The 57,671-nt window shown below is 35.1% G+C and carries 49 protein-coding genes and 1 pseudogene (2 of these 50 cut by a window edge); 18 read left to right on the forward strand and 32 right to left on the reverse strand.

Annotation, left to right across the window (positions count from 1 at the left end; all coding sequences use genetic code 11):
* Positions 1–26: the 3' portion of an ATP-binding protein gene (locus ACUN28_RS26360; RefSeq protein WP_016089336.1), read on the forward strand. The gene continues 868 nt to the left of window position 1, outside the view; the window shows 26 of its 894 coding nt (coding positions 869–894); the start codon falls outside the window, past its left edge; the stop codon is at positions 24–26.
* Between the two features lie 3 nt (positions 27–29).
* Positions 30–1,913, forward strand: a complete 1,884-nt coding sequence (locus ACUN28_RS26365; RefSeq protein WP_016137021.1) for a vWA domain-containing protein — start codon at positions 30–32, stop codon at positions 1,911–1,913.
* A 38-nt stretch (positions 1,914–1,951) separates the two neighbouring features.
* Here ACUN28_RS26365 and ACUN28_RS26370 read toward each other — a convergent pair whose 3' ends face one another.
* The 4 genes from ACUN28_RS26370 to ACUN28_RS26385 form a co-directional block, all read right to left on the reverse strand.
* A complete protein-coding gene (locus ACUN28_RS26370; RefSeq protein WP_016089338.1) occupies positions 1,952–2,374 on the reverse strand; it encodes an NUDIX hydrolase in 423 nt (140 codons plus the stop codon).
* The gene (gene pyrE / locus ACUN28_RS26375; protein WP_016133590.1) at positions 2,361–2,903 is read right to left on the reverse strand and encodes an orotate phosphoribosyltransferase; all 543 of its coding nucleotides are present in this window, start codon (positions 2,901–2,903) and stop codon (positions 2,361–2,363) included. The genes ACUN28_RS26370 and pyrE overlap by 14 nt, the downstream gene beginning before the upstream one ends.
* Positions 2,904–3,015: 112 nt before the next feature.
* Complete coding sequence (locus ACUN28_RS26380; protein WP_000723125.1) at positions 3,016–3,981, reverse strand: L-threonine 3-dehydrogenase; 966 nt, start codon at positions 3,979–3,981, stop codon at positions 3,016–3,018.
* A gap of 44 nt (positions 3,982–4,025) precedes the next feature.
* On the reverse strand, positions 4,026–5,216 hold the full coding sequence (locus ACUN28_RS26385) for a glycine C-acetyltransferase (protein ID WP_000095914.1): 1,191 nt from the start codon (positions 5,214–5,216) through the stop codon (positions 4,026–4,028).
* A gap of 177 nt (positions 5,217–5,393) precedes the next feature.
* Here ACUN28_RS26385 and ACUN28_RS26390 point away from each other — a divergent pair.
* Positions 5,394–5,633, forward strand: a pseudogene (locus tag ACUN28_RS26390) (SAM-dependent methyltransferase); the annotation flags it as partial.
* Between the two features lie 32 nt (positions 5,634–5,665).
* Here ACUN28_RS26390 and ACUN28_RS26395 read toward each other — a convergent pair.
* From ACUN28_RS26395 to ACUN28_RS26405, 3 genes are read right to left on the reverse strand one after another with little or no spacing between them, the layout of a single operon-like run.
* Positions 5,666–6,487, reverse strand: a complete 822-nt coding sequence (locus tag ACUN28_RS26395) for an ABC transporter ATP-binding protein (RefSeq protein ID WP_016137019.1) — start codon at positions 6,485–6,487, stop codon at positions 5,666–5,668.
* A 12-nt stretch (positions 6,488–6,499) separates the two neighbouring features.
* On the reverse strand, positions 6,500–7,558 hold the full coding sequence (locus tag ACUN28_RS26400) for a FecCD family ABC transporter permease (protein ID WP_016089342.1): 1,059 nt from the start codon (positions 7,556–7,558) through the stop codon (positions 6,500–6,502).
* Entirely contained in the window at positions 7,555–8,559 is a 1,005-nt protein-coding gene (locus ACUN28_RS26405) for a FecCD family ABC transporter permease (protein WP_016089343.1), read from the reverse strand. The genes ACUN28_RS26400 and ACUN28_RS26405 overlap by 4 nt, the downstream gene beginning before the upstream one ends.
* 162 nt (positions 8,560–8,721) lie before the next feature.
* Between ACUN28_RS26405 and ACUN28_RS26410 the strand changes: the two genes are divergently transcribed.
* On the forward strand, positions 8,722–9,687 hold the full coding sequence (locus tag ACUN28_RS26410; protein ID WP_016137018.1) for an ABC transporter substrate-binding protein: 966 nt from the start codon (positions 8,722–8,724) through the stop codon (positions 9,685–9,687).
* Between the two features lie 381 nt (positions 9,688–10,068).
* Positions 10,069–11,418 carry a peptide MFS transporter gene (locus ACUN28_RS26415; protein ID WP_000338305.1) on the forward strand — a complete coding sequence of 450 codons (1,350 nt, stop codon included), beginning with the start codon at positions 10,069–10,071 and terminating at the stop codon, positions 11,416–11,418.
* 38 nt (positions 11,419–11,456) lie between these two features.
* Here ACUN28_RS26415 and ACUN28_RS26420 read toward each other — a convergent pair whose 3' ends face one another.
* Both ACUN28_RS26420 and ACUN28_RS26425 read right to left on the reverse strand, forming a co-directional pair.
* Complete coding sequence (locus ACUN28_RS26420; RefSeq protein WP_016089345.1) at positions 11,457–11,636, reverse strand: acid-soluble spore protein H; 180 nt, start codon at positions 11,634–11,636, stop codon at positions 11,457–11,459.
* A 191-nt stretch (positions 11,637–11,827) separates the two neighbouring features.
* A complete protein-coding gene (locus tag ACUN28_RS26425) occupies positions 11,828–12,115 on the reverse strand; it encodes an ArsR/SmtB family transcription factor (RefSeq protein WP_016089346.1) in 288 nt (95 codons plus the stop codon).
* Between the two features lie 796 nt (positions 12,116–12,911).
* Here ACUN28_RS26425 and ACUN28_RS26430 point away from each other — a divergent pair.
* Positions 12,912–14,531, forward strand: coding sequence for an L-lactate permease (locus ACUN28_RS26430; RefSeq protein ID WP_016089347.1), 1,620 nt, complete (start codon positions 12,912–12,914; stop codon positions 14,529–14,531).
* A gap of 40 nt (positions 14,532–14,571) precedes the next feature.
* Here the strand turns inward: ACUN28_RS26430 and aspA are convergent, their stop codons facing one another.
* The 3 genes from aspA to gloA2 form a co-directional block, all read right to left on the reverse strand.
* Entirely contained in the window at positions 14,572–16,005 is a 1,434-nt protein-coding gene (gene aspA, locus ACUN28_RS26435) for an aspartate ammonia-lyase (RefSeq protein WP_016137016.1), read from the reverse strand.
* Positions 16,006–16,177: 172 nt separating this feature from the next.
* Positions 16,178–17,476, reverse strand: a complete 1,299-nt coding sequence (locus tag ACUN28_RS26440) for a hemolysin family protein (RefSeq protein ID WP_016089349.1) — start codon at positions 17,474–17,476, stop codon at positions 16,178–16,180.
* Positions 17,477–17,583: 107 nt separating this feature from the next.
* Complete coding sequence (gene gloA2, locus ACUN28_RS26445) at positions 17,584–17,970, reverse strand: SMU1112c/YaeR family gloxylase I-like metalloprotein (RefSeq protein ID WP_016089350.1); 387 nt, start codon at positions 17,968–17,970, stop codon at positions 17,584–17,586.
* Positions 17,971–18,061: 91 nt separating this feature from the next.
* Between gloA2 and ACUN28_RS26450 the strand changes: the two genes are divergently transcribed.
* The 3 genes from ACUN28_RS26450 to ACUN28_RS26460 all read left to right on the forward strand — a co-directional run bounded on the left by ACUN28_RS26450 (position 18,062) and on the right by ACUN28_RS26460 (position 22,086).
* The gene (locus ACUN28_RS26450; RefSeq protein WP_016089351.1) at positions 18,062–19,240 is read left to right on the forward strand and encodes a NupC/NupG family nucleoside CNT transporter; all 1,179 of its coding nucleotides are present in this window, start codon (positions 18,062–18,064) and stop codon (positions 19,238–19,240) included.
* 332 nt (positions 19,241–19,572) lie between these two features.
* Positions 19,573–20,589 carry an LCP family protein gene (locus tag ACUN28_RS26455; protein ID WP_016089352.1) on the forward strand — a complete coding sequence of 339 codons (1,017 nt, stop codon included), beginning with the start codon at positions 19,573–19,575 and terminating at the stop codon, positions 20,587–20,589.
* A gap of 234 nt (positions 20,590–20,823) precedes the next feature.
* Positions 20,824–22,086 (forward strand): VanW family protein, encoded by a 1,263-nt coding sequence (locus tag ACUN28_RS26460; protein ID WP_016133586.1) that lies wholly within the window; start codon positions 20,824–20,826, stop codon positions 22,084–22,086.
* 36 nt (positions 22,087–22,122) lie between these two features.
* Here the strand turns inward: ACUN28_RS26460 and ACUN28_RS26465 are convergent, their stop codons facing one another.
* Both ACUN28_RS26465 and ACUN28_RS26470 read right to left on the reverse strand, forming a co-directional pair.
* Positions 22,123–22,395, reverse strand: coding sequence for a hypothetical protein (locus ACUN28_RS26465; RefSeq protein ID WP_016089354.1), 273 nt, complete (start codon positions 22,393–22,395; stop codon positions 22,123–22,125).
* 15 nt (positions 22,396–22,410) lie between these two features.
* Positions 22,411–22,929: an RNase A-like domain-containing lipoprotein gene (locus tag ACUN28_RS26470; RefSeq protein ID WP_016137015.1), complete on the reverse strand. Its 519-nt coding sequence runs from the start codon at positions 22,927–22,929 to the stop codon at positions 22,411–22,413.
* A 398-nt stretch (positions 22,930–23,327) separates the two neighbouring features.
* Here ACUN28_RS26470 and ACUN28_RS26475 point away from each other — a divergent pair, with 398 nt between their 5' ends.
* Complete coding sequence (locus ACUN28_RS26475) at positions 23,328–23,876, forward strand: TVP38/TMEM64 family protein (RefSeq protein WP_016089356.1); 549 nt, start codon at positions 23,328–23,330, stop codon at positions 23,874–23,876.
* Positions 23,877–23,939: 63 nt separating this feature from the next.
* Here the strand turns inward: ACUN28_RS26475 and ACUN28_RS26480 are convergent, their stop codons facing one another.
* From ACUN28_RS26480 to ACUN28_RS26490, 3 genes are all read right to left on the reverse strand, one after another.
* Positions 23,940–25,640, reverse strand: coding sequence for a M4 family metallopeptidase (locus ACUN28_RS26480; RefSeq protein ID WP_016089357.1), 1,701 nt, complete (start codon positions 25,638–25,640; stop codon positions 23,940–23,942).
* 166 nt (positions 25,641–25,806) lie between these two features.
* Positions 25,807–25,935 carry an NprX family peptide pheromone gene (locus ACUN28_RS26485; RefSeq protein WP_016089358.1) on the reverse strand — a complete coding sequence of 43 codons (129 nt, stop codon included), beginning with the start codon at positions 25,933–25,935 and terminating at the stop codon, positions 25,807–25,809.
* A gap of 1 nt (position 25,936) precedes the next feature.
* Entirely contained in the window at positions 25,937–27,208 is a 1,272-nt protein-coding gene (locus ACUN28_RS26490; protein ID WP_016089359.1) for a tetratricopeptide repeat protein, read from the reverse strand.
* Positions 27,209–27,407: 199 nt separating this feature from the next.
* On the opposite strand from ACUN28_RS26490, the gene ACUN28_RS26495 reads away from it, so the two are divergent.
* Positions 27,408–28,871 carry a nicotinate phosphoribosyltransferase gene (locus ACUN28_RS26495; protein ID WP_016089360.1) on the forward strand — a complete coding sequence of 488 codons (1,464 nt, stop codon included), beginning with the start codon at positions 27,408–27,410 and terminating at the stop codon, positions 28,869–28,871.
* A gap of 351 nt (positions 28,872–29,222) precedes the next feature.
* Here the strand turns inward: ACUN28_RS26495 and ACUN28_RS26500 are convergent, their stop codons facing one another.
* From ACUN28_RS26500 to fdhF, 7 genes are all read right to left on the reverse strand, one after another.
* Positions 29,223–31,589, reverse strand: coding sequence for a heavy metal translocating P-type ATPase (locus tag ACUN28_RS26500; RefSeq protein ID WP_016089361.1), 2,367 nt, complete (start codon positions 31,587–31,589; stop codon positions 29,223–29,225).
* A gap of 23 nt (positions 31,590–31,612) precedes the next feature.
* Positions 31,613–31,990 carry an ArsR/SmtB family transcription factor gene (locus ACUN28_RS26505; protein ID WP_000290207.1) on the reverse strand — a complete coding sequence of 126 codons (378 nt, stop codon included), beginning with the start codon at positions 31,988–31,990 and terminating at the stop codon, positions 31,613–31,615.
* A gap of 256 nt (positions 31,991–32,246) precedes the next feature.
* Positions 32,247–33,662: an amino acid permease gene (locus ACUN28_RS26510; RefSeq protein ID WP_001284886.1), complete on the reverse strand. Its 1,416-nt coding sequence runs from the start codon at positions 33,660–33,662 to the stop codon at positions 32,247–32,249.
* A gap of 103 nt (positions 33,663–33,765) precedes the next feature.
* Positions 33,766–34,899 (reverse strand): alanine dehydrogenase, encoded by a 1,134-nt coding sequence (gene ald, locus ACUN28_RS26515; protein ID WP_001219749.1) that lies wholly within the window; start codon positions 34,897–34,899, stop codon positions 33,766–33,768.
* 369 nt (positions 34,900–35,268) lie between these two features.
* Positions 35,269–37,140 (reverse strand): glycerophosphodiester phosphodiesterase, encoded by a 1,872-nt coding sequence (locus ACUN28_RS26520; RefSeq protein WP_016089362.1) that lies wholly within the window; start codon positions 37,138–37,140, stop codon positions 35,269–35,271.
* A 156-nt stretch (positions 37,141–37,296) separates the two neighbouring features.
* Positions 37,297–37,779: a DUF1641 domain-containing protein gene (locus ACUN28_RS26525; protein ID WP_001040529.1), complete on the reverse strand. Its 483-nt coding sequence runs from the start codon at positions 37,777–37,779 to the stop codon at positions 37,297–37,299.
* Between the two features lie 12 nt (positions 37,780–37,791).
* Complete coding sequence (fdhF, locus tag ACUN28_RS26530; RefSeq protein WP_016089363.1) at positions 37,792–40,728, reverse strand: formate dehydrogenase subunit alpha; 2,937 nt, start codon at positions 40,726–40,728, stop codon at positions 37,792–37,794.
* Between the two features lie 301 nt (positions 40,729–41,029).
* On the opposite strand from fdhF, the gene fdhD reads away from it, so the two are divergent.
* Both fdhD and ACUN28_RS26540 read left to right on the forward strand, forming a co-directional pair.
* On the forward strand, positions 41,030–41,836 hold the full coding sequence (gene fdhD, locus ACUN28_RS26535; RefSeq protein ID WP_016089364.1) for a formate dehydrogenase accessory sulfurtransferase FdhD: 807 nt from the start codon (positions 41,030–41,032) through the stop codon (positions 41,834–41,836).
* 226 nt (positions 41,837–42,062) lie between these two features.
* Positions 42,063–42,569, forward strand: coding sequence for a GNAT family N-acetyltransferase (locus ACUN28_RS26540; protein ID WP_016089365.1), 507 nt, complete (start codon positions 42,063–42,065; stop codon positions 42,567–42,569).
* 397 nt (positions 42,570–42,966) lie between these two features.
* On the opposite strand, the gene ACUN28_RS26545 is transcribed toward ACUN28_RS26540, so the two are convergent.
* On the reverse strand, positions 42,967–43,089 hold the full coding sequence (locus ACUN28_RS26545) for a hypothetical protein (protein WP_001068388.1): 123 nt from the start codon (positions 43,087–43,089) through the stop codon (positions 42,967–42,969).
* A gap of 330 nt (positions 43,090–43,419) precedes the next feature.
* Here ACUN28_RS26545 and ACUN28_RS26550 point away from each other — a divergent pair, with 330 nt between their 5' ends.
* The 3 genes from ACUN28_RS26550 (at position 43,420) to ACUN28_RS26560 (ending at position 46,278) form a co-directional block, all read left to right on the forward strand.
* Positions 43,420–44,091, forward strand: a complete 672-nt coding sequence (locus ACUN28_RS26550) for a response regulator transcription factor (protein WP_033660248.1) — start codon at positions 43,420–43,422, stop codon at positions 44,089–44,091.
* Positions 44,092–44,156: 65 nt separating this feature from the next.
* Positions 44,157–45,620 carry a sensor histidine kinase gene (locus ACUN28_RS26555; RefSeq protein WP_016089367.1) on the forward strand — a complete coding sequence of 488 codons (1,464 nt, stop codon included), beginning with the start codon at positions 44,157–44,159 and terminating at the stop codon, positions 45,618–45,620.
* 145 nt (positions 45,621–45,765) lie between these two features.
* Entirely contained in the window at positions 45,766–46,278 is a 513-nt protein-coding gene (locus ACUN28_RS26560) for a GNAT family N-acetyltransferase (protein WP_000351216.1), read from the forward strand.
* Positions 46,279–46,311: 33 nt separating this feature from the next.
* On the opposite strand, the gene pdxR is transcribed toward ACUN28_RS26560, so the two are convergent.
* Positions 46,312–47,712: a MocR-like pyridoxine biosynthesis transcription factor PdxR gene (gene pdxR / locus ACUN28_RS26565; protein WP_016089368.1), complete on the reverse strand. Its 1,401-nt coding sequence runs from the start codon at positions 47,710–47,712 to the stop codon at positions 46,312–46,314.
* Positions 47,713–47,832: 120 nt separating this feature from the next.
* Here pdxR and ACUN28_RS26570 point away from each other — a divergent pair, with 120 nt between their 5' ends.
* Positions 47,833–48,759 carry a DMT family transporter gene (locus tag ACUN28_RS26570; protein ID WP_016089369.1) on the forward strand — a complete coding sequence of 309 codons (927 nt, stop codon included), beginning with the start codon at positions 47,833–47,835 and terminating at the stop codon, positions 48,757–48,759.
* 115 nt (positions 48,760–48,874) lie between these two features.
* Positions 48,875–49,399 (forward strand): DUF4871 domain-containing protein, encoded by a 525-nt coding sequence (locus tag ACUN28_RS26575; protein ID WP_016089370.1) that lies wholly within the window; start codon positions 48,875–48,877, stop codon positions 49,397–49,399.
* Between the two features lie 290 nt (positions 49,400–49,689).
* Here the strand turns inward: ACUN28_RS26575 and ACUN28_RS26580 are convergent, their stop codons facing one another.
* The 6 genes from ACUN28_RS26580 to ACUN28_RS26605 form a co-directional block, all read right to left on the reverse strand.
* A complete protein-coding gene (locus ACUN28_RS26580) occupies positions 49,690–50,889 on the reverse strand; it encodes an NAD(P)-dependent malic enzyme (RefSeq protein WP_016089371.1) in 1,200 nt (399 codons plus the stop codon).
* Between the two features lie 59 nt (positions 50,890–50,948).
* Entirely contained in the window at positions 50,949–52,295 is a 1,347-nt protein-coding gene (locus tag ACUN28_RS26585) for a 2-hydroxycarboxylate transporter family protein (RefSeq protein ID WP_000512725.1), read from the reverse strand.
* 122 nt (positions 52,296–52,417) lie between these two features.
* The gene (locus ACUN28_RS26590) at positions 52,418–53,125 is read right to left on the reverse strand and encodes a response regulator (protein ID WP_016089372.1); all 708 of its coding nucleotides are present in this window, start codon (positions 53,123–53,125) and stop codon (positions 52,418–52,420) included.
* A complete protein-coding gene (locus tag ACUN28_RS26595) occupies positions 53,122–54,726 on the reverse strand; it encodes a sensor histidine kinase (protein WP_016089373.1) in 1,605 nt (534 codons plus the stop codon). The genes ACUN28_RS26590 and ACUN28_RS26595 overlap by 4 nt, the downstream gene beginning before the upstream one ends.
* A gap of 78 nt (positions 54,727–54,804) precedes the next feature.
* Positions 54,805–56,787, reverse strand: a complete 1,983-nt coding sequence (locus tag ACUN28_RS26600; RefSeq protein ID WP_016089374.1) for a methyl-accepting chemotaxis protein — start codon at positions 56,785–56,787, stop codon at positions 54,805–54,807.
* Between the two features lie 239 nt (positions 56,788–57,026).
* A protein-coding gene (locus tag ACUN28_RS26605; RefSeq protein WP_016089375.1) for a C39 family peptidase crosses the window boundary here: on the reverse strand, positions 57,027–57,671 show its 3' portion. The gene runs 105 nt beyond the window's last position; 645 of the gene's 750 nt are visible here — the last part of the coding sequence; its start codon lies off the right edge, out of view — the gene reads right to left on this strand; its stop codon occupies positions 57,027–57,029.

The following is a 57,671-nucleotide window of genomic DNA, read 5'->3' on the forward strand; positions in this document are numbered from 1 at the left end:
CAGAAAGTTATTTCTTTGAGGGATAATTCATGAGACAAATTTTTAGTGACAAAAAAATTGATGCGTCGCTGTTTCTACAAATGGAAAACTTAATGTATGCTCTTCTAAAAGAAGACGATGCCTATCTTGAGTATGGCTATAAAGCATACTACGACGAAATTGAAAAAAAGGTTGTCATTAGTCACTTTTGGGATGATCGAAAAGAAGAGGATACAATAATCGGATTAAAAAGCGAAGTGTTTTTAAAAGCACTTGGTAATAAACATTACTCGGACATGACTTTAATTCGTTCTTATGCGATTGAATTACAAGAATCATCCTTAAAAAAGTTTTTAACACAATTATTTGTTCTATTAGAAGATTTACGTGTTGAGGAAATCGTAAAAAACTTACGCCCTGGCACAAAGTATGTTTTTAAAAGAAGAAAAGAAATGTATCGCAATTACTTCGGCTCACAAAATGAAATCAATCGCGTTCGTAACTATCACGGTGACCGTCTATTTTGTCTCTGCTATCTTTCATTAACGAGCGATAAATATGAAATGTTTAATAATGAATATTTCGAGCAAATTGAAGCAATTTTGCATGAAACATTCCAAGCTCGTAATACGGAAGATATTATGTATATCGTTGAAAAAATTCGCTATCGTTTAGAAGGACTTCTTGAAAGTGATATGCTTAATAATTATTTCGGACATGCTCCGCTTTATTTATCTGTCATTGCAGACGAAAAGAATTGTCGCGTCGAAGATTTAGCAAATGATGATACGCAACTCATAGATGACGATGAAAATAAAAACAAAATGGATGAAAGTTTCTCCACATGGCATCGTGAAAATAAAAATAACGAAAACGAGAACTTTTTACGCTTTGAATTAGAAAGCGGAACAAAAACAAACATGATGGGCGATACTGCTCGTGAATCAGAAGATGGCGACCAAGCACTTGGTTCTGTACAAGGTACTTCTCAAAAGAGTACACAATCCAACTTTGATGGCGCTGATACAGAGGAAGCAAGAGCTTCACACGCTTCTAGTCAAAACGACGGTGCATACGGTAAGTATAATGTAGGTGCTTCTCATACATTTAAAGAAGCTCGCAAAGCAAATACCGATGAGAAAAAGGATTACCAAGCTATCAAATCAGTCGTTAATAAAGATGTAAAAGAATTAAAGAAAATTATCGAAAAAACGATTGAAAATAAAACGAATGCAAATAGTGATAAATATTACGGAAGACTTCGTAAGAAATTCCTTCGTATTTATACAGAAAAGCAGCCACGCATGTTTTATAAAAAAGGGCAAGAATCACAAGAACTCGACGTTGCATTCCAATTGTTAGTGGACTGCTCTGGTTCTATGTATAACAAAATGGAAGAAACGAAAAAGAGTGTGGTCCTATTCCATGAAGCATTGAAATCTTTAAAAATCCCGCACGCTATTAGCGGATTTTGGGAAGATGCATCTAGTGCTAAACCTGAAGATAAGCCGAACGTTATCCATGAAGTTGTGACATATAAAAACTCAACGTTACCAAACGTTGGTCCCGAAATTATGCAGCTTCGCGAAGAAGAAGATAATCGCGACGGATATATTATTCGTATCGTTTCTGAAAAGCTTGCAAAAAGACCAGAAAAGCATAAATTCTTACTTGTCTTTACAGACGGTGAGCCTTCTGCGCTGGACTATCAACAAGACGGTATTTTAGATACGCATGAAGCTGTCAAACTTGCTCGTAAAAGTGGTATGGAAGTAATCGGAATCTTCATCGAAGAAGGCGAAGCGAAAGAAGCAACTTATCAATTAATGAAAAACATTTATAACCATCACTTCTTAGTTGCAAATCACGCTGAAGATTTACGTCTGAAGATTAAACCACTATTGAAAAAGTTATTACTAAAGACGATTGAATAGAAAAACAGGAGCCTTATCGCTCCTGTTTTTTCTTTCATTCACTTTGTTTCTGGTTGAAACTTGTATGGAATGGCAACTTCTAGTAATGACTCAAATCCTCCATCGTAGAATGGGAATCGTTCATTTGCGATTGTTCGATCCACCCACTCTATTGCGGAAATTTCATCCTCATCTTCTGCAATAAGTTCACCTGTTACTACATTTGCTCGGAATGTAAAAAGTAGCGCATGATTCCCTGATTCTTCAAAGAATTTTTCATTGATCGCAACAAGTCCACCTGCCACAGCAGTTAAACCTGTCTCTTCTTTTACTTCTCTTACTAGAGCTTCCTCTAACGTTTCACCCTTTTCAACAGCCCCTCCTGGCAATGACCAAACGTTTTGTTCTATATTATGTACCATTAATATTTTATCTGTTTCTTCATCATGTATTAGTGCATATACGACGTCAACTCTTTGCATGTTGCTTTTCTCCTTCAATTAACTCATCCATTGTAAATAAGGAATGTAGCTGTAAGCCATCTTCTAATAGGTTTTCTCTTCCCTCTTTCGTTCGTTCAATCACACCTAAAACATGATGTACTTTCGCACCTAGTTCTCTTAAATCTTTCGTACTTAATAATATTTGACCACCTGTCGTGATAACATCTTCAATAATACAAACATTCTTCCCAGTAATATCAACACCCTCTGCCAACTTACATGTGCCATACTTCTTCGCTTCTTTCCTTACAAATACAGCTGGTAGACCTGTTTGTAAAGATAATGCTGTTGCTACTGGAATTCCGCCCATCTCTAAACCTGCGAGTACTTCTGTCTCAGGAGGAATGAGCTCTTTCAATTGTTTAGCAATTGCTAATAACAGTACTGGATTAGATTCAAATAAGTACTTATCAAAGTATTGATTTGATACTTGTCCTGATCGAAGCTTAAATGTTCCCGTTAAACGCGACGTATTGTAAATTCCCTTTGCTAACTCCCATTTCTCCATTCTCTGTCTCCCCTTCACACACAAATTAACTCATTCTGTCATATTTGTATTTTTTTGCATATTCCTAAAATACGAATAAAAAAGGTCGATTCCTAAGAATCGACCCTTCCTATTAATTCATCACTAACTCAGCTGTGAGCTTTTTTTTTAACTTAGCCAACATGTCCGTTGTCATTTTGTCTAAATCGTATTCTGCTTTAAAACCCCACTCTTTCATTGCTGCTGTTGCATCAATAGAGTTTGGCCAGCTATCAGCGATTGTTTGACGAGCAGGATCTACAGCGTAATCCATTGTAAACGTCGGAATGTGTTTACGAATTGATGCTGCGATTTGCTCTGGCTCAAAGCTCATTGCTGTAATATTGAACGCGTTTCTATGCACAAGTTTACTTGGATCAGCTTCCATTAATGAAATGATCGCTTGTAAAGCATCTGGCATATACATCATATCCATGTATGTTCCTTCTGCAATGTATGAGGTGTATGCGCCTTTTTTAATCGCCTCATAATAAATTTCAACTGCATAGTCAGTTGTTCCGCCTCCTGGAGGAGCTACGTAAGAAATTAAACCTGGGAAACGTACACCGCGCGTATCAACGCCAAACTTTTGATGATAATAATCACATAGTAATTCTCCTGCTACTTTGTTTACCCCATACATCGTAGTAGGACGCTGAATTGTATCTTGTGGCGTATTATCTTTCGGCGTTGATGGACCGAATGCACCGATAGAACTTGGCGTGAAAAACTTACAGTTTAATTCACGAGCTGCTTCTAATGCATTTACAAGTCCGCCCATATTTAAATTCCAAGCAAATAACGGATTTTTTTCTGCTGTTGCTGAAAGTAAAGCTGCTAAATGAATAATTGTATCTACTTCATTACGCTTTGCGATATCATGTAGTTTTTGTCCATCTGTTACATCTAACGTTTCAAATGGACCAGACGTTACTACTTCACTATCTGTTTCACGAATATCTGTTGCAATAACATTTGATGCGCCGTATACATCACGAAGTTTCATTACTAGTTCAGAACCAATCTGCCCTAAAGAACCGGTTACTAGAATTTTTTTCATTTTCCCCACTCCTCATTTGCAAGCTATTCAAAAGATGTCGTTACTTAAATGATGCCCATTTCTTTCCCTACTTTTTCATACTTACGAATTGCTTCATCTAACATTTCTTTCGTATGAGCTGCTGTAGGCATATTACGAACGCGTCCTGTTCCTTTAGCTACAGTTGGGAACACGATAGATTTTGCATATACGCCTTCTTCATTTAGACGTTTACTAAATTCTTGTGTTAGTACTTCGTCCCCAATAATACAAGGGGTAATTGGCGTTTCACTTTCTCCGATGTTAAAGCCAAGTTCTTTTAACCCTTGTTTTAAATAGCGACCATTTTCCCATAGACGATCGTGCAACTCTGTGCTTTCCATTAAGATTTCAATTGATCTCATGCAAGCTGCTGCATCCGCTGGTGTTAATGCTGTAGAGAATAAGAATGGACGTGAACGAACTTTTAACCAGTCAATTAAGTTTTGTTTCCCTGCTACATATCCACCAATTACCCCAATTGCTTTTGACAATGTACCAATTTGGAAATCAACTTTATCAGACAGACCGAAGTGCTTTACAGTTCCTGCACCTTTTCCAAGTACACCTGAACCGTGTGCATCATCTACGTATGTCATTAAATCTAATTCTTCTGCAATCTCAACAATTTCTGGTAGTTTTGCAACATCTCCATCCATTGAAAAGACACCGTCTGTAATTACCATTAATTTATTGTAAAGACCTGATTCTTTCGCCGCGATTGCTTTTTGGCGTAAATCTTCCATATCAGAATGTTTATAAACGATAATTTTCGCTCTTGATAGACGACTACCATCGATAATAGAAGCATGGTTTAATTCGTCTGAAAGAATCGCATCATTTTTATCCATAACGGCTGAAATCGCTGCCATATTACAGTTAAATCCTGATTGGTAAGCAATTGCTGCTTCTGTATGTTTAAACTTTGCAATTGTTTCTTCTAATTTAATATGCAAATCTAAAGTACCGTTAATTGTACGAACAGCTCCTGCTCCAACGCCGTACTTATGAATAGCACCAATTGCTGCTTCTTGCAAACGGCTATCTGTTGCTAATCCAAGATAGTTGTTTGAAGATAAGTTAATATATTCTTTTCCGCCAATTGTAATGATCGGTCCATTTGAACTCTCAAGCGGATCAATTACGTTATAAAGCCCCTTTGATTTTAAATCCTCTAAATTTTCTTCTAAAAATTTTGCAAGTGTTTTACTAGACATCGTGAAGCCTCCCATCGTTCATGTAAGCGGATTATTGTCTTAATAGTTCTAATAATCCCTCTACTAGCTTAACACGTTTTCAGAATTTATTATAGAAAAATAGTTTAAAGTAACCGCTTACAATTCTAGATTATATATGATTCATTACAAGAAATCTATCATTTACTTTTCATATTTACGAGCTGGCTCGTCGATGATTATTTTAAAATGGGAAAACGCGTTGAGCCTTGGATTGATCAAGAAGTTATTAAATATCATCGTACAACTGAAGAATATTTCACACTATTACAACAAGCTGGATTCACGATTACAAACTTAAAAGAAGCTACACCAGATCAAACTTATTTTCAGAGTGCAGAAGAATATGAACGTCGGTTACGTATTCCCCTCTTTCTCTTATTCTCTTGTCGAAAATAAAAAAGACGATGAATCCTCATCGTCTTTTTTCATTATCTCATTGCCTGAGCAACTTCTTTACGTATACGTCTTCCTTTTCCATGCGGGATACAAAGTGGTGTCCCAAATAACGGATCCGTACTGATTTGACATTCCATTCGGAATACATCGCGTACTAGCTTCTCATCTACTACTTCTTCCGGCTTACCTTGTGCATATATTTGTTTATCTTGAATGGCTACAATATTATCTGCATAGCGGCATGCTAAATTTAAATCGTGTAATACCATAACAATTGTTCTTTGTTCTGTTTCATTTAATTCGAATAATAAATCTAGCACTTCAATTTGGTGAGTCATATCTAAATATGTAGTAGGCTCATCCAGTAAAATAATATCTGTATCTTGTGCAAGCGTCATTGCAATCCAAGCACGTTGACGTTGTCCACCTGAAAGAGCATGCACATCACGCTCAGCAAATTCTGTCATACCTGTTGCTGCAAGCGCTTTTTGTACCATTTCCTCATCTTTTTCTGACCATTGCTTCAGCCATGTTTGATATGGATAACGTCCTTGCTTTACAAGTTGCAATACTGTAAGCCCTTCAGGTGCTTGCGGTCCTTGCGGTAAAATTGCCATTTGACGGGCGATTTGCTTCGTTTGCATACTTTGAATGGCTTGATTATCTAACAAAATGTCACCAGTTGTTGGCTTTAATAATCTAGCTAGTGAACGTAATAAAGTTGACTTTCCGCAACCGTTAGAACCGATAAAGATTGTAATTTCGCCTTTTGGAATTTCTAAATTCAACTCATCAATAATAATTGTTTCACCATAAGACAGCGTCAAACGTTTCGTCTCCAATGCTTTTTGCATATTCATCTCCCTTTATGAATTCCGACTTTTATAAAGTAAATAAATAAAATAAGGTGCACCAATTGCTGATGTAAATACCCCTGCTGGAATTTCAAGTGGGGTAAAAACTGTACGCCCAATTAAATCTGCAGCAAGTACTAAAATTGCACCGACAATAGCTGCAACTGGGAGTAATGCACCGTAAAAAGAACCCACTAATCTTCGTGAAATATGAGGTGCCATTAAACCAACAAATCCAATTCCTCCGGCAAAGGCAACCGCGCCACCAATTAATGCTGTACTCAGTAATAACATGAATACACGTGACTTCGTTAAAGGAACACCAAGCCCTACCGCAATATCATCCCCTAGCTCCTGAGCATTTAAATGTCTAGCAGCTATAAATGATATTACCGTTAAAATGAGAACCCACGGCGCAAGCACCATAACGTTTTGCCATGAAGAACCGTAAACAGTACCTGTAATCCATACATTCGCTTGACTTGCTTGATAAATTGGCGCTAACAACATAAACAAAGTCGTTGCTGCTTTCGTTAATGCCCAAAATCCAACACCAATTAAAACGAGACTAATCGGTGATAACCCGTCATTTCTCCATGCAAATAAATATACAAAAAGCGCTACAATCGTTGCCCCAGCGAAGGCTGCGAGCGGCATATAATGAATGCTTACGGTTAGCGCATTATTTTTATCACTGAATATAGCTAAAAATAATACAACTGCAACACTTGCACCACCTGTAATCCCGATGATATCAGGAGAAGCCAGTGGATTTCGAACGAGACCTTGTAAAATACATCCTGCTACTGCAAGTGCGATTCCTACAAGGATGGCAATTAAAATACGCGGCATACGAAACTTATTTACAACCATATTAGACATCGCATCACCATTTCCAGTGATTGCTTGCCATACATCATAAGGAGCAATTTTCATGTCTCCCATACCTGCACTCGCAAAAAATAATCCTATTAAAACAACTAATAAACTTACTAAGACGATACAAGCTCGTTTATACATTAAAAATGAGAATCCGTCTTTTCCTATTCGAAACGGGATATACTTCTTCATTTGCTAAGCCCTCTCTTACGTGCAATATAAATAAAGAATGGAGCCCCGATAAATGCTGTCATAACCCCTACTGGTACTTCTTGTGGCATAATGACATATCTTGCTGCTATATCAGCCAAGATTAATAATATTGCCCCTAATAATCCGCTATACGGCACTCTCCATCTGTGGTCGACTCCAACAAGAAATCTAGCAAAGTGCGGAGTAACAATTCCTATAAACCCAATGGGACCAGCAACCGCAACTGAACCACCAGACAACAGTACAATAATAAGTAACACGAATGATTTCATTAAAATTGTTCGTTGTCCAAGTCCTTTCGCAACATCTTCCCCCATCATTAACGTATTTACTTTCCCCGCCATCATAAGAGATGCAATCCAGCCTATTAATAAATACGGGAATACAGATTGTAAAATTTCTAACTTTCTCCCTTGCACAGATCCGGCAAGCCAAAATAATACTTCTTCAAGCGCCTTTTCATTTAAAACAAGTAACCCTTGTGTTAATGATGAAAACAAAGCACTAATTGCTACACCTGCTAATGTTAACTTAAGAGGCGTTGTCCCTTCTTTTCCTAAAGAACTAGAAGCGAATACAAGGATTGCAGCAACTGCTGCCCCTAAGAAAGCAATCCAGGTAAAAGCTGACAATGATGTAACAGAAAAAACCACAATTGCTACAACTATGAAGAAAGCAGCACCTGAATTTAATCCAATAAAATCTGGAGAAGCAAGTGGATTCTTCGTTAAAGTTTGCATAAGACAACCTGCAATGGCTAAACTAGCACCAACACTTGCTGCAATTAATGCCCTTGGTAGACGCACATTTTGAATAATAATATGTTCATTGGAACCATTAAAATGAAAAAAAGCATCCAAAGCTAATTTCCAACTCGTATTTGTATATCCAAAAATAATACTTCCCCAAATACAAGTAATGACTGCAATGATCCCAACAATTAATCCAATCCATTTTGCTCGATTTGTTTTTAATAACATGCAGCGTTTCCCCTTCAATGTATAATGATACGTTGTAAGTGTATTTCAACTTAATTCTCATTGTCAACGGAAATGAGAATTATTTTCATTGACAATTGGACTATGAAGTATTAATATCATGCTTGCTATTGAAAAAACTTCTCAGTATGTAGGGGGTACATAATGAAATTTATGCAAAAGAAATCGTTTACAGTATTTGTATTTTTACTAGCCTTTTCACTACTTTTAAGTGCTTGTGGAAAATCAAATACGAAAGAAGAATCAAAAGAAGATACGAAAAAAGAAATGATTCCTGTGGAACATGCAATGGGTAAAACAGAAGTTCCTGCTAATCCAAAACGTGTAGTTATTTTAACAAACGAAGGAACTGAAGCTTTACTTGAACTAGGTGTGAAACCAGTTGGGGCTGTAAAATCTTGGACTGGTGATCCATGGTATCCACATATTAAAGATAAAATGAAAGATGTAAAAGTTGTTGGTGATGAAGGACAAGTGAACGTGGAAACAATCGCTTCTTTAAAACCAGACTTAATTATCGGTAACAAAATGCGTCACGAAAAAGTGTACGAGCAACTAAAAGCAATTGCGCCTACTGTGTTCTCTGAAACGCTACGTGGTGAATGGAAAGATAACTTCAAATTTTATGCAAAAGCATTGAATAAAGAAAAAGAAGGTCAAAAGGTTTTAGCTGATTACGAATCACGTATGAAAGATTTAAAAGGCAAACTTGGAGATAAAGTAAACCAAGAAATTTCTATGGTGCGCTTTATGCCTGGTGATGTTCGTATTTATCACGGTGATACATTCTCTGGTGTTATTTTAAAAGAACTTGGATTTAAACGTCCTGGTGATCAAAATAAAGATGACTTTGCAGAGCGTAACGTATCTAAAGAACGTATTTCTGCCATGGATGGTGACGTATTATTCTACTTCACATTCGATAAAGGAAACGAGAAAAAAGGCTCTGAATTAGAAAAAGAATATATCAATGATCCGCTATTTAAAAACTTAAATGCAGTGAAAAATGGTAAAGCATACAAAGTTGACGACGTTATTTGGAATACAGCTGGTGGTGTAATGGCTGCTAACCTACTATTAGATGATATCGAAAAACGCTTTGTTAAATAATATTTCCCTAACCAGCTCCCCTTCTATGGAGCTGGTTATTTTTCAATTCACTTAAATGTCACATTATTTCATTTTGTATTTTTATTCCCAATATGTTATATTATAAAAGTAAATAGAATATATTTTCTCTATATCAGAATAAATATTTTAATCTAAATTTTCTGATTAATCACTATTTTATTTTCTTTTAGAATTCAATTATTACATTTGAAAACGCTTATCATCTCGTTTTCAGGGCAAAATACAGTAACGGTCGAAGTAAAATAGAACTTTTTTAGAAATTTTCTTTCTATTTCCATATAATTCTATTGACTTCTAAATATTTTGTAAATTAAAATGATTACATAAATATCCGTTATACAGGATTAGGGGGAAACAAAAATGGATGCAGCTTTAAAATTAGACAAAGCTGGAGAGCAACAATCACCAAAAAAACATCCACCAGGGTTATACTTGTTGTTCTTTACAGAGGCATGGGAAAGATTTAGTTATTACGGAATGCGTGGCTTATTAGTTCTTTATTTAACAACGAGCTTAGTAAGCGGCGGTTTAGGATTTGATAAAGCAGTTGCAGTACAAATTTACGGTATTTTCACAATGCTTGTATATTTCACACCTATTATTGGTGGCTGGTTAACTGACCATTTCATTACGAAGCGACACGCCATTACTATTGGTGGTATCATCATGGCAATTGGTAACTTTGTACTATTTTCAATGAATACGAAAACTGGACTATTTTTAGGATTAGGATTATTAGTTATCGGTAACGGATTCTTCAAACCAAATATTTCGACTTTACTAGGTCAATTATATAGCGACAACGATTCTCGTCGTGATAGTGCTTTCACTATCTTCTACATGGGAATTAACTTAGGAGCTCTTATCGCTCCATTCATTTGCGGTTACTTCACAGATTACAAATATGGATTCTTAACAGCTTGTATCGGTATGATCATTGGACAGGTTGCTTTTAATTTCTTAGCACCTCGTTACTTAGGAACAATTGGTACAACTGTTGTAGGTAAAAAGTCTAAAGAAAAAACTGCAAAAGTAATTGAAAAAAAACCTTTAACAACACAAGAGAAAAAACGTACAGCTGCAATTTTAATTTTAACTTGTTTCGTTGTATTCTTCTGGGCAGGCTTTGAACAAGCTGGTAGTTCTTTAACACTTTACACAGATAAGTTCGTAGATCGTACAATTGGTGGATTTACAATTCCAACACCTTGGTTCCAATCTGTAAACCCACTATTCATTATCTTGCTAGCATTACCTGTTTCAGCTTTATGGATTAAGCTTTCAAAAACAAAAAATGGTGATTTAAAAATCCCAACAAAAATGGCACTAGGTATGATTTTACTAGGTATTGGATACTTAGTTCTAACTTTAGCTGTTTTAAAAACTGGTAGTGATGAAGGTAACATTACAATGAAGGCAAACTTACTATTCATTGTATTCACTTACATGTTCCACACAATCGGTGAATTATTCTTATCACCAATCGGATTATCTATGGTTAGTGCAATCGCTCCTGTTAAATTAGCTTCTTTATTAATGGGTGTATGGTTAGCTGGTACTGGATGTGCAAACTTCTTAGCAGGACAATTAGCTGCTTTCACTCAATCTTTAGGATATTTAGAAGTATTCGCAAGCATCGGTGTTATCGTAATTGTACTAGGATTAGTACTTCTTATGTTCTCTAAAAAAATTGCACATATGATGGAATAACAAAAAAGACGCTTCTACAAGTAGAAGCGTCTTTTCTATTACTTCTCCTCTAAAGCATTCACGCTCACGTGAACGCTTTCTCCAGGATTAGATACATCATACACTTGAGCAACCCCACTCTGCTCGTCACAGCTCTCAATCCATACAGGTACGCCCTCATATGTAACGTCAATTCTACTTGAAGAAGATAAGATTTGTTTCACACGTTTTACATCCATACTACTATTCCTCCTTTTACTTACTACACTCCTTTCTATCTTTTCTTTTCCCTTTAGAATATATTCCATACAGCAGCATGTTTATTGATAGCCTTTTCTTCCTTACGTGCTAATCTTTACTCTCTTGTTATCTTTCTGACAAATAAAAAAAGACGTATATTCCACACGCCCTTTTCCATAATATTCAAATTTTAAGAAAATAATGTTTTTACAACTTCGCTTACTTTATCATTATGAATTTGATAATACACTTCTAATCCTCGTCTTTCAAAGCGCACTACTTTATTTTGTTTTAATTTCGTTAAATGTTGCGAAACCGTTGATTGTGGAATTTCTAATACTTCCTGTAATTGTGTTACGTTACAAGTTCCACGTTTCATTAGTTCCATTACTAGACGTAGACGCAACGGGTGCGCTAACGCTCTTAACATTTGTACATCTTCTTCTGAAATACGACATTCGAATTGATTTTGGCTCATAAAGTTCCCCTCATTTTCGTTTTTATTTTCTTTTTATTTATTTATATATCTGTTCTTATATTTCCTGTTACGACATAACTTTATCAACTTATAAAGCCGAAATTTTTTTCCATCTTAACCAGCAAAGAACTCAGGAAAAAATCCCTGCTGATTTTGAATATTATACTATATGATATAACGAAAAAGCAAAACAACGGACTGCAAATACTTTGCTTGCAAACGTTGTTTTATCAAGCTTTTTGTTATATTTTCACCTCATTGAAACGTGCGGTAATGATATCGTAAAATACCATCTATAATTGATAACCTTTCGTAAAATAGTTGGAGCATATTTAACCTCTTTGTTACACTAAAAGGAATTTTCAGTAAAAAGATTCAATGTAATATTAAAAATTGACTTATTGTTTTTTTAATTAGTATTGTAATCACTTGGACTGTTATTCGAGACCTCTTATTAAATATACATGATTCCCCTTTCCAACTAGATCAAATGGGATAAGCATGTCACGCCTATCAAATCTTAAGTATTCCAACACCCTATATACTCGATACCAAGGCATCAGCTAATAAAAAGAATATGTAAATAATTTATACAATGCACTCAAATATACTTGAGTGCGCTTTTTGTCTACTTTATGAACAAAGTATTTCTTTTAACACTATTATGGAATAATTATACTTTTTTACGTTGACAATAGTGTTGAAGGAGAATATACTAAGCATGTAAGTTGATTGTGAATAGTTTCACAAATAATGTGAATTTCTTCACATAAAATAGATAGGAGTTGTCATTATTATGAGTACTTGGACACAAATTTATGACCCATTAAACAATATTTGGTTATCTGCACTCATCGCAGCACTACCAATTTTCTGCTTCATCATTTGTTTAATGGGACTGAAAATGAAAAGTTATATCGCTGGGCTTTACAGTGTGATTGTCGCTATTATTCTTGCTATATTTGTTTATAAAATGCCAGCAACAGTAGCTGTAGCATCTGCCGGATTCGGTGTTTTATCTGGGTTTTATCCAATTTGTACTATCGTTATCGCAGCAATTTTCCTTTACAAATTAACTGTTAAAACAGAGCAATTCAACATCATTCGTGATAGTATTTCAAGCATTACAAATGATCAACGTTTACAAGTATTATTAATCGCTTATTCTTTCGGTGCTTTCTTAGAAGGCGCAGCTGGGCTAGGGGTTCCAGTTGCTATTACAGCTGCATTACTTGTAGGTATGGGCTTTAACCCATTAAAAGCAGCAGGTATTTGTTTAGTAGCTAATATCGCTGGTGGTGCTATGGGTGCTATGGGTATCCCAGTTACAGTACCAGCACAATTAACTGAGCTAGACGCATTAACTATCGGTCGTCAAACTGTTCTTATTTTACCATTCATTAGTATTGTTTTACCTTTCTTACTTGTTTCAATGGTCGATGGAATTAAAGGTATTAAAGAAACTTGGCAAGGTATTCTTGTAAGTGGTGTTTCTTTCGCAATTACTCAGTTCCTTGTAACTTACTTCTTAGGTGCAGAACTTACTAATATTTTCGCAGCCGTTGTAAGTATGGTTTCTCTTGCATTATTCTTACGTGTTTGGCAGCCAAAATCTTCTTCTAAAGAAGAAAAACAAGAAAAACAAGAATCTCATACATTCAATCAAATTTTATATGCATGGTCTCCATTTGTATTCTTAACTGCATTCGTAACAATCTTTAATTTAAAACCAATTAAAGCTTTATTTGCTCCGGATGGTGCACTAGCAAACTTAGTATTTAACATTCAGTTCCCTGGTCTTCATAATGCTGTTATGAAAACTACACCAATTACAAAAGCAGATACACCTTTCGCAGCTGTTTTCAAATTCGATGTATTTTCATCTACAACTACTGCAATCGTATTAGCAATTATCGTTTCACTTATCGTGTACCGCGTAAAAGGTAAAATGGTTAAAGAATTAATAGTTGAAACAATGAAAGAACTAAAAGCTCCAGTATATACAATCTGTAGCGTTATCGCTTTAGCTTACGTAGAGAACTACTCTGGTATGTCATCTACACTTGGACTTGCATTCTCTTCTACTGGTAATGCATTCCCAGTTCTTTCTCCAATCTTAGGATGGATTGGCGTATTCATTACAGGATCAGTAGTATCAAGTGGTTCATTATTTGCACCGCTTCAAGCAGTAACTGCAGATCAATTAAACATCGTTCCTTCTACTCTTGTTGCATTAAACGTAGTAGGTGGTACAATGGCAAAAATGGTTTCACCACAATCTGTAGCAGTTGCTTGTGCAGCAGTTGGACTAGTTGGTAAAGAATCTGCCCTATTTAAAACAGCGATGAAATACAGTTTAATCTTCTTAGCTATTATTAGCTTACTTCAATTAAATGCTGTATTTAATATCTTTTAAAAATAAAACACCGATCCAAATGGATCGGTGTTTTTTCAAATTACATCTTCTTATTCTTTAATAAAGAAGCACCAGCAATTTCCGGATGCGTCATTTCAAATGGATCTAAAATAATATCCAATTCTTCTTCTGTCAGTACACCATGTTCTAAGCATAACTCCCTAACAGATTTTCCTGTTTCAATTGCTTCACGTGCAATACGAGATGCTGCTTCATAACCAATATGAGGGTTAACTGCTGTAATAATTCCAACACTTTTCTCAACATATTGCTTCAGCAATTCTTCATTTGCCGTAATTCCTTTAATACAATATTCACGGAATACACGGAATCCGTTATTCATAATACTAATAGATTGAATTAAATTAAATACGAGTACAGGCTCCATTACGTTTAACTCTAATTGTCCTGCTTCTGATGCTAAGCAAATTGTATGATCATTACCAATTACTTGGAAAGCAACTTGATTGATTACTTCTGCCATAACAGGATTTACTTTACCTGGCATAATAGATGAACCTGGTTGACGAGCTGGTAATTGAATTTCCGCCAATCCAACACGTGGACCAGATGCCATAATACGAAGGTCATTCGCAATTTTAGACATATTCATCATACATACTTTTAATGCTGCAGATACTTCTGTGTATGCATCTGTGTTTTGCGTTGCATCAACTAAATGTTCTGCACCAACAAGTGGAAATCCGCTAAATGTTCGCAAGTGTTTAACCACTTGTTCAATGTACGTAGGGTTTGCATTTAATCCCGTACCAACAGCCGTCGCCCCCATGTTCACTTCATATAAATGTTGGCGAGACTGTTTAATTCTTTTTATATCACGCGCAAGCACACGGCTATACGCTTCAAATTCTTGTCCAAGACGAATCGGAACAGCATCTTGTAAATGTGTACGCCCCATTTTAATAACGTGGTCAAACTCTTTGGCTTTTTCACGGAAAGCAGAATGAAGTTCTTCCATTGTAATAAGAAGTTCTTCCAACATCATAAGAGTTGCGATATGAATTCCCGTTGGAAACGCATCATTCGTTGATTGAGCCATGTTCACATGCGTGTTTGGGCTAATTTTCGCATACTCACCTTTTTCATATCCCATACGTTCTAACGCTCGATTAGCGATTACTTCATTTGTATTCATATTAATAGAAGTTCCAGCACCGCCTTGGATGGGATCCACGATAAATTGATCATGGAATTTTCCATCAACAATTTCTTGCGCTGCCTCTGCAATTTCATGTCCAATATCTTTAGCTAAGTAACCAGTATCCATATTTGCAAGTGCCGCCGCTTTTTTCACAATTGCCATTGCCGTAATGAGTGACGGATGAATGCGATATCCTGTAATCGGGAAGTTTTCTACAGCACGTAATGTTTGTACACCATAATACGCTACACTCGGTACTTCCTTCTCACCTAAAAAATCTTTTTCTATACGTATATCCTTCGTTGCTATCATTTTCATCACCTATACTTTTCATTCTAAATCCTTATCTAAAAAATTCGCCCTCTAAAAATACGAGTATCATTCAGAAGAATTTTTCAGTATCCACCTTCACTATATAGCACCTTTTTTGAAAGCGCAAACATTTATTTTTCTATATATACCTTTTATAAATATTTATAGAAAATCATCCTTCTACCTTCTTTATTTCCACTCGTTTAATTTGATGCATATCCTTTTCAAGAACTTTAAAAGAAAAGCCGTGTTTTTCAATAATATCTCCTTCAGCAACGATTTGCTTTTGTACCATAATCCAGCCACCAATTGTATCTACATCATCAGCGATTAAGTGTATGCCAAATAAATCATTCACTTCACTAATAAGCACTTTTCCCTCTACGATTTTACACCCCTCACTTATATGCTCTATAGGCGGGTGTTCATCTTCATCGTATTCATCTCGGATTTCTCCAACAATTTCTTCTAAAATATCTTCTAGTGTAACAATCCCCGCTGTACCACCATATTCATCATATAATACTGCTAATGGGATTCGTTTTCTTTGCATTTGTAATAACAAATCATGAATGGGGATATTTTCTAACACTTCAATAACTGGCCTTGTATATGGCGTAATCGAGCACTCCTCATCTCGATTACCATCCATATAACGAATAAATAAATCCTTTACATTAACCATCCCAATGATTTCATCTTTATCCTCACCAAATACAGGATACCTCGTATATTTTTCTTGTGCGATTATTTTAATATGTGTTTCAAATGGTTCGTCCTCATATAAACCTACAACTTCCGTACGAGGTACCATAATTTCCTTTGCGACTCTATTATCAAATTCAAAAATATTATTTACATATTTAAATTCCCTTTGATTAATCTCCCCGCTCTCATAACTCTCAGATAAGATTAATCGTAATTCTTCCTCCGAATGAGCTACTTCATGTTCAGAAGCGGGATGTAATCCGAATAACCCTGTTACAAGCCTTGCAGAACCATTTAAAGCCCAAATAAACGGATACATTACTCGGTAAAAGTAAATAAGTGGCTTCGATAACAATAAACTAACTTGCTCTGCTCTTTGTATAGCAAACGTCTTCGGAGCAAGTTCACCAATGACAACATGTAAAAATGTAATCACTGCAAAGGCAATAATAAACGAAACTGTACTGGAAATTGCAGGAGATAAATGTAATTTTAAAAACAACGGTTCAAGTAAATGCTTAATGGTCGGCTCTCCTAGCCACCCAAGCCCTAAAGCAGTAATTGTAATACCTAACTGACATGCTGATAAATACTCATCTAAATTCGAAGTTACTTTTTTAGCTGCCAATGCTCCTCGTCGTTTTTCACTAACGAGTTGATCAATACGACTGCTACGCACCTTAATAATTGCAAATTCAACAGCTACAAAAAAACCTGTTAATGCAATAAGGATGGCTACCATCAGTAATTTTAAAATATCCACATATGCCCTTTAGCTTTCTTAGCTAAAGTTACACCTCCTTTAAAAAAGAAGTTTCACTTTAGTTTCTTCATTTACGCAAAAGCAACCCTATATAAAATTCACCAATTTCAAACCTCATACAATTCTAAAGGTAGGCCGTCAGGGTCTTGGAAAAAGACGAATTTTTTTCCGGTTATTTCATCCATACGTATCGATTCAGTCTCAACACCACATTGATTTAAATGTTTCACAGCTTCTTCTATATTTGTAACAGCAAATGCTAAATGTCTAAGTCCAGCAGCTTCTGGGAAACTTGGACGCTTAGGCGGACTTGGAAATGAAAATAATTCAATTTGATACTCTTCTCCTACACATAAATCTAATTTATAAGAATCTCGCTCTGCTCTGTATACTTCATTTATCACTTTAAAACCTAATATCCTAGTATAAAAATCCTTTGATGTTTCATAATTCGAACAAATAATTGCAACGTGGTGCACTCTACATATATTCATGTTCTCTCTATTCCTTTCTTTACCAAAGATGCATATTCTCCCTTGAAATGAAAAACATATATAGCAGAATATCTTTTTTAGGGGGCTTACTATGAAATTTATTACTTTTTTCGTCGGACTTATCGTTGTTTTCTTCCTTGCTTATATTGCTAGCAACAATAAGAAACATATTAAATTTAAACCAATTTTCATCATGCTTATTATACAGTTGATTTTAACCTATTTATTATTAAATACAGAAATCGGCCTCATACTTATTCGGTTCATTTCCAGTCTGTTTACAAAGCTACTCGAGTATGCTGCTGATGGTATAAACTTCGTATTTGGCGGTCTTGCCAATAAAGGTGAAATGTCATTTTTCCTTACTGTCTTATTACCAATTGTCTTCATTTCCGTCTTAATTGGTATACTACAACATTTCAAAATACTTCCATTTTTTATTCATTGGATCGGTTACTTCCTTAGCAAAATAAATGGTCTTGGGAAATTAGAATCTTACAACGCTATCGCATCTGCCATCGTCGGCCAATCAGAAGTTTTTATTACGGTAAAAAAACAATTAGCTCAAATTCCAAAGCACCGTCTTTATACACTTTGTGCATCTGCCATGTCAACCGTATCTATGTCTATCGTAGGTGCCTATATGACAATGATTGAACCTAAATATGTAGTAACCGCACTCGTTCTCAATTTATTTAGTGGTTTTATTATCGTACTCATCATTAACCCTTACGACGTGAAAGATGAAGAAGATATTTTAGAAATTAAAGGCGAAAAGCAAAGCTTTTTTGAAATGCTCGGCGAATACATTCTTGATGGTTTTCGTGTAGCCATTGTTGTTGGCGCTATGCTCATCGGATTCGTCGCATTAATGAGCTGCATTAATGACCTATTCCTTATTATATTCGGCATTACTTTCCAGCAATTAATCGGCTACGTATTCGCGCCTGTTGCATTCCTTATCGGTGTACCAAGTTCTGAAATTGTCACAGCTGGTAGCATTATGGCAACGAAGCTTGTAACGAATGAATTTGTAGCAATGATGGACCTTAGTAAAATTTCTAATAGCCTTTCTCCCCGTACAGTTGGTATTATTTCTGTTTTCCTCGTTTCTTTTGCCAATTTTTCTTCTATCGGCATTATTTCAGGTGCGGTAAAAGGGTTAAACGAAGAACAAGGAAACGTTGTTGCAAGGTTTGGTCTTAAATTACTATATGGAGCTACTCTCGTTAGCATTTTATCTGCAATTATCGTAAGCATTATGTTGTAATTAGGTAAAATTTTATCATTTTCTTATCCCTATCTTTTGTATACAATAACGAATAGATATCTTATAAAGTGAAACTTTAATCAGAGGGGGGATTTCCCCCTCTGATTATTAGTTGAACCAATCGGGTCTTTACGGGCAGTTATCTCCCACCTAACTTCCTTGCATTCGCTGGACCTTGAGGTGGGAGTTTTACTGCCCGTTAATACGGGATAAATAATCAAGACATCTATTTTTTATACATGTACAATCGCTTTTATTTAGCGTACAATGTTTTCTATGTGTTTGAATACGCTTCTAGATGTATACACTTTGATAGTTTTAAAGGAGAAAAAATGATGAAATCCGATATGAACAAAGATACCCGAGCCAAAAAAGGGCGCCCAAAGAAAAAACGCCTACTTTGGTTCCTTCTTATTCCATTACTGATTATAGCACTTGGAGCAGGAGGCTACTCCTTCCATATATACAGTAAAGCAAAATCTGTTTTAAGTAACGCCTATTCTGAACTAGGACGCGGAGATAAATCCAGCAAACGTGAAAAAGCCGTTAAACCTATGACTGACAACATTTCCGTACTTATTATGGGTGTTGATGAAAGTGATATTAGGGACAAGAATTACGGAAAAGCAACTCGTACGGATGCGCTATTACTTGCAACAATTAATAAAAACGATAAATCTGTTAAGCTTGTCAGTATTCCACGTGACTCACGTGTCTATATTAAATCACGTGATAAATACGATAAAATTACACACGCGCACGTATTCGGTGGTGTGGACAGCACGATTGATACCGTAGAGAACTTTTTAGATGTTCCAGTTGATTACTATGTAAAATTCAACTTTAAATCATTTATCAAAATAGTTGATTCCCTTGGTGGTATTACTGTCGACGTTCCGGTTGAGTTCACAGAACAAAATAGTAAAGACGAAGCAGGTGCAATTCATCTGAAAAAAGGACGTCAACATTTAAATGGAGAAGAGGCATTAGCACTAGCTAGAACTCGTCATATCGATAGTGATTATATGCGCGGTCAACGACAACAGCTTGTTTTAGAAGCTATTGCTGAAAAAGCACTATCTCTTAATTCCATTAATAAAATCGGTGGCCTATTAGACGCTGTCGATAAAGACTTAAAAACAAACTTAACTTTTGATGATATGATGACCATTGCTAAAAATTCAATGGATTCAGATTTAAAAATGGAGAAAATGCAAGTAGAAGGTACTGATAAATATATAGGTGGTATTTATTATTACGTTCCAAACGAAAAAAGCGTCAATAATATTTCGACAACACTACAAGAACATCTCGGTGTTACGAATAAAAATGAACATAAAAAATTATAATAAAAAGGCTGCTAGATCTTTCTAGACAGCCTTTTTATTATAATTTTCAACATATTTCTCGTACATATTGTGACAAAAAGAGACAATTATTACAGCAGTGTAACATTTTTTATGAAAACATTACACACATAGTGAAAATAATAGTATACTAGTACGTACATAATGTTATTTTCATCATTTTTATACAAAAAATGTAATACATATATTTATACAAAAATTCCTGGGGGGAAATAAATGAAGCTAAGTAAAATACTGATCGGTTCTGCAATTGCTGGAGGCATATTACTTTGTGTAGGCGGTGTTGGTGGATATCAATATGTATCCACATTAAATAATCAATTAGATACTACTGCATTACCACATACTACATTTGAAGGTATTTCTCTCGATGGAAAAAATAAAACAGATATTCAAGCCATAATTAATCAAAAAATAACTGAATTAGATCAAAAATCTCTTACCTACATATTCCAAAATGATAAACAAACTTACACATGGAAAGATTTAGGAATGAATTATAAAGAGAAAGATATTGTCGACAAAATCTTTAAAGAACAAGAAGGAAACGCAATAAATCGTTACAAAATGCGGAAGCAAGCTGAAAACGGTGAATTAAAACGTGACTATAAATTAACACCTCAATTAAATACAACTGCTTATGAAAGCTTTATGAAAGATAAATATAATGAAACATTAAAAAATCCCGTTAATGCAGAATTAAGTGTTGAAGGCTCTACAGTAAATATTAGCCAAAGTCAAAATGGAGAAAAAATTGATAAAGGAAAGTTAACTGATTTAACGAAGCAGGCCATTACTTCTGGCACATCAGACGTTACATTACCAGTTACACTATTAAAACCTGAACGATCTACAGAAGATATACAAAAAATGGGGATTAAAGAAGTAATCGCTGAATACTCGACCCCAATGGCTGGTCGTAACGGGAATCAATCCTTTAACGTAAATAAGTCAGCTAATACTTTAAGTGGAGTTATTGTCGCACCTGATGAAACATTTAGTTTTAATGGCCGCGTTGGCGTAACGGATGCTGCACATGGCTATAAATCCGCAGCCGTATATTCACAAGGTAAAGTTATACAAAGTGCTGGCGGAGGCGTTTGCCAAGTTAGTAGTACTTTATATAGCGCCGCTTTAAGGGCAGATCTAGGAATTGTTTCTCGAAGTAATCATTCTATGCCTGTAAATTATTTACCACTTGGTCAAGATGCAGCAGTAGCAGATTATGGTCCAGATTTAAAATTTAAAAACAATACAGGCAATCATATTTATATTCAAGCATTTTCAAATGGAGGTAGTATTACTACACGCATTTTCGGTACAAATACTGGTAAAAACGTTGAAGTTTCTTCTCAAGTAATTAGTAGGACTAATGATAAAATAACAGCAGTTACGTATAAAAAAGTAACACAAAACGGTGAAGTAGTATCTAATGGACAAATTTCAAAAAGCGTATATAAAAGCGCTCCAACGCAATGAGGTACTATCAAACCAACAAAAAAAGGCGTGATCTACTCACGCCTTTTTCTTTTGCACTAATAATAAAAAGGTTGCAAGATGGTCTTTCGTTTCTTCTAAAGACCACATACGATTTCCTTGCTTCGCAGCTAATACGCACGCCTCTTCCCAAGCATCCTTTTTCTTCATATATAATAATTCATCGCGTAATTTCAAAACAATCTCTTCGTCTTCTTGCTCTATAAATTCTTCCATCACGCCTACTATTTCATCTTCATGGATACTTAACGTACAATACGATTTGAGAAAATATTGTAATGTCGTATACATATTTACTCCCCCTTCTTATTTATCAGATGGATAAGAAGTAATGATCTTATATCCTAAATCTCCTGACTTATCTCTCGCTAAAACAGTAACAGTTTTTACTAGCTTGTCTTTTACATTCATATTTTTCTTTATTACCGTTTTTCCAACCGGGAATGAATGAGTTGTATTTAATACGAGACGAGCTTCTTTAGAATTTTTTAACCAATCTTGAATTTCCTTATCATGTTGCTTCAAACTATCTTTTACAGCTTTCGTCGCTGTTCCCTTATCATAGTATGTACTTGCCGCTGATACTTTATCTGTCTTCAAACGATTCTTTAAATCCTCTTCTGATTTGCCCACATGTCTTTCAATCGTGTGACCATTTTTAGGTGGTCCTTCCATTTCATCTAAAATATTATCACTAATTTTTTCTACCGATGTCGATTGATTCCCTGTTTGTTTCTCTGTTTTTTGTTCTTTTCCTGCACATCCACTTAAGATCAGCATTAATGCCAATAAACTAGCCAAGAAAAGACTGCTTATTCGTTTCATCATATCACCTCTTTCATGATTATTATCGTAACTTCACTAAAAGTCAATTTCACACAGAAAAAACATACACATTTTTTAAATTCCTCATCTATTTTGCCATATTACCACCCTAGTTTCATCAAACCACTATTTTCGACCTCCCCATAAATATACCCCTATGTTTTTGTGATTATTTCCCGAGTTGAATACCCCGTAAAAACACTAAATAAACCTTTAAATACAAGGTTTATTTAGTGTTTTTAAAACATGTAAAATATACCCCTACTTTTACATACCTAATACCCTTATAAGGTATGTAGATGGTGTCCCGTCAACGTTTTCCTACATTATGTAAATTTGCACTTGCCTACACAATGGAAATATGGTGTAATGCAAAAAAAGATAAAGGATTTTAAACAATGGCTGAAACAATTCAAAACTTCTTAACAGACTATTATTCAATCGCAATTCCACTTAGTATCTTAATCAACATCATCATCAGTCTTTTAGGTTTTATCCCTAGTATTTTTTTGACCGCCATTAACATACAGCTCTTTGGCGTAGTAAACGGCACAATCATTTCGATTGTAGGTGAGGCCTTAGGGGCTATTATCTCGTTTTATATTTATCGTATAGGCCTTCAAAAGTTCACTCACGATCAAGTAAATAAGCATCCTAAGGTAGAACGTCTTCTTTACGTAGAAGGTAGAGAGGCCTTTCTACTCGTCCTATCTTTTCGCTTTATTCCATTCATTCCGTCCAGTATTGTGACTTTATTTGCGGCTCTAGGCAAAATGTCATTACTATCCTTCAGTATTGCCAGTACAATAGGTAAAATACCGTCCTTATTGATTGAAGTATATTCTGCATACCATGTTATAAACGGTACAAATGAAGCAAAGTGGATTGTAACAATCGCAGGTTGTATCGGATTGTATTATTTGTGGAAAAAATGGAGAAAAAAATAAAGAAGGAGCCTATGCTCCTTCTTTATTTTTGAGGTATTTTATTAATAGCTATCTCTTAAATCCTTAATTTATACCAACAGCACTAAATGATTGCTTAACTGCTGCTACTTCAGCAGAATTCGCACCATATAAATCAGCTGCAGCTTGTACTGCACCAGCACGAGCTTGGCTAAATGTAGTAGATTGCGTGAAATATTGTGTGTTTGCACGGTAATAAATTGCACCTAGCTTATCTTTACCGATACCAGTTACAGTTACACCAGAATGCGTACCGCCATTTGCTAATAAATAAGCTTGTTTGTTAATAATACCACTGTTTGTATGAACTCCACCGTTATCACTTGAACCAGTGTAACGCTTAGAATAATGGTCTGGGTCACCATACTTCGCTGGATCACTCATAGAACGAAGCGCATCTCCTGCTTTACCAGGTGTGTAAATATCTTCACCAATCTCCCAATCTGGGTTACGGTTATCATAGAATTCTACTAAAGTACCAAAGATATCAGAAATTGCTTCATTTAGCGCTCCTGATTCATTTTGATAAATTAGATCCGAGCTATTTTCCGTAACAGCATGCGTTAATTCGTGACCAATTACATCAATTCCACCAGATAATGAAGTAAATGTTACACCATCACCATCTCCGTATACCATTTGTGAGCCATTCCAGAACGCATTATTATACTTACTTCCGTAATGAACTGTCGATTTTAACGGAGCTCCTGCATCATTAATAGAGTTTCTATTAAATGTAGCTTTATAATAATCATATGTTCTACCTGCATAATAATGAGCATCTACTGCCGCTGCATCATACGCTGCATTGAAAACATTATCTGCATCTGCCCATAATGTTCCTGGTAATGTTGAGCGGTTTTTCGCATCATATGTGAAAATCGTTGCTCCGCGCGTATTATCTTGTAAATAGTAAGATGATCCAGACAACGTTGTATTAAGTGATTTCGTATCTCCTAACACACCTTTACCAGTTCCTACTTTATTTGTTCCTGTTACAGGTTTTACAACCGCCTTTGCTTCCTGTTTAGGAGCATCTTGCTTAACTGGCGACTTATCCTCATTTGCTACATGATCAAGTTTATTATATTTATTTAATACTTTACCGCTGTCTGCTTCAATGAAATAGTAGTAGTTTCCTGGACTTGGCTCTAAGAAGTTCAGATTTACAACGTATGCATATGTTGTTTCTTCACCGTTTTGATATACATATAAGTCCGCTTTTGGTTCTACCTCATATTTAGGTGTAACACCTAAATCTTGCTGCGCGATTTCAATTGCTTTTGCGCCTTCAATCTTATTTTTATTTTTCAACTTTTCTTTTTTGTCTAAATCAGGTGCAACTGTTCCAGACAATACTTTTAAAGAACCATCTTTACTTACGTGAGCTACTTGAGTAGATCCCCATACAGGTACTCCTTCATATACTTGTTGCATACGTACTACTGTTGCATCAGTTACAGCATCTTTTTTCACTTGTTTCACTTTGAAAGAATCTTGCGCACTCTTTTCCCCTAGTTTGTAATCACCTTTTGCCGCGTTTAAGTAATCAAACACAACAGATTCTGCTTTCTTACCAGTCGCTCCAGTTAAATCACCAGAAATAAACTCAGGTGATTGCACCGTTTCATTGTACTTCTTCGTAGAGAGCACATTTTTAGAATCCGCAAACGCAGAGCCTGTCCCTCCAAACGTTGTAACTGCCATTCCTGTTGCTAACACTAACGCTAAACTTTTCTTTTTCATGAACCTTCCCCCTAATAAATTATTTTTTGAAAAAGAGTAGTTTCATATTAGCATTATGTTTTCACTATTAATATACTAAAAATTCAAATAATTAATTTCTCAAGTTTTGTAGAATTTTGAGGAACAAATATTGAAAAACCCCTTTCCGATTGGAAAGGGGTTTTTATTAAGAATTTACCACTTCAACTACTTTTTCTCCTTGACCATAGATATCCGATGTCCAAGCATATTGCGGTTCCAATACCACTAATACAGCTACCAAAGCCAAAGCACCAATAATTATTTTCTTCTTCATACTATTTTCCTCCCTTTTCTTCTAATAAATTAATTGCCAATTTATAATAATTATTACTTTCCCTAAACTCTAATAATTCTTCGTGATATCCTGCTAGTTCTAAATACACCATTTTTAATTCCTTTTTATTCTCTTCGCCTCTAAAAAATGGGATTGCCTCAACTTCTAAAAACTTTTTATAAACATCTTTAGTTTCAAAGTATTTATGCTTAAGCATTAAAAGTATATATAGCATACTTTTATACTTTTCATCCCTCTTCGCGATATCTATCCCTTTACCAATCCAATCTTTCGCTTCTTCAAATTCTTTTAATTCAATACACTGTAAAGCGATCTCATACACTGCATCAATATAATTTAAATCCTCTTCCTTCTTGTACTTTAAGCATTGCAAATAATAATCTTTAGCTTTTGCGTAATCTTTTAAGTTATAGTACAAGAAGCCTAGATTATTTAAAGCAATAGCTGTTATGCTTTCTTTATCGGCAAAAGAATTTGCTTCCCTCAAAATATTATTATAAATAGATAGCGCTTCATTATATTGTTTTTTTTGTATATAACTCAACGCAATAAGTAACTGGCAATTTATCACATAACGGAACTTATATTCATTCTTAAATCCTTCCATTGCTACATTAGCAAAATGTAAAGTCATATGTTCAACTTCCAATTCATTATAAACAAGAGCTAAATTGAAATATATTCCATTCTCATGATACCCTTGTTCCTTTGCCATTACTTCTGTTCGAGCCAAATACTCCAATGCTCTCTTATATCTATGTTGTAAAAAATAATATAACCCTTTGCTATACGTATATAATAATTTCTGAAATGGTGAATACTTTTTGTACATCTTCTTTAAACTCTCTAACTCTTCTTCGACAGCAGAAAAATCCCTTTTCATAATTAAATACCGCGTATAAAGTAACTTATAATAATTTATAATTTCAAAATCCAAAACATGCTTCATTTCACCTTGTAATTCTTCATATATGCGTTCTACTTGTTGCTTGTCCAAATGAACGAGTGCATTCAACCATTCATCCAACTTCCCCTTCACATCTTCTTCTACATCCCTCAAATCCGTCACGGCAATTTCTAACCTTGTGCAGAGCAATTGTAGAATTTCTTCTGATGCTTCGATCTTTCCATTTTCGATTTTACTTAAGTATGAGACAGAACAAATGCCCTGACATAATTCTTCTTGTGTCATTTTTTGCTGTAGCCGTTTGTAAAAGACTTGTTTGCCTATTTTTTCTAATGTTTGTTGCATTGTCCTCCTCCATTCTCATTACCCCCATTACTCTAATAATACATAAAATCTAGAGAAATATAAATTGATAAATGTAAATTTTCTAAAAAATATGCAATATTTCATTTTTTTCTCTCTTGACTCCACTTTCATATCCATTCTTTGCTACGGGCGGTGAAAAATTGGTATACTATAACCAAATTATGGAGGTGTTTTCGCGATGACTTATTATAAAGACGATAGCTATGCCTTACATACAGATTTATATCAAATTAATATGGCTTATACATATTGGAAAGATGGTATTCATAATCGCCGCTCGGTGTTTGATTTATACTTTCGAAAACTTCCATTTGAGAACGGTTACGCTGTGTTTGCTGGTCTTGAAAAAATTGTAGAGTACATAGAAAACTTCAGCTTTACCGAAAGCGATATCGCTTATTTAGCAGAGTTACAATTTGAAGAAGAATTCCTTCATTATTTACAAAATATGAAATTCACTGGGACGATTCGTAGTATGCAAGAAGGTGAAGTTGTATTTAATAACGAACCTTTATTACGTGTTGATGCACCGCTCGGCGAAGCACAAATTATTGAAACTGCCCTGTTAAACATTGTGAATTACCAAACATTAATCGCAACAAAAGCAGCTCGTATGAAGCACGCTGCAAATAATGATGAACTTTTAGAGTTTGGTACAAGACGTGCCCATGAGTTCGATGCAGCTCTTTGGGGCACACGCGCTGCCTTTATTGGTGGGTTTTCGTCTACGAGTAACGTTCGTGCTGGCAAGCGCTTTGGCATTCCTGTAGCTGGCACTCATGCTCACTCTTTTGTTCAAGCATATCGTGATGAATATGTCGCGTTTAAGAAATACGCTGAAACTCATAAAAAATGTGTCTTTCTCGTTGATACATATGACACATTAAAATCTGGTGTTCCAAATGCAATTCGTGTTGCAAAAGAATTTGGAGATCGTATCGATTTTTATGGCATTCGCCTCGATAGTGGTGATATGGCTTATTTATCTAAAAAGGCCAGAAAACTATTAGATGAAGCTGGGTTTACAAATACAAAAATTATTGCTTCTAGCGATTTAGATGAATACACAATTATGCACTTGAAATCTCAAGGCGCAAAAATTGATGTATGGGGCGTTGGAACAAAATTGATTACATCATTTGAGCAGCCAGCTTTAGGTGCTGTCTATAAACTAGTAGCGATTGAAGATACTGATGGGAAGTTAAATGATACGATTAAAATTTCATCTAACCCTGAGAAAATTACCACTCCAGGACTTAAACGAATTTATCGTATTATCAATCGCGTTAACGATCATGCAGAAGGCGATTATATTGCATTAGATTCTGAAGAACCAGGAAAAGAAGAACGATTAAAAATGTTCCATCCCGTTCACACTTATATAAGTAAATTCGTAACAAACTTTGAAGCTCGTGAACTGCATAAAGATATTTTTGTTAACGGTGAAAGAACATACGAGCTACCAAGCATATTAGATATCCAAAAATATAATGAACAAAGTCTCGCACTATTTTGGGAAGAATATATGAGAACTTTAAATCCCGAAGAGTACCCTGTCGATTTAAGTCAAGAATGTTGGGATCATAAAATGAATTACATTCAAACTGTTCGAGAACAAGTTGAAAAAAATATACAAAAATAAAGTGAAACTTTAATCAGTGGGGGTTTTCTTCATCCCCACTGATTATTAGTTGAACCAATCGGACTTTTATGGGCAGTTGATCCCCCACCTAACTTCTTTGCTTTCGCTGAATTTGGAGAGGGGGTCTTACTGCCCATTAAAGCGGGATAAAACAGAGAAGCTTCTCCTTCTCTGTTTTTTCAATACTATATGTATCTTTGTGAAAAATATATTAAAATAGTAAGGCAAATGTTTTTTATTTGTAAATTTTAATATTAAGTTATTCATTCGTAAAATAATATTTGTTATTATTTTATTGAGTCAATTTCAACAAAATAACCTAAAAAAGAGGACGCAATTGCGTCCTCTTTTTTATAAATCTTTCACTCGTAGTACACGCATTGCATTTAACACTGCAAGTAGTGTCACACCAACATCTGAGAAGACAGCTTCCCACATTGTTGCAATACCAAAGGCACCAAGTAATAAAACTAATCCTTTTACCCCTAATGCAAAGATGATATTTTGCCATACAATGCGTCGTGTGCGTTTTGCAATGTTTAAGGCTGTTGCAATTTTTGAAGGCTCATCAGTCATAATAACGATATCAGCCGCTTCAATTGCTGCATCTGATCCTAAGCCACCCATCGCAATACCAACGTCTGCACGCGCTAATACTGGTGTATCGTTAATACCGTCACCAACGAAGGCAACTTTTTCTTTTCCGTTCTTCGCCGCATCAATTTTTTCAATCTCTTCTACTTTTTGTTGCGGTAATAGTTCTGCGTGAACTTCATCTAAACCTAACTGTTTACCAACAGCTTCACCAACTGATTTTGCATCACCAGTTAACATCACTGTCTTCTTAATACCTAGTTCTTTTAATTTTTGAATTGCTTGTTTTGAATCTTCTTTTACCTCATCAGAGATAACAATATAACCTGCATATTTCCCATCTACAGCAACGTGAACTAATGTACCTACTGTTTCTGGTTGCTTAAATGTAATGTTTTCTTTTCTCATTAATTTAGCATTACCTGCAAAAATTTCTTTTCCTTGTACTTTTACGACTGTACCGTGACCAGAAATTTCGTTATAGTCATCGATTACTTTTTCATCAATTGATTTTCCATATGCATTTCGAATAGATTGTGCAATTGGATGGTTAGAATACACTTCAGCAAATGCTGCATACTCTAACAGCTCTTCATTCGTAATACCTTCGCTTGATTCCATTTTTGTAACTTTGAAGACACCTTTTGTTAGTGTTCCTGTTTTATCAAAAACGATATATTTCACATCATTTAAAGCTTCTAAATAGTTACTTCCTTTTACTAATACACCACTTTTAGATGCACCACCGATACCACCAAAGAATCCGAGAGGAATGGATACAACTAGCGCACATGGACAAGAGATTACTAAGAATACTAAAGCTCTATAAATCCATTCTGAGAATGTAGCTCCTTCTAAAATAAGTGGTGGAACAAACGCCATAATCGCCGCTGTAATAACTACAACAGGAGTATAGTAACGCGCAAATTTCGTAATAAAGTTTTCTGTTGGCGCTTTTTTGCTACTTGCATTTTGAACTAAATCTAAAATTTTTGATACAGTAGATTCACCAAACTCTTTTGTAACTTCAATTGTTAATACACCATTTTGATTTACAAAACCACTTAATACATCATTTCCAACTTCAACTTCACGTGGTACAGATTCACCAGTCAATGCTGAAGTATCTACCATTGATGTTCCTTCAACTACTTTTCCATCTAACGGTACTTTCTCACCAGGCTTCACGATAATATAATCGCCGATTTGTACATCTTCTGGTGCTACTTGTTTCGTTTCATTTCCAACCTTTACATTCGCGTAATCAGGACGAATATCCATTAATGAAGTAATTGATTTTCGGGAGCGATTTACCGCAATACTTTGGAATAGTTCCCCTACTTGATAAAATAACATTACCGCAACAGCTTCTGAATATTGTTGAATTGCGAAAGCTCCTACAGTTGCAATTGCCATTAAGAAGTTCTCATCGAACACTTGGCCGCGAGTTATGTTTCTTACCGCTCTCCAAACGATATCTCCACCTATTAATACATACGCAAGGACGAATAACGGAATTGTTATCATTTGTGGTAAGCCAGCTAATGCAGCGATTGCTGTCAAAATTCCGCCGACCACTAATCGTCCTATCATCTTTTTCACATTTGCTTCCCCATGGTCGTGACTATGTCCATGGTCATGGCCACCCTTTTCTTCACGAACAACTTTCACATCTGGCTCTAACTTTTGAACAACATTTGTTATATCTGCTACAGTCGCTTCTAATTCTCTTTTATTCGCAACTTCTACTCGTAATTTCTTTGATACGAAATCAACAGTTGCCGCTGAAACAGTCGGCATTCCCTTAACTTTATTTTCAATCTTCATTGCACAATTTGCGCAATCTAAACCTTCTAATATAAACACTTCTTTTGCTACTTTTGTGTTTTTTTCTTCTTGCACTTTAATGTGCGGTTCTAATTTTGTAACGAGTTGTTTTGCTTCTGTAACAACTTCGCTTGCTTTATTTTGTTCTGTTTCTAAAACCATTGTTTTTGTCGCAAAATTTACAGAGCAAGAATTTACTCCTTCTATATTTCCAACACCTTTTTCAATTTTCATTGCGCAGTTCGCACAATCTAGACCTTCTAACATCAATTTCTTTTTCACTAATGCTTCAGCCATCGTTCTCCCTCCTCGCGTTCTTTTTATTCTTCCTCGTTTACGTGTTCAAACGCTTGCTCGAAGATATGAATTACGTGCTGGTCAGCTAACGAATAATAAACGACCTTTCCTTCTTTACGATTCTTTACAAGTTTCGCTTGCTTTAACACACGAAGCTGATGTGAAATAGATGATTGTGTCATTCCTAATAAATACGCTAAATCACAAACACACATTTCAGCTTCAAATAATGCATGTAATATTCTCGTACGTGTACGATCACCTAATACTTTAAATAATTCCGCTACTTTACTTAAACTTTCATCAGTTGGAATTGTTTGTTTTACTTGATCAACAACTTCTTCATGAATTATCGTTTGAGAACATGTCTCTTGTGGTGTTTCTACTTTATTTACAGCCATTATAGCTCACCTCTTCATTTGAACATATGAACAATCATTCATATATCTTATACTCTTATTATATGAGCGTCTATTCATATGTGTCAATGAAATCTCATACATTTTTTCGAACATTTTGTTCACATTTTAATAAGACGTACACATATTTTCCGCATCCATTACATTCTCATACGAAAAAAGGATATACATTTTGCACAAAAGAAAAAAGCCTTGCGCGTTCCCTAGACGCACAAGGCTTACTATACTTATATCCCTTTTAATTAGCTTGTTCTAAATTATCCTGCGAACTTCCATCGTCTTTTAAATGACTATGTTTTTTCGAATAAACAAAGTATACAACTACTCCGATTGCTAACCAAACACCGAAGTATATCCATGTTTTTAATGGTAGGTTTACCATTAAGAATAGACAACATGCAACTGAAATAATCGGCAAGATTGGTACAAGTGGTACCATAAATCCACGTTGTAATTTCGGATGCGTTTTACGAAGAATGATAACAGTTACACCAACCATGGCGAATGTTAATAACGCTCCAATATTCGCTAAATTTGACAATTCTTTTAAATCGATAAATCCAGCAATTAAAGCACTACCAATTCCTGTTAACCAAACTGAAAATGTTGGCGCTTCAGTCTTCTTGTTAATTTTCGCGAAAGATTTTGGTAATAAACCGTCACGACTCATAGCGAAGAATACGCGTGTCGTAGCATAGATGTACGCGAAAATTACAGCCATAATACCAATTACAGCTCCAATAGCAATTACACCAGCCACTTTATCTTGTCCTACAACTTCAAGTACATAAGCCATAGCTTCAGGTACATCTAATTCCTTGTAAGAAACCATACCTGTCATAACAAGACAAACTACAACATAAATGATTGTACAAATAACTAACGAAGCAATAATACCAATCGGTAGATCACGTTGCGGATTTTTTACTTCTTCAGCAGAAGTTGCTAATGCATCAAATCCTAAGAAAGCGAAGAATACTGCTGCTCCTCCGGCAAAGACTCCACTTAAGCCATATGGTGCAAATGGTATCCAGTTTTCTGGTTTCACGTAGAATACACCAACAGCAATGAATAAAACAACAATACCAATTTTAATTAATACCATTATGTTATTCACACGCTTACTTTCTTTCGTACCTCGTGATAATAACCAAGTTATTACTAACGTAACGATAACTGCCGGTAAGTTTACCATACCACCTTGCGCTGGAATCGTTAACAACGCTTTTGGAATTTCAAGTCCCAATCCACTCACTAAGTTATGGAAATAACCAGTCCATCCACCAGCTACTGCGGCAGTTGTTACAACATATACGGATAGTAATGTCCATCCCATTAAATGAGCTACAAACTCACCAATTGTTGCATATGAGTATGTGTACACACTACCTGAAACAGGAAGTGTAGAAGCGACCTCTGCGTAACATAATGCTGCAAATCCACAAACAATCGCTGCTATCATGAATGAAAAAATAACTGCTGGACCAGCATCTCTTGCTGCTACTAATCCTGTTAATACTAGAACTCCTGTACCGATTATCGCACCAATCCCTAGCATTGTTAGGTCGAATGCCCCTAGCGTTTTCGTTAAAGTTTTACTTTTACTTTCCCCTAACAATTGCGTAACGGATTTCTTTTTAAATAGGTTGGCCACGATGTATGCCCCCTTTTGCCAAGAAGAGCTAAGAGATCTTCACTCTTAGCTCTTATCATGTTGGTTTATATATTGTTCGATTTTGTTTTGTATAATGCTTCTATTAGCAAGATACTGTTTCTGCTTCTAATAATTCTTTAGCACCTTTGTACTCTACACCGTGAGCTTCTGCAACTGCTTCGAATGTTACATAGCCATCTAATGTGTTAATACCTTTTAGTAATGCAGAGTTGCCTAGGCAAGCTTCTTTGTAGCCTTTGTTAGCAATTTGTACTGCATATGGTACTGTTACGTTTGTTAATGCAAGAGTTGATGTACGTGGAACCGCACCTGGCATGTTTGCAACTGCATAATGAACAACGCCGTGTTTTTCGTAAGTTGGGTTATCATGAGTTGTAATACGGTCAGTTGTTTCGAAAATACCACCTTGGTCAATCGCGATATCTACAACAACAGAACCTGGTTCCATTGATTGAATCATTTCTTCTGTTACAAGTTTTGGCGCTTTTGCACCTGGGATTAATACTGCACCGATTACAAGATCAGACTCTTTTACAGCTTCTGCAATATTGTAAGGATTAGACATTAAAGTTTTTACTTGGTTTCCGAAAATGTCATCTAATTGACGAAGACGTTCTGCACTTAAGTCGATGATTGTTACATCCGCACCTAGTCCAACTGCAATTTTAGCAGCATTTGTACCAGCTTGTCCACCACCGATGATTGTTACTTTACCACGTTTAACCCCTGGAACACCTGCAAGTAAGATACCTTTACCGCCTTTGTTTTTCTCAAGGAATTGTGCACCAATTTGTGCAGCCATACGACCAGCTACTTCACTCATAGGTGCAAGTAATGGTAGAGAACGGTTTTCTAATTGTACTGTTTCGTATGCAATCGCAACAACTTTCTTCTCAATTAACGCTTTTGTTAATTCTGGTTCTGGAGCTAAGTGTAAGTATGTGAATAAGATTAAACCTTCGCTGAAGTGTTTGTATTCGCTTTCAACCGGTTCCTTAACTTTCATAACCATTTCCATGTTCCAAGCTTCTTCAGCTGTGTCAACAATTTTTGCTCCCGCTTCAACATACTGCGCATCTGTGAAACCAGATCCTAAACCTGCACCCTTTTGAATGAATACTTCGTGATTGTTACGAATTAAATGTACAACACCTGCTGGTGTCATTGCCACACGGTTTTCGTTGTTTTTAATTTCTGCTGGTACCCCAATACGCATAATGAAATGCCCCCTTATAATTAACAGAAAAAAGAAAGTCTTTTTTCTTTTTGTAATAATTAATAACTTATGTCCTTATTCTAGCATAACTTAAAAGTTATGAAAACGCTAACATACTATTTTTTTAAAGTTTATATATTTAGAATAGTGTAAATATATAAAACATTGATTCTATTAGCATCTTCGTTCCATTTCATTATCTATCACTCTATTTTTATTATACTCCTTCAAAATAAGTAGTAATCATTTATTATTTGACAATAATGTAACGATGTAAGAAACCCTAATGATGCCGTATACATATACAGTGATTACTTCGCACAATACTTTAGAGATATATTCTTTTTATAAAAAAACAGCTGCTGACATTTAGCCAGCAGCTGGGTAACTTATAAATAATTTGGAAAATAAATCATCTGTTGTTTCAGTAATTTTATCAAACAGATCGCTTTCTTCCTCTTCTTGCTCTTTTAACATCTTAATTGTTTCGCGTGCATCTTCCGGATAATCGGTAATGATACCATCTACGTTTAACTTATAATATCCCTTTAAACTTTCCATATCATTTACCGTCCATACGTAAATTGGTTTGTTTAACTTCCTTGCTTCTTTTACTAATTTCTTATTTAGCATGTATTCTTCCGCTACATAAAAATCAGCCTTCACATTCTTTAAGTGAGCTCTACTTGCATACAATATATATCCTACTTTTATATTTGGATTTGCACGCTTAAACTCTTTTATAAGCGGGTAGTGTAACGTTTGAATGACACATTGCTTCTCAAATTCATTATCTTTAATCGTTTTTAATACTTTGTTTACAAAATCTTTTTCGCCCCCATGAAGTTTGACTTCAATATTGAGTTTAATTTTGTCCTTTGAGAGCTTAATGATTTCATCAAGCGTACTTATTTGTCCTGAAAGTCCATCTTGACTAAGAGTAAGCTGCCTTAACTCATCCATCGTTAAATCTGACACATGCACATTAGCATTTGCAAGGCGTTTTAACTTCAAATCATGTATAACCGCTAATTCACCGTCTTTTGTTTGTAATACATCTATTTCAGCGTAATCTGCTTTTGCATCAATAGCACCTTGCACAGCTTCTTTCGTATTTTCTACCCCTTTTGAAATATACCCACGGTGTGCCATAATAATTGGTTCTTTATATGAATTTGAAATAAACGTTACAATGAAGGCGACGACCATTCCTGCAGTAATAATCCCTACAATGTATACGCCAATAAATTTCCAACGGTGTTTTTGGAAGAAACATTTATCTGCTTTCGTTTTTGAATAGTCTAATCCTTCTTCTAATAAAACATCTTCAATCGGAACCTTTTGTAAATACAATCGTGTGATCGCCATAATATAAAACGGTGTCACGATAAAACTAAATAAATACAATGTACTCGTTAAAAATACAGACATTGTTGATTCAGCTAATAATGCAAATGTTCCTTTCGGATTTGTAAATTCATAAACACCCCATAAACACAATAAATAAATACCTAAAAATACAACATACACAATTCCTATTGAAATAAAAAATCCTACTAAAAAGAACAGTACTTTAAAAAAGCTTTCTTTCACTAACTTTGCACTTTTACGCGCTGCTGTGCGAAACGGCTTTTGCTCTAAAACGACAATAGGTAAAACAAAGATCCAGCGAAGATTCAAATACGCAATTACAGCAAAGAACGTATAATAACCAACTTGTCCCATCGTTGTCTTAAACAGTTCTCCTGTAATAAAATTAGGAATTTGAATTTGCGGTATTAATGCTGTTTCATATCCCATATTTAAAAGAGGTAACAATACGACAGCATATAAAATAAATCCTGGTAAGCAATATGTGAAAAGAGTAGGTAAATACGTTACGGTTTTATATAAAATCGGACGTAATTTCACCTTTTGTCTTTTATGAGCGAAATATGAAATAATAATAAGCACCGCAAATTCCGTAAAGATAAGAAACAGTGCTAACAAGGACAAAATTACAATTGCTAAAATGCCGTATGGCGTTTTTAAAAACGCTAATAATTCATCATTCGTCGCATTTGCATAACCACCAAAATACAATAACTTATTAAAAATGATCCCAAATAGCGGGACAAATACAATCGCTGCTAATAATTTATAAGCAAGTTGAAAGGTTAATACATTCCAAAAAGCAAATTTAACTGTTTGAAAGGAATGTCTCATTACTCCTGGTATAGATAGTCTTTTACGGTGTTGCATATATTCCTCCACATTCTAAAACGGTATTTGAGATGGATTCCACATTTCCAGTTCTAATCCATCTTTTTAATAATAATATATTCCGCTTAACATGAACACTCTTATACATACAATGAAAAAAGTGATGGCTACTTCCCATCACTTCTTTCATCTGCTCTATTTTTTCTCTAGTCCTTGCCCAAATGCTTTCAAGAAACTAAAACCAAACGTAATAGCTCTGTTAATGTCTGGATCTTTTAATACTTTAAAGAAATCCATTACCTTCGTTTTTTTACCACTATTTAATTCATCTGTTGCAAATTGTAATCCAGTAACTAAACTTGATGTAATTTGCTTTGTTACTTCTGGATCAACTGAGGATAATGCTTCCCCCGCACCCATCATATTGTTAAGTGCATTTTTAACTGGTTCACGATTTAATTGCTCCACAGCGATTTTTGAAACATCTTCCTTCGCAGCAAGTAAACTAATCGCCGCATCTAAAATACCAGCCTTCTGCAACTGTGCTAGAAGCTGCATCGTTTCTTCTACTGCTTCACGATTATTAGATAGCTCATTTAGAAGTTCATCTGCTACTTGCTGTTTCTGTTCTTCCTCTGTTACAACTTTCTTTTTAATTAACGTAATTTCTTTCGCCACTATCTCCGCCCCCTAGTCCACAAGTGATACGTATTGTTTTCTTTGCCACTTTTGCTCGATTTCAACACCATTTTGCGGATTACGCTTTTTATCTCGCGGGTTTGAAGATGGTAACGGACGATTTCCTTTTTCACGTAATACACGCATTTTCACCATCGTTTGTTTATATGCTGGTGTACACGTATAAAGGTCTGTTGCCGTCCCAGTTAAAATGTTGATTGCCTCTTCATTTACTGTTGCATGCATTGGTAAATATAACTCTTTCCCCGTTACACGATCAGTAATAAGCGCTTGTACTTTAATTTTTCCAAATGGTGATGCTAATTCCACAAGACCACCATCTTTCACATTGCGCTCTATAGCAAGTTCTGGTGAAATTTCAACGAATACTTCAGATACTTTAGATAAAATACCAGCCGACTTATTCGTCATATTCCCTTCATGGAAATGTTCTAACATGCGTCCATTATTTAAAAGTAAATCATACTCATCTGGTGCTACAACTGGCGGTACCCATTCATCTAATGATAAACGAGCAAGTTTATCTGGGAAGTTAAATCCGTCTACATATAATAGCGGTGTATCGCTACCATCATGACTACCCCAACATAAACTATTCCATCCTTCTAGACGGTCGTACGTTGCTTGAGAGTATAACGGTGCAAGTGATGCGATTTCGTCCATGATCTCACTTGGACTTTCGTAATTCCAATCCCCGCCCAGTGCACGAGCAACTTTTTGTAAAATCCACCAGTCTGGCTTGGAATCACCAAGCGGTTTCAACACTTCATATAATCTTTGAATACGGCGTTCTGTATTCGTAAACGTTCCTTCTTTTTCTAAGCTTGGTGCCGCTGGTAAAATAACATCAGCAAAACGAGCTGTTTTTGATAAGAACATATCTTGAACAACGAGGAAGTCTAAATTCGCTAAAATATGTTGCACATGGTTCGCATTTGAATCGACTAAAGCCATTTCTTCACCCATGACATACATACCACGTAGTTTTCCTTCTTCTGCCGCAAGTAACATTGCGATATTATTTAATCCTGGTGCTTTCGGAATAGTTGTACCATATGCTTTTTCAAACTTAGCACGAAGCGTATCATCTGATACTGCTTGATAACCTGGAAGCCAGTTTGGTAATGTTGCCATATCACAAGCACCTTGTACGTTATTATGTCCTCGTAATGGGTATGCACCTGCACCAGGACGACGATAGTTACCCGTAACAAGTAGTAAATTTGAAATTGCTGCTGATGTCGTACTCCCTCCTGTATTTTGAGTTACACCCATTCCCCAAAGTATACAAGTACCATCTGCTTCATATACCATACGAGCCATTTCTTTCAGATTTTCTTTCGAAATCCCTGTAATTTTCTCTGTATAGTCCAGCGTATATTTTTCTACCATTTTGCTATATTCATCAAAATTCTTTACGTTTTCAGCTATGAACTTTTTATCATGCCAATCTTGATCAATAATATATTTTGTAATACCAGCAAGCCATACGTAATCCGTTCCTTGGCTCGGATGAATAAATAAATCCGCACGCTCTGCCATTTCATGTTTACGAAGGTCTGCTACAATCAGTTTTTGCTCGTGTAATTTATGAGCACGTTTTACTCTCGTAGCAAGTACAGGATGTCCTTCTGTTGGATTCGCACCAACGATAATAACAAGACCTGCTTCAGCTATATCTTTCACTGTTCCAGCATCCCCACCCATACCGACAGTTTTAAATAAACCATCTGTCGCTGGAGATTGACAGTAACGAGAACAATTGTCCACATTATTCGTGCCATATATTTGTCGAGCTAGTTTTTGCATAAGATAGTTTTCTTCATTCGTTACTTTCGAAGAAGAAATAAATCCAAATGCATCGCTGCCGTATTCAGATTTAATATACTGCATATTAGATGCAACAACTTCAAGAGCCTCTTCCCAAGTGGCTTCAACAAACATATCTCCTTGACGAATTAATGGCTTTGTAATACGATCTTCACTATTTACAAAGTCCCATCCAAATTTACCTTTTACGCATGTGGAAATGCCATTAACTGGTGCATCTGAAACAGGTTGCACTTTTAATATATGGCGATCTTTCGTCCATACTTCGAATGAACAACCGACACCACAAAATGTACAAACAGTTTTTGTTTTATTAACTTTCGTCTTACGCATTGCAGCCTCTACTTCTGAAACCGCTAAAATACTACTATATCCAGGCTCTACATCCTTTACAAAATCAATCATTGGATCTAACACATCTGGTTTTAATCCTGTCATGAATCCAGCTTCACCTAGCATTGTTTTTTCCATTAACGCATTACACGGACATACTGTTACACACTGCCCACAACTCACACAAGATGAGTCATTTATACTTACACCATTGTCCCATATAACACGCGGACGATCTAAGCTCCAGTCTATCGATATAGTTTCATTAACCTGTAAGTTTTGACATACTTCTACACACTGTCCACAAGCAATACATTGATTTGGATCATATCGATAAAACGGATGTGACATATCCACTTCACAAGCACTTACTTTCGGCTCATACGGATATTTCTGCTCTTCAATTCCCATCATATGTACTGTATTATGGACTTTACAGTTACCGTTATTGTTATCACATACGGTACAATACAATAAGTGGTTTTCTAATATTCGGTCCATCGCCTCAGTCTGCGCCTCTTTTGCACGCTGTGACTGTCTTTCGATATGCATACCGTTCTCGAGCTTCGTTGAACAAGCACGCATTAACTTCCCATCTACTTCTACAATACACGTATCACAAGTTTGAATTGGATCTACTTCTGGTACATGACAAATTTGAGGATGTTCCAAATTACTCTCATTAAATAATTGTAGTATTGTCTTTTCACCTGATGCTGAAAATTCTTCACCATCTACGGTTACACGGACTGTCTGTTCTGCCATAGTTTCCCCTCTCCTTACAACCAACTGTACAATACAATTATGAATCCGTTTTCAAAATCGCATTACTGTACATATTTTTGAAACGCTCTGCCCAAATACTTTTCTTATGAAGTCGATTCTAGATGTTATAAGGTATAACTACGAAAGCTTGAAAATATCACTATTCTACAGTTCTATTATATCGTACATATACAATAATAACCAAAATAATCTGAGATCTTCTTGCTAATAGGTGTTTTTTATTTTCCCATTGTTTTATGATAAATATGGGAGAGAAATACATATAAAAGGGGAATTTAATATGGGGCCAACGCAAGAAACTTCTACAATTGTACGCTATCAATCTGGTACATTTTCAAAACAACTTGATGAGATTGTTACAGAAACTCCTATTACTATTAAATTAAATGGTGAAGAATATGTAACAGTCGTATGCACACCAAATTATATTGAGGATATGGTAATTGGTTTTTTAATTTCTGAAGGAATTATTTCTTCCTATAAAGATGTTGAAGAACTATGGGTTCAAAAAGATAACGGAATTGTCCATGTAACATCATCAAAAGTAAATCCACTCTATCAAACTTTATATAATAAACGATACATCACTTCTTGCTGTGGAAAAGGTAGACAAGGTTTTATTTTCGTAAACGACGCAGCAAAAGCAAAAGATTTACATGATATACATGTAAAAATTACTCCTGAAGAATGCTTTTACTTAATGAATACTTTACAACAATCTTCCACTACCTTTCGCCAAACCGGCGGTGTTCACAATACCGCGCTATGTGATCGAAACAATATCCTCCTATCAAGAATGGATATTGGAAGACATAATGCATTAGATAAAATATATGGTCATTGTTTGCGCAACGATATATCTGTTAAAGGAAAAATCATCGCATTTAGCGGGCGTATTTCATCCGAAATTTTACTCAAAGTCTCAAAAATCGGATGTGAAATTGTTCTATCTAAATCCGCTCCAACAAAACTAGCATTGCAACTCGCTCACGATTTAGGCATTACAGTCGTAGGGTTTATTAGAAATGAATCCTGCAATATTTACACACATCCACATCGAATTGATGGTTATCAATCGAATAACTAAAATAACTCCTCGATCGAGGAGTTATTTTAGTTATAAAAACGTAATATATTAAACGCTTGAATAGTTAATAAAGTTAATATATAATTTCATTACATATTAAAAAACCAAACATTGTAGCATATATCTTTTCATTCTTTTACAAATTAAAAGAGACTGCTAACAAAACGCATACACAATCTTATAAAAGTAATGGATTTATTTGAAATCCACCAGGGAGGTTACAACGATGGAAATTCGCTTATTAACAACAGAGGACGCAGAAATATATTTAAAAGTTTGTATGGAAGGTTTAACGAAGAACCCGGAAGCTTTTAGCTCTTCTTATGAAGATGTTCTTAAACATGAAGATCCTGTAGCTGCTATGGCAAAACGATTAAGCAATCCGGATAAGTATACTCTAGGTGCCTTCAAAGATAACGAGTTAATTGGTATCGCTACTTTAGAAACAAAACCTTTTATTAAACAAGAACATAAAGCAAAAATCGGTTCCGTTTTTGTTTCCCCAAAAGCGCGTGGCCTTGGAGCAGGACGCGCTCTAATTAAATCAATTATTGAAAATGCCGATACATTACATGTAGAACAACTTATGCTTGATGTTGTAGTTGGTAACGCTGGTGCCAAAAAATTATATGAATCATTAGGTTTCCAAACTTACGGCGTACAAGAACGTTCATTAAAACATAACGGTCAATACTGGGACGAGGAACATATGGTTCTGTTCTTAAATGATTAATACTTCAATATAAAGTGAAACTTTACTCAGTGGGGGATTTTCCCAAAAGCATCTTTTTATTAAAAAAGGTGCTTTTTTCATTACAACAATGTAATCTTCATGTCACCTTTATCGATCGTACCAAACCTTTCCATTCATTATACTAAAAATATAAAGTAAAACTTTACTCAGTGAGGAAATCCATCCTTAACTGATCATGAAATGAACGTATAGCATTCAATTGATATGTAGAGGAGAATGTGACATGAAACAAAACAAACGAGCTATGCTTTTAATATTTACTACAGCAATTGTAACTTCTGGGTTAGCAATTTTACCTTGGTTTATTATATAGAACGATTCCCCTAATAATGAAAAAAGCTTATTGCTCCTTAAGAAGCAATAAGCTTTTTTTATATTATAAAATCCCCAAAATTTTATTTACACAACTTATAATAATAACCATAGATACGGCAATGCACATGACAACGGTATTACGATCTTGCTTTTCTTTTTTTGAAATTTCTTCTTTTGGATTCATGTGTATGGTCTCCTTTTAAAAAAAGTGTGAGATAGGAAATTTTTCTTATCCGATGCGAGGTGAATACGAAAACCCTCTCTATCTCACATACACAATAGAATGGAATTGTCATTTTATAAATAAAATGACATGACGTTATGTCGCAACATAGGGTATTTTGTGTCGCTACGTTTTCTATTATAAAAAATAGTTGTGCAAAACTAGTGCATTTTTTATGTCAATTACTCTGAGCGAAAAAATAACTCTTCCACTCAATCACATAAAAAGAGTTTTTTATTCTTTTCATGTAAACTATACAAGTAGAATGAACAGTTTGGGGTGCACAATATTATGGTTAAAATTTTATTAGTAGACGATGAAGAACGCATGTTACGATTATTAGATCTGTTCTTAAGTCCTCGTGGCTATTTTTGTATGAAAGCTACCTCTGGCCTTGAAGCACTAAAGTTAATAGAACAAAAAGACTTCGATATTATTTTGTTAGATGTTATGATGCCGAATATGGATGGATGGGATGCTTGCTATCAAATTCGTCAAATTTCCAACGTTCCAATTATTATGCTAACAGCCCGCAATCAAAGTTACGATATGGTGAAAGGTCTCACTATGGGCGCAGATGACTATATTACAAAACCATTTGATGAGCATGTATTAGTCGCAAGAATCGAGGCTATATTACGCCGTACAAAGAAAGATGGATTTGTCAGCTTCAATGGTATCGAGTGGGATAAAACGAAACATACTGTCACAGTTTATAATGAAAAAATCTCCCTGACACCTATCGAGTTTTCGTTACTTGGACTATTTTTACAAAATACAAACCGTGCTTATAGCCGAGATGATTTAATCGAAAAAATTTGGGGTTATGAAACAGACATTGAATATAGAACAATCGATTCACATATTCGTAATATCCGCGATAAATTACGCAAAAAAGGATTTCCTGTTGAAGATTACTTAGAAACTGTCTATAAAGTCGGATATAAATGGAAAAGTGAATAATTACTTCGGTCAGTGGACAATAGTATACCACTGACCCTTTATATGAAATAAGGTATGGTGAGAAAATGAGTAAACTTTCACTTAAAGTTGGGACATACTTTTTAATATTAGCTTTATGTATTGAAACAATTGCTTTTGTATCTTTTTACAAAAGCATTTCAACAATGCGCATTGAGGAAGAAACACTTGCTCTTTTAGAGAAAGGAAATCGCTATAGTAAAATTATTAAAAAACGCGCGAAGTGGGATGTATATTCTAAAGAAAAGAAACTCATGGAAAGCGCTGAACACAGTAAACGGCCTAAACGTGCTATGTACCCCGAGTTTGATATCAACACTGCGGCTGAACACTTAGTTGAATCAGAATTAATTGCTAACTCTGATATAGCTATCATTATAACGGACAATAACGGCAAAATTATTTCTACCTCAGAACCTGTAACAAAAGAAATGCAAAAACAACTTACTTGTAAAACAGAGACTATCCCAGAAGGTGGATTAATCAATGAAAAAAACTGGAAAAAATCAAAATTCATCTCAACAGTAAGCCCGCTGGAACTTCAAGGATTTCAAGGTAAGTTGTATATGTTATTAAAGACATCTTTCTTAGAAAATATGTTACTTAAACTCATGAATCAATTTCTTATCATTAGTGTTTTGACAATTATTTTAACGACTATTTCTGTCTTTGTTTTTTCTCGTGTTATTACAGAACCGCTTATAAAAATGAAGAGGGCAACAGAAAAAATGTCAAAATTAAATACACCAATTCAATTAGGTATTAAACGGAATGATGAACTTGGAAGTTTAGCAAAAACGATTGAAGATTTATCTAGTGAACTGACTTATATGAAAAAAGAACGCAATGAATTTCTCGCTAGTGTTGCCCATGAGCTATTAACTCCATTGACCTATATGAAAGGTTATGCGAAGGTAGCAAAGAGAGACTCTTTAACGAAAGAAGAGCGTGAAGAATACTTACAAATCATTGAGGATGAAACAGATAGTGTAACTGATCTCGTCCAAGATTTATTTATGCTAGTGCAATTAGAACAACATCAGTTTGTTATAAAAAAACAAAAAGTTATTCTTCAACCATTTTTAGAACGAATGGTTGAAAAAACAAAAACAACATTAACTAACAAACAAATGCAACTCCATGTATATTGCAAAGATGATTTAGAAGTTTGCATAGACGAAAGACGTATGGAACAAGTTATGTTAAATTTATTACACAATGCTTATCAACATTCGCCAGAAAACACATCTATTACGATACGTGTACTCGCGAAAACAGATTCTTTTACAATAAGTGTAGATGATGAAGGAGAAGGTATTCCCGAAGAAGATATCCCCCATATTTTTGATCGTTTTTATCGTGTTGATAAATCCAGAACAAGAGCTACTGGCGGAAAAGGTATCGGGTTAGCTGTTGCAAAAGAAATTGTAGAATTGCATAACGGTTCCATTCTAGTAACAAGCCAATTAGGAGCAGGAACAAACTTTATAATTGAGCTACCTTTTGAATAAGATGCGTGTGAAAACACCAGTAGTAGTAAACACTACTGGTGTTATTTTGTCATAAAATCAGCTCATATAAGCTAAGCTTTTGAAATTATTCTTATTTCAATATAAAATAAAGGTACATTTGTCAAAGATTTGGAGGGTGATACAATTGGATATCCATGTATTAACAAAAGACGAAGCTGAAATTTACTTAGAACTTCGTGTAGAAGGATTAAAGCAAAATCCTGAAGCTTTCAGCTCTTCTTATGAAGATATTATTAATAAAGAGTGTGCGATTGAATATAAAGCACAAAAATTAGCACAAGATGAAAACTATACGCTAGGTGCATTTAAAGATGGACAATTAATCGGGGTTGCAACACTGGAAACGAAACCATATGTAAAACAAGAACATAAAGCTAAAATCGGTTCTGTATATGTGTCTCCAAAAGCACGCGGACTTGGAGCAGGAAAAGCACTTATTAAAGAATGTCTTGAACTTGCTAAATCTTTAGAAGTAGAACAAGTTATGCTTGATGTTGTTGTTGGCAACGATGGAGCAAAAAAACTTTATGAATCATTAGGATTTAAAACATTCGGTGTACAAGAACGTTCATTAAAATATAACGGACAATATTGGGACGAAGAGCATATGGTCTTATTCTTAGATGAAAATAAATAACAAAAAACATCCTCTCTTATATGAGGATGTTTTTTACTTTCTTCTAAACCACGCTGTATTTAATAGTTGAATCGCTTTCGCAATTTCTTCTTCTGATAAAATCGCAAACCCAAGTAAAACTACATTTTCAGGTGCAGTACCATCTTTATAGTACGTAGAAACAGGATATATTTTAATACTATATTTTGCAGCTTCTTTAATTAGTTCTTCTTCTCGCATTCCATTATGCACTTTTAATAAAATGTGTAATCCCGAATCTTCCCCTATCACTTCAACACGATTAGAGAAATACTTCTCTATTTCAAAAACAAGTCGATCCCTCTTTTTCCGGTAGACGACACGCATTTTATGAATATGTTTTTCCCAATAGCCTTCATTTAAAAACCTTCTTATCACTTCTTGGTCCATCCTTGAAACACTTTGTGTATAAAATAAATATTGCTGTTGATACTTTTTAATTAATTTCTTCGGCAACACCATATAACTCATCCGTAGCGATGGCAATAATGCTTTAGATAGCGTCCCCATATAAATAACTTTCCCCTCTGTATCTAACCCTTGCAGCGCCGGTATAGGCTTTCCAGAATAGCGAAATTCACTATCATAATCATCTTCAATAATATACCTACTCTCTTCTTTCTTTGCCCATTGTAAAAGCTGCATCCTTCTCGTAATGGGCATAATCATTCCATACGGAAACTGATGGGAAGGTGTAACAAATACAACATTCGCATTGCTATTTTCTAAATCTGCAATACAAATTCCATCTCTATCTAAAGATAACATTTGGACTCTTGCTTCTCCCTGTTCAAAAACAACCATCTTCCTATGATACCCTGGGTTTTCAACTGCATAATTGCTTCCCTTTAACAATTGAAACAATAGTTTCACTAATATTTGTGTTCCCGCTCCTAATACAATTTGACTAGCTGAACAACGCACACCTCTAGATTCATACAAATAATTCGTAATCTCTTCTCTTAAGCTCGCTTCCCCTTGAGGGTGTCCTAGAAAGAGAAGTTCGTTATTATGCGGCTGCCATACTTCATTTACAATTTTCCGATACATATTGAATGGAAAAGCATTTGTATCAATTCCTGTTTGTGTAAAGTCAAATTTATAACTCTTCTCCTGAAACGGTACTTCTTCTATTCTCTCTCCGCTATCCTCTACATGAACCATTTGCTCAATCTTGCATACAAAATAACCTTTTCTCGATATCGACTCAATATAACCTTCTGCAAGTAATTGTTCGTACGCTGCCTCTACTGTATTTTTACTTACTTGTAAATGTATCGCTAACTTTCGCTTAGCCGGTAATTTCGTAAAAGGGACAATCGTTCCATCTTTAATCTCTTTTTTTATATACTCATACAATTGCACATACAATGCTATTTTACTTTTCGTATTTAAATTAGGCGTTAATTCTAACATAATATCTGACCCCTTAATAAAACTAAAATCTGATACTTTTTACAGTGCCAGAAGTTATATATAATTCCTTTTATCATGTCACACATAAAAAATCAAATACTCGAGAGGAGATGCATGATCATGAACAAAAGTAGACGGATTGGACTCATTATGATTATTACAGGAGCTACCTTATGGGGATTATCTGGCCCGATGATTCAGTGGCTATTTCAACATACTAACGTATCATCAATCGATTTTTTAACAATTCGCTTGTTGCTTGCTGGAATATTTATTTTATTTTTCTTACTTATAAAGAAACAAAATATTTTTCAAATTTGGAAACACCCTAGATATGCTATACAACTTATTATTTTCTCTATTCTGGGCATGCTCGGTGCGCAATACGCCTTTATCGAAACGGTTCATATTAGTAACGCGGTCACAGCGACATTATTTCAATTTCTTGGTCCTGTTCTTATTACTATTTATGTTGCATTTGAGCAAAGAAAATTCCCTGCTTCTATGCAACTACTCGCAATTATAACTGCGCTAACGGGGACGTACTTTATTATTACAAACGGTTCAATTGAAAATATCGTTTTATCGAAAGAAGCCATTATTTTTGGCCTATTAACAGCAATTGGATTTGCATTTTATACCCTTCATCCAGCTTCTCTTATTAAAGAATGCGGTACAACTGTAGTAATTGGCTGGGGGATGTTAATCGGTGGCATCGCCCTGCTTATTTGTAATCGCTCGTTTGGATGGAATCAGCTTTCACAAACTTTTACACCAAAAACCTTTTCTATGCTTATTCTTATCATCATAAGTGGCACTCTTTCTTTCCTCCTTTATATCGGTAGTCTGAAATATTTAGCAGCTACAGAAACAAGCATTTTATCTAGCATTGAACCGCTAGTAGCTGCCATCGTTTCAATCGCTTGGCTAAATCAACCCTTTGGATCCTATCAATTATTAGGCGGCGTATGTATCGTTCTTTCGGTTATTTTCTTAACAATGCCTCAAAAAGAGAGAGAACCCACCTTTTCAACTGAGCAAATATAAAAAATGTCAAAAGAGGTCGTACAAAACTTACGGCCTCTTTTAACGTTTTAAAGGAATTGTCCCGCCTTCTAGCAAATACAATTACACTAACAATAAAAATTAGGAGTGTGGCACCATGAAAAAAATCGGAACTATGCTACTTTTCTCCTTTCTCATTACTGGCTGTGCGCAAGTGCAACCCGATTCAAATGTACCTAAAAAAGAAATACTAGAAACGTCATCCTCTCAAATTAACGCACCTTCCTTTTTTCATCTTAGTGTTTTAAAAGATGTAAATTGGGAAGAAGCCCCATCCTTCGTAGAAGGAAAAATACCGTTAAAAGGTATCGAAGAAAAAATCGCAATGGCTGATAGCCCTATTATCGCAAATGAACAAAATGAAATAATGTGGTACTTTCTAGATCCTGAAATGCCAACAGGAAAATTATCTATTATTGCGCTAAAACAAGGATCTGTAACTCCAACACAAGTACTCTTTCAACAAGAAACTTCCAAACAAACTTGGACTGCTTCAAATACAATCGATTCTACTACAAACGAACTCCCTCTCACTATGTCACTACCTTCATCTGGATTATGGGTATTAAATATATATGTGAATGAAAAATATTATGATCAGTTTGTAATTACTGCTGAGTAAAGTGAAAAAACTAAAACACTTTCTTACAACAATGTAGTTTCTACGTCATGTACTTCGATAGTTGAAGTATCTCTTTTCTCTTATACTTAAAGTAAGAAATGACATGAGGAGAGATGAAAAAAATGATAGAAGTGATCGTAGCAGTAACTGAGGTTTTAGTAAATGGTAAACAGGTTACAATGGAATTAAATAAATAGTGAAGAAATACAAACAAATAATTTTACACTTCTTCATTATTTTGATTTCTTATCTCAAAAAAGCAGTGCCTTTTTAGGCACTGCTTTTAACTATTAATAACTTGGCATTTTCGTAATCTGTGCCACTCCTGAATCAATGGCTGCTTTTGCTACTGCTTCTGCAACACTCGGAACAACTCTTTTATCTAATGGATTCGGGATTACATAATTCGCATTACGTTCTTCGTCCGTAATGATGTTAGCGATCCCATATGCTGCCGCTAATTTCATCTCTTCTGTAATATCAGTCGCGCGCACATCTAACGCACCGCGGAATATTCCTGGGAACGCCAATACATTATTTACTTGATTCGCATAATCCGAGCGCCCGGTTCCTACTACAGCTGCCCCAGCCTCTAATGCATCCTCAGGGAAGATTTCTGGAACTGGATTCGCCATTGCAAACACAATTGCTTTCTCATTCATCGTCTGTACAAGTTCTTTCGTTAATACGTTAGGTGCAGATACACCGATAAAGATATCAGCCTGGTGAATCGCTTCTTTTAACGTTCCACGCACATGTTCTCGATTTGTCTTTTTTGAAACTTCAATTTGTGCTTCGTTCATCCATGCTTCACCTTCACAAACAATACCTTCTAAGCTAACTAACGTAATGTGCTTTGCACCAGCCTTTAATAATAATTTTCCAATTGCAATTCCTGCCGAACCCGCACCGTTAATAACAATTTTCACATTATCCACTTGTTTGCTAACAACTTTTAATGCATTAATAACAGCTGCTAAGACGACAATAGCTGTTCCATGTTGATCATCATGGAATACAGGAATATTCGTTTCTTCTTTTAATCTTTTTTCAATTTCAAAACAACGCGGTGCTGCAATATCTTCTAAATTGATTCCTGCAAACGTAGGCTCTAAATTTTTCACAAGGGTAACGATTTCATCCACATCCGTTGTTCCTAAACATAACGGGAAAGCATCTACATTCGCAAATTTTTTAAATAATATACTTTTCCCTTCCATAACAGGCATAGCCGCTTTCGGTCCAATGTTTCCTAAACCGAGTACCGCTGTTCCATCTGAGACAACTGCCACCATATTACCACGTGCTGTATAGTCATACACTGTTTCTTCATCCGCCGCAATTGCTTTACAGGACTCCGCTACACCTGGTGTATATGTCAGGCTTAAATCATCCGCTGAATTTACTTCTACCTTACTTGTAATCTCAATTTTCCCTACTAACTCTTTATGTAATAACAATGATCTTTCATTAATTTGATTTTCTAACATACTTATAATCTCCCCTTAATTTGACAAGCTAGCTATATGAATATAGCTAGCTTGTTTGATCATGAAAACATTTTTAATAAAATTGTCGCCGTTACAACCATTGCTGCCCCGCCTAAACGTGTTGAAATTTGCGCAAACGGCATTAATTCCATACGATTTGAAGCTGATAAAATAGCAACATCTCCAGTTCCACCTAAACCGCTATGACATCCAGTTACAATCGCTGATTCAACTGGATACATTTTCATCACTTTCCCTACAAGAAAACCTGACGCTACCATTGTAAGAACAACCGATGCACACACAACAACATATCCTACTGAAAGAACTGCTGCTACGTCTTTTAGCGGAATATATAGCAATCCTAGTCCAACCATTAACGGCCAAGTTAAATTCTTCGAAATAAATTTATATAAGTGGAATGCTCCTTGCTCCATTTTTGCTGGCATTAATTTAAAGTATTTCACAAGTGCTGCTGAGAAAATCATAATGATTGCCCCAGGAATACCGATGAACTTAGAAGCAAATCCTCCGAAGATGAAGAACGTACATGCAATTAATAAACCTGCTCCCATTAATGAAAAGTCAATTGGCTTCTCTGTATTTTGTTCTTTTAATAACTCTGCTTGATTGTCTGTTTTTACTAATACACCGTTACCACTAAGCTCCGGTTTCTTCTCACCTAAACGCTTCATATACCCTGCACTTACGATTGCGAACATATTTCCAATAATAGCTGCTGGAATAAGCTGTGATACAAACGTTGCTGATGATTCATTTAAAATATCACTATAAGCTAGCGATAATGGTAAAATCCCTTCCCCAATACCACCACTCACAATTGGTACGATGATGAAGAAGAATGTTTGCTTCATTTCAAATCCAAATAGTGAACCAACCAATAATCCTACTGCTACAGAAGCTAACGTCCCTACTACTAAAGGAATAAACATACGAACGAAACCTTGTACTAACACTTTACGGTTCATTCCTAAAATACTTCCGACTACTAAACAAGAAATATATAAATATAAAAAGTTCGATTTTTTCATTAACATAGTCGCAGCTTCCATTGAAGCTGGATTCATCCAGTTAAAAAATACAAGTAATGATGGAATAAATAACGAAAGTATTGCCGGACCGCCGATATTTTTTAAAATTGGAATTCTCATCCCAATGTCGCCTAAGAAAATACCCATGATCATAATAACTGCAAATCCACCAATCATATCTGCTGGCAATTTATTATATACAGATGCCCCATAAATAATAGCAGCCAATACTACATATAACGGTAAAGGTATAACACCGATTTTTACATTCATAATTTTAGAAGCGAAAGATTCTCTTTGTACTTCATTTCCTTCAGAAAATGATACCGCTTCCACATTCTTTTGAATTCCCATATGGCACCTCCTTGTTTTCTTAATAACAATATTAAAACGCTTTCAATAGTAAAAATAGTTTTTGTAAGTTTTGTAATTGATTTTGTAATTAAAAAAAGTATAAGCGACTTATAATAAGTCGCTTATACGTAAAACTCTATTTTATTTTGGTCAATACATCTTAATTTACTCACTGGTCTTCCTACATGTTGATACACCATTTCGTTTTCTAATACTCCAATTTCAGTCAAAAACATTACATACTTTCGAATAGAAACCCTTGAAACACCAACTAATTGCGCCATTTCCTCTGTTGTAAATGCTCGTCCATTCAGCGACTCAATCTTCTGCCAAATTAATTGCATCGTTTGCTTTGTTAATCCTTTCGGAAGCTCTTTAGTGACAGTAGGCTCTCTTTTTTCTTTTTGCAAAATTAACGAATCTAATTCCGATTGACTAATTTTTTGTTGTTCTTTCATGAAAGTAAGCTTTTCTCGATATATAGTTAACGCCTTTTTAAATCGTTCAAATGTAAATGGTTTAATTAAATAATCTACTACACCATATTGTAATGCTTTTTTAATGCTCCCCATATCATGTACAGCTGAAATCATCATAATATCGATTTCTTTTTCTTGGTTCCGAATATACATTAAAAGCTCAAATCCAGTCTCTTCAGGCATAAAAATATCAAGTAATACTAAATCTACTCGTGATTCCTCTAATACTTCTATCGCTTCTTTAACGGAGTTAACTGCTTGAACAAGTTCAAACCCTCCTACTTGCTCTAAATAATGCGTATTTAACATTGCTACCATCGGGTCATCTTCTACAATTAAAACTTTAATCATATTTGCCTCTCATCCCTACCTTTAGGTATTTCAATTGTTATCGTTGTTCCCTTTCCTACTAATGAATGCATATGAATTTCCCCATTTATTCGCTGTATACTTTCTTTTACAAGATACAAACCATAACCACGGTTATCTCCCTTTGTGGAATAACCTTTCGTAAATAATGCCCCTATTTCTTCTTCTGGTATACCTTTCCCCGTATCTTGTACTGTAATGATTAATGTATCCCCATATTGTATCTCAAGTTCAACTTGCTTCTTTTCACAATTCGTCACTGCCTCTAATGCATTATCAATTAAATTTCCGACAATCGTAATTAGTTCATGAATAATACTTTCATCATCTATTTCCGGCATGTAAGAATCTTCACTTATGATTAATTTTATATTTTTCTCTCTAGCATAGCTAAGTTTCCCAAGTAAAAAACCAGCAAATACTGGACTTTTTATTCTCTCCATAACCCCACCAATTTCATATTGATGCTCTGATACCATACCGCTTATATACTTCTGTAATTCTTCATACTGCTTCATGTGTGTAAGTCCTAATACGACATGCATTTTATTCATAAATTCATGCGATTGTGCCCGTAATGCTTCCGCATATAGTCTAATACCAGTTAATTCTTCTGCTAATTTTCTAACCTCTGTTTTATCACGAAATGTTGCAATTGCACCAACTATTTCTCCTTTTACATATAAAGGAACACGATTCGTCACAATCGTAATTCCATAAATATTTTGTTCTTCGTTTAATTGTACCTCTCCCGTTTGTAATACTTCTTTTATACGTGAATTAGGCATATACAACTCAACATCTTTACCGATAAAATCTTCTTCAAGTCCACTTTTCTTAAACAATCGTTTTGCCTCATTATTTATTAAAGTTACATTAGCTTCTTTATCTACAGCAATAATACCTTCCTTTACAGATTGTAGCATCGTATTTCTTTCTTCAAGAATTTTCGCTATCCTGTGAGGTTCAAGACCAAATAAACTTTTCTTTATATGTCTAGCTAATAATATTGCTCCTATAATTCCGACTAGTACTCCAACTCCGACACCAATGTAAATGATATATCTACTTTCCTTAACTCTCTCTTTTACATTATCTGCTGAAATACCAACTGCCACCGCTCCAAGTTGTTCACCTGTTTCAGAAAATACAGGTACAAACACTCGCATTGAAATACCTAAAGTTCCTTCTGCCAGCGATACATGTTCCTTTCCTTTCAATGCAGGCCCTTCATCTCCCCCAATAAAATGATGGCCTATTTTTTGAGGATTTGGATGTGATTTTCTTATTCCATTCATGTCCATAACTACAATAAATTGAACACCTGTGTTTTTTAATATTCTATTTGTATACGTTTGGATTGCAGAAGTATCTGCTTTCCCAATCAAACCATCGATTACAATTGAATCATTCGCCACAATGTGTGCAATTGTTTTTGCTTTCTCTGCTTGGCTATCCTCCGTCGTCCGTTCTACATTATGACTAATTAATATATCTGTCACAAGTAAAGAAAAAATTACAACTGTACAAACTAACAATGTAATCGTTTTCCATAAATTCCATAGTCTTTTTCTTTTTTTCATCCCGTTAATGACTCCCCTAATTGCTGAATAGAAAAATAAGTAAGGTGAAAATAATATCACCTTACTTATCTGCTGTTATTATACTTTAAATTTACTAGTCATGGCTTGTAGTTCTTCGGCCATCCCAGCTAAGTTTTGCGAAGCTGAACTAATTTCTTCCATTGAATTCACTTGTTCTTCTGTTGAAGCAGCAACACTTTGCATACTAGCTGTATTTTCTTCTGCAGCCGCTGCAATTTCATCAATAGCATTTGTCACTTCATTTGCATCTCCAGCAATTCTCTTCGTTGTTTCTACCATTTGATTAACTTGAGAAACAATATGTGTAGTAGAACTTAAAATTTCCGTAAAACTTGCTTTCGTTTTTGTTACAACATCAAGGCCTTGTTGAACTTCTCCATTCACATTATCCATCGCCTTAACAGTATGTTCAATATCCGCCTTAATTTCTGCAATTAAATTTGCAATCTCTCCAGATGATTCTCCTGATTGCTCCGCTAATTTTCTAACCTCATCAGCTACAATAGCAAACCCTCGGCCCTGTTTACCTGCTCTTGCCGCTTCAATAGCCGCATTTAAAGCTAATAAGTTCGTTTGAGTAGCGATGTTTTGAATCGCTTCAGAAATAGCTCCTACCTGCTTTGATTTCTCATCAAGAAGTTTAATAATAGCATCTGACTCGGATACCGATCTAGAAATAGACTGCATTTGTTTTGCTGTTTGTTCAACCAATTCTTCCCCTTCTTCAGCTCTTTCTCTCGCATGTAATGAGGAGATAGAAATTGATTCCGCGCTTCCAGTTACATCTTGAATTGCTGTATTTACTTGTTGTAATGTAGCCGCACCTTCTTCAACACCTTGACTTTGTGATTCAGCCCCACCTGATACTTGTTCCATTGCAATTGTAATTTGATCTGTCGCATCATTTGCTTGCTGTACGCTCGCTGTTAACTCTTCAGCCGATGCAGCGACATGCTCTGCTGAAAAACTAATTTGAGTAATCACATCTTGTAAAGAGGCAGACATTTCATTAAATGAATTCCCTAATTTCCCTATGTCATCCTTGGAATGGATTGTAATTTTCTCTGTCAAATCTCCCTTACTAATTTTATGTGCCGAGTCAGCTATTTTTCTTAATGGTCTTGTAATAGACTTTGTAATGAAATAAATTAATACACTACCACATACAATAGCGATAGCAATGACAATCAAAGTCTTATAAAACACTGGATTCGCAGCTTGAGTAATTTCTTCGTCGAACATAACTCCAACTACTTTCCATCCTGTTTTCTCATTTGTTGCAAAGATTAAATTCTTTTTATCACCTTGTTCTGTATAAGACACATTTCCTTGTTTTTCTTCATAAATTGGTTTAATCCACGGATCAGTAACTTTTGCACCTGGTTTTCTAGATGGATGACTAACAATTTGCTTATTTTGATCTAGAATAACTGCATAACCTTTTTCACCAATGTTAATCATTTTGGAAATTTTTAAGATGTTATCTAAATTTAAGTTAATTCCTATAACACCTTTACCATCTTTTACTTCTTTAGCAATTGTCACTACCATATTTTTAGTAGATGCTGATTGATATGGTGCAGTAACAATTACTTTCCCTTTATTTTCATGTGCTTCTTTATACCAAGATCTATCTGTTGGATTATACCCATCAGCCATTTGGATAAATGGTTCTCTTATAAACTTTCCCGTCTGTGTTCCAATATAAATACCTTCTACTTCTGGATGGAGTTTTATATATTGAGCTAACTTCGTTCTTACTATTTCTTCTTGTCCGTTTGGATATGTATCCTCTGTTAAGACGTCTGCAAAGTACGCCGCATCAACAAATTTCTCTTCTATATTTTGAGAAATAACAGTATTTAAAACAGAAATATTTTCCTTTGCTTTACCTGTAATTTGTTGTTCAAAATTTGTTTTGGCAGTTTGATATGAAACACCACCGATAATAAGTCCTGGTATAGTTAAAATAAGAAAAAATGAAATGATTAATTTTTTCTTGATACTCATACATTTAACCCAGTTAAATATTTTTTGCATAATAAGCCTCCTTTATGTAATGTGAATACTTGTGTAATTTTATACAATTAACATATATAAAACAATATATAATGATAACATGTAATTTTTTTGTCAATTATGCGTTTTTTCATATTCACTACTTCTAAAGATTTAATCATAAAAAATAAGAGAACTTCAGCTTATATAATAAGCTGAAGTTCTCTTATTTTTTAACAAAAACTCCCCTTACAATTCTTTACATCTATTTCTTTACTAATTCATTTAGAGCTTTTCACATAACTAATTGCCTGACTCCCCATTTGTACCCATGCCTCTTCAAAGTTTTCTCTTGGCACTTTTACATCTAGGCTATCCTCGAGAGGATCTCGAATATATACAAATTCCTTATCATATCCAATAAGCACTACACAATGTTCATTATACGTAATAGAAACATCTCCACTATTTGTTTCCCATGTAGTAAATTCATCTTCATCTAATGGCTCAAATGTTGCATTTGTAATCATGACTACCGGCTGTCCTGATTTTACACTCTTATAAAGTTCTTCTATACTCTTTCCTGTTAAGTCCACAGATTTGTTAGGTAAATACTTTTTCGCTAATTGAAAGAGTGGTCCATGATATACACCATATCCAGATTCAGAAAACGTATAAATATTTCCTACAAATCCTTCATTCGGATTCCCACGTACACCATCTTTCATAAAATCAACTTTCTTTATTTCATTTGCTAATTTCATCTTATCCACTGTAATACCTGCGTATTGTAACATCATCGCTAAGCTCGTCACTTCACAGCCTCTATCTAACTCTGGTAATTGCTGAATTAAAGGAACATTTGATAAGATAATCTTTTCATCATTATTACTAAATTCCGCTTCTTTTCCATTTTGTATATTGAA

Source organism: Bacillus sp. WC2507, assembly GCF_052656125.1.

What these genes read in the sequence shown, in the direction of transcription:
- ACUN28_RS26365 (WP_016137021.1), top strand. Translation starts at nt 30, where the DNA reads ATGAGACAAATTTTTAGTGACAAAAAAATTGATGCGTCGCTGTTTCTA.
- ACUN28_RS26370 (WP_016089338.1), bottom strand. Translation starts at nt 2,374, where the DNA reads ATGCAAAGAGTTGACGTCGTATATGCACTAATACATGATGAAGAAACA.
- pyrE (WP_016133590.1), bottom strand. Translation starts at nt 2,903, where the DNA reads ATGGAGAAATGGGAGTTAGCAAAGGGAATTTACAATACGTCGCGTTTA.
- ACUN28_RS26380 (WP_000723125.1), bottom strand. Translation starts at nt 3,981, where the DNA reads ATGAAAAAAATTCTAGTAACCGGTTCTTTAGGGCAGATTGGTTCTGAA.
- ACUN28_RS26385 (WP_000095914.1), bottom strand. Translation starts at nt 5,216, where the DNA reads ATGTCTAGTAAAACACTTGCAAAATTTTTAGAAGAAAATTTAGAGGAT.
- ACUN28_RS26395 (WP_016137019.1), bottom strand. Translation starts at nt 6,487, where the DNA reads ATGCAAAAAGCATTGGAGACGAAACGTTTGACGCTGTCTTATGGTGAA.
- ACUN28_RS26400 (WP_016089342.1), bottom strand. Translation starts at nt 7,558, where the DNA reads ATGAAGAAGTATATCCCGTTTCGAATAGGAAAAGACGGATTCTCATTT.
- ACUN28_RS26405 (WP_016089343.1), bottom strand. Translation starts at nt 8,559, where the DNA reads ATGTTATTAAAAACAAATCGAGCAAAATGGATTGGATTAATTGTTGGG.
- ACUN28_RS26410 (WP_016137018.1), top strand. Translation starts at nt 8,722, where the DNA reads ATGAAATTTATGCAAAAGAAATCGTTTACAGTATTTGTATTTTTACTA.
- ACUN28_RS26415 (WP_000338305.1), top strand. Translation starts at nt 10,069, where the DNA reads ATGGATGCAGCTTTAAAATTAGACAAAGCTGGAGAGCAACAATCACCA.
- ACUN28_RS26420 (WP_016089345.1), bottom strand. Translation starts at nt 11,636, where the DNA reads ATGGATGTAAAACGTGTGAAACAAATCTTATCTTCTTCAAGTAGAATT.
- ACUN28_RS26425 (WP_016089346.1), bottom strand. Translation starts at nt 12,115, where the DNA reads ATGAGCCAAAATCAATTCGAATGTCGTATTTCAGAAGAAGATGTACAA.
- ACUN28_RS26430 (WP_016089347.1), top strand. Translation starts at nt 12,912, where the DNA reads ATGAGTACTTGGACACAAATTTATGACCCATTAAACAATATTTGGTTA.
- aspA (WP_016137016.1), bottom strand. Translation starts at nt 16,005, where the DNA reads ATGATAGCAACGAAGGATATACGTATAGAAAAAGATTTTTTAGGTGAG.
- gloA2 (WP_016089350.1), bottom strand. Translation starts at nt 17,970, where the DNA reads ATGAATATATGTAGAGTGCACCACGTTGCAATTATTTGTTCGAATTAT.
- ACUN28_RS26450 (WP_016089351.1), top strand. Translation starts at nt 18,062, where the DNA reads ATGAAATTTATTACTTTTTTCGTCGGACTTATCGTTGTTTTCTTCCTT.
- ACUN28_RS26455 (WP_016089352.1), top strand. Translation starts at nt 19,573, where the DNA reads ATGATGAAATCCGATATGAACAAAGATACCCGAGCCAAAAAAGGGCGC.
- ACUN28_RS26460 (WP_016133586.1), top strand. Translation starts at nt 20,824, where the DNA reads ATGAAGCTAAGTAAAATACTGATCGGTTCTGCAATTGCTGGAGGCATA.
- ACUN28_RS26465 (WP_016089354.1), bottom strand. Translation starts at nt 22,395, where the DNA reads ATGTATACGACATTACAATATTTTCTCAAATCGTATTGTACGTTAAGT.
- ACUN28_RS26470 (WP_016137015.1), bottom strand. Translation starts at nt 22,929, where the DNA reads ATGAAACGAATAAGCAGTCTTTTCTTGGCTAGTTTATTGGCATTAATG.
- ACUN28_RS26475 (WP_016089356.1), top strand. Translation starts at nt 23,328, where the DNA reads ATGGCTGAAACAATTCAAAACTTCTTAACAGACTATTATTCAATCGCA.
- ACUN28_RS26480 (WP_016089357.1), bottom strand. Translation starts at nt 25,640, where the DNA reads ATGAAAAAGAAAAGTTTAGCGTTAGTGTTAGCAACAGGAATGGCAGTT.
- ACUN28_RS26485 (WP_016089358.1), bottom strand. Translation starts at nt 25,935, where the DNA reads ATGAAGAAGAAAATAATTATTGGTGCTTTGGCTTTGGTAGCTGTATTA.
- ACUN28_RS26490 (WP_016089359.1), bottom strand. Translation starts at nt 27,208, where the DNA reads ATGCAACAAACATTAGAAAAAATAGGCAAACAAGTCTTTTACAAACGG.
- ACUN28_RS26495 (WP_016089360.1), top strand. Translation starts at nt 27,408, where the DNA reads ATGACTTATTATAAAGACGATAGCTATGCCTTACATACAGATTTATAT.
- ACUN28_RS26500 (WP_016089361.1), bottom strand. Translation starts at nt 31,589, where the DNA reads ATGGCTGAAGCATTAGTGAAAAAGAAATTGATGTTAGAAGGTCTAGAT.
- ACUN28_RS26505 (WP_000290207.1), bottom strand. Translation starts at nt 31,990, where the DNA reads ATGGCTGTAAATAAAGTAGAAACACCACAAGAGACATGTTCTCAAACG.
- ald (WP_001219749.1), bottom strand. Translation starts at nt 34,899, where the DNA reads ATGCGTATTGGGGTACCAGCAGAAATTAAAAACAACGAAAACCGTGTG.
- ACUN28_RS26520 (WP_016089362.1), bottom strand. Translation starts at nt 37,140, where the DNA reads ATGCAACACCGTAAAAGACTATCTATACCAGGAGTAATGAGACATTCC.
- fdhF (WP_016089363.1), bottom strand. Translation starts at nt 40,728, where the DNA reads ATGGCAGAACAGACAGTCCGTGTAACCGTAGATGGTGAAGAATTTTCA.
- fdhD (WP_016089364.1), top strand. Translation starts at nt 41,030, where the DNA reads ATGGGGCCAACGCAAGAAACTTCTACAATTGTACGCTATCAATCTGGT.
- ACUN28_RS26540 (WP_016089365.1), top strand. Translation starts at nt 42,063, where the DNA reads ATGGAAATTCGCTTATTAACAACAGAGGACGCAGAAATATATTTAAAA.
- ACUN28_RS26545 (WP_001068388.1), bottom strand. Translation starts at nt 43,089, where the DNA reads ATGAATCCAAAAGAAGAAATTTCAAAAAAAGAAAAGCAAGATCGTAAT.
- ACUN28_RS26550 (WP_033660248.1), top strand. Translation starts at nt 43,420, where the DNA reads ATGGTTAAAATTTTATTAGTAGACGATGAAGAACGCATGTTACGATTA.
- ACUN28_RS26555 (WP_016089367.1), top strand. Translation starts at nt 44,157, where the DNA reads ATGAGTAAACTTTCACTTAAAGTTGGGACATACTTTTTAATATTAGCT.
- pdxR (WP_016089368.1), bottom strand. Translation starts at nt 47,712, where the DNA reads ATGTTAGAATTAACGCCTAATTTAAATACGAAAAGTAAAATAGCATTG.
- ACUN28_RS26570 (WP_016089369.1), top strand. Translation starts at nt 47,833, where the DNA reads ATGAACAAAAGTAGACGGATTGGACTCATTATGATTATTACAGGAGCT.
- ACUN28_RS26575 (WP_016089370.1), top strand. Translation starts at nt 48,875, where the DNA reads ATGAAAAAAATCGGAACTATGCTACTTTTCTCCTTTCTCATTACTGGC.
- ACUN28_RS26580 (WP_016089371.1), bottom strand. Translation starts at nt 50,889, where the DNA reads ATGTTAGAAAATCAAATTAATGAAAGATCATTGTTATTACATAAAGAG.
- ACUN28_RS26585 (WP_000512725.1), bottom strand. Translation starts at nt 52,295, where the DNA reads ATGGGAATTCAAAAGAATGTGGAAGCGGTATCATTTTCTGAAGGAAAT.
- ACUN28_RS26590 (WP_016089372.1), bottom strand. Translation starts at nt 53,125, where the DNA reads ATGATTAAAGTTTTAATTGTAGAAGATGACCCGATGGTAGCAATGTTA.
- ACUN28_RS26595 (WP_016089373.1), bottom strand. Translation starts at nt 54,726, where the DNA reads ATGAAAAAAAGAAAAAGACTATGGAATTTATGGAAAACGATTACATTG.
- ACUN28_RS26600 (WP_016089374.1), bottom strand. Translation starts at nt 56,787, where the DNA reads ATGCAAAAAATATTTAACTGGGTTAAATGTATGAGTATCAAGAAAAAA.